General features: G+C 42.8%; 41 protein-coding genes and 4 pseudogenes (1 of these 45 running past the window's edge). 8 read left to right on the forward strand and 37 right to left on the reverse strand.

Annotated elements, in window-relative coordinates; all coding sequences use genetic code 11:
- The first annotated feature begins 246 nt into the window (after window positions 1–246).
- The 3 genes and pseudogenes from HMPREF9140_RS05890 (at window position 247) to HMPREF9140_RS05900 (ending at window position 2,599) form a co-directional block, all read left to right on the forward strand.
- Window positions 247–1,665 carry a leucine-rich repeat protein gene (locus HMPREF9140_RS05890; protein WP_006952552.1) on the forward strand — a complete coding sequence of 473 codons (1,419 nt, stop codon included), beginning with the start codon at window positions 247–249 and terminating at the stop codon, window positions 1,663–1,665.
- Window positions 1,666–1,677: 12 nt separating this feature from the next.
- Window positions 1,678–1,878, forward strand: a complete 201-nt coding sequence (locus HMPREF9140_RS05895) for a hypothetical protein (RefSeq protein WP_006952553.1) — start codon at window positions 1,678–1,680, stop codon at window positions 1,876–1,878.
- 288 nt (window positions 1,879–2,166) lie between these two features.
- Window positions 2,167–2,599: pseudogene (locus tag HMPREF9140_RS05900) on the forward strand (HU family DNA-binding protein).
- A gap of 98 nt (window positions 2,600–2,697) precedes the next feature.
- Here the strand turns inward: HMPREF9140_RS05900 and HMPREF9140_RS05905 are convergent.
- From HMPREF9140_RS05905 to HMPREF9140_RS06010, 26 genes and pseudogenes are all read right to left on the reverse strand, one after another.
- Window positions 2,698–3,123 (reverse strand): hypothetical protein, encoded by a 426-nt coding sequence (locus HMPREF9140_RS05905; protein ID WP_006952555.1) that lies wholly within the window; start codon window positions 3,121–3,123, stop codon window positions 2,698–2,700.
- Complete coding sequence (locus HMPREF9140_RS05910; protein ID WP_006952560.1) at window positions 3,113–3,310, reverse strand: hypothetical protein; 198 nt, start codon at window positions 3,308–3,310, stop codon at window positions 3,113–3,115. The genes HMPREF9140_RS05905 and HMPREF9140_RS05910 overlap by 11 nt, the downstream gene beginning before the upstream one ends.
- 197 nt (window positions 3,311–3,507) lie before the next feature.
- Window positions 3,508–4,029, reverse strand: a complete 522-nt coding sequence (locus HMPREF9140_RS05915; protein WP_018572136.1) for a hypothetical protein — start codon at window positions 4,027–4,029, stop codon at window positions 3,508–3,510.
- A 21-nt stretch (window positions 4,030–4,050) separates the two neighbouring features.
- A complete protein-coding gene (locus tag HMPREF9140_RS05920) occupies window positions 4,051–4,494 on the reverse strand; it encodes a hypothetical protein (RefSeq protein ID WP_006952563.1) in 444 nt (147 codons plus the stop codon).
- A 4-nt stretch (window positions 4,495–4,498) separates the two neighbouring features.
- Window positions 4,499–4,786, reverse strand: coding sequence for a helix-turn-helix domain-containing protein (locus tag HMPREF9140_RS05925; protein WP_006952564.1), 288 nt, complete (start codon window positions 4,784–4,786; stop codon window positions 4,499–4,501).
- A gap of 8 nt (window positions 4,787–4,794) precedes the next feature.
- A complete protein-coding gene (locus tag HMPREF9140_RS05930) occupies window positions 4,795–6,258 on the reverse strand; it encodes an ATP-binding protein (RefSeq protein WP_006952565.1) in 1,464 nt (487 codons plus the stop codon).
- 89 nt (window positions 6,259–6,347) lie between these two features.
- A complete protein-coding gene (locus tag HMPREF9140_RS05935) occupies window positions 6,348–7,979 on the reverse strand; it encodes a PIN domain-containing protein (RefSeq protein ID WP_006952566.1) in 1,632 nt (543 codons plus the stop codon).
- A gap of 77 nt (window positions 7,980–8,056) precedes the next feature.
- A complete protein-coding gene (locus HMPREF9140_RS10820) occupies window positions 8,057–8,620 on the reverse strand; it encodes a hypothetical protein (protein ID WP_006952567.1) in 564 nt (187 codons plus the stop codon).
- 11 nt (window positions 8,621–8,631) lie between these two features.
- On the reverse strand, window positions 8,632–14,214 hold the full coding sequence (locus tag HMPREF9140_RS05940) for a S1 RNA-binding domain-containing protein (RefSeq protein ID WP_006952568.1): 5,583 nt from the start codon (window positions 14,212–14,214) through the stop codon (window positions 8,632–8,634).
- A 34-nt stretch (window positions 14,215–14,248) separates the two neighbouring features.
- Window positions 14,249–15,961: an RNA-directed DNA polymerase gene (locus tag HMPREF9140_RS05945; protein WP_006952569.1), complete on the reverse strand. Its 1,713-nt coding sequence runs from the start codon at window positions 15,959–15,961 to the stop codon at window positions 14,249–14,251.
- Between the two features lie 186 nt (window positions 15,962–16,147).
- A complete protein-coding gene (locus HMPREF9140_RS10825; RefSeq protein ID WP_006952570.1) occupies window positions 16,148–16,921 on the reverse strand; it encodes a hypothetical protein in 774 nt (257 codons plus the stop codon).
- Between the two features lie 47 nt (window positions 16,922–16,968).
- On the reverse strand, window positions 16,969–17,463 hold the full coding sequence (locus HMPREF9140_RS10830) for a hypothetical protein (protein ID WP_244858983.1): 495 nt from the start codon (window positions 17,461–17,463) through the stop codon (window positions 16,969–16,971).
- A gap of 54 nt (window positions 17,464–17,517) precedes the next feature.
- The gene (mobV, locus tag HMPREF9140_RS10835) at window positions 17,518–18,129 is read right to left on the reverse strand and encodes a MobV family relaxase (RefSeq protein WP_006952572.1); all 612 of its coding nucleotides are present in this window, start codon (window positions 18,127–18,129) and stop codon (window positions 17,518–17,520) included.
- 410 nt (window positions 18,130–18,539) lie between these two features.
- On the reverse strand, window positions 18,540–20,207 hold the full coding sequence (locus tag HMPREF9140_RS05955; RefSeq protein WP_006952574.1) for a DUF3987 domain-containing protein: 1,668 nt from the start codon (window positions 20,205–20,207) through the stop codon (window positions 18,540–18,542).
- On the reverse strand, window positions 20,164–20,802 hold the full coding sequence (locus HMPREF9140_RS05960; RefSeq protein WP_006952577.1) for a BT4734/BF3469 family protein: 639 nt from the start codon (window positions 20,800–20,802) through the stop codon (window positions 20,164–20,166). Before HMPREF9140_RS05960 ends, HMPREF9140_RS05955 begins: the two co-directional genes overlap by 44 nt.
- The gene (locus HMPREF9140_RS05965; RefSeq protein WP_006952579.1) at window positions 20,795–21,172 is read right to left on the reverse strand and encodes a helix-turn-helix domain-containing protein; all 378 of its coding nucleotides are present in this window, start codon (window positions 21,170–21,172) and stop codon (window positions 20,795–20,797) included. Before HMPREF9140_RS05965 ends, HMPREF9140_RS05960 begins: the two co-directional genes overlap by 8 nt.
- A 365-nt stretch (window positions 21,173–21,537) precedes the next feature.
- A pseudogene (locus tag HMPREF9140_RS05970) lies at window positions 21,538–22,837 on the reverse strand (site-specific integrase).
- Window positions 22,834–23,397: pseudogene (locus tag HMPREF9140_RS05975) on the reverse strand (helix-turn-helix transcriptional regulator). Before HMPREF9140_RS05975 ends, HMPREF9140_RS05970 begins: the two co-directional pseudogenes overlap by 4 nt.
- A 289-nt stretch (window positions 23,398–23,686) precedes the next feature.
- Window positions 23,687–24,622: a DUF5677 domain-containing protein gene (locus tag HMPREF9140_RS05980; RefSeq protein ID WP_006952583.1), complete on the reverse strand. Its 936-nt coding sequence runs from the start codon at window positions 24,620–24,622 to the stop codon at window positions 23,687–23,689.
- Between the two features lie 13 nt (window positions 24,623–24,635).
- A complete protein-coding gene (locus HMPREF9140_RS05985) occupies window positions 24,636–26,360 on the reverse strand; it encodes a hypothetical protein (RefSeq protein ID WP_006952584.1) in 1,725 nt (574 codons plus the stop codon).
- Between the two features lie 354 nt (window positions 26,361–26,714).
- A complete protein-coding gene (locus HMPREF9140_RS05990; protein WP_006952589.1) occupies window positions 26,715–29,930 on the reverse strand; it encodes a sacsin N-terminal ATP-binding-like domain-containing protein in 3,216 nt (1,071 codons plus the stop codon).
- A 67-nt stretch (window positions 29,931–29,997) separates the two neighbouring features.
- Window positions 29,998–30,170 (reverse strand): annotated as a pseudogene (locus tag HMPREF9140_RS10840) (cell filamentation protein Fic); the annotation flags it as partial.
- 10 nt (window positions 30,171–30,180) lie between these two features.
- Window positions 30,181–30,387 carry a helix-turn-helix domain-containing protein gene (locus tag HMPREF9140_RS05995; RefSeq protein ID WP_006952591.1) on the reverse strand — a complete coding sequence of 69 codons (207 nt, stop codon included), beginning with the start codon at window positions 30,385–30,387 and terminating at the stop codon, window positions 30,181–30,183.
- 101 nt (window positions 30,388–30,488) lie between these two features.
- Window positions 30,489–31,151, reverse strand: a complete 663-nt coding sequence (locus tag HMPREF9140_RS06000; RefSeq protein ID WP_006952593.1) for a hypothetical protein — start codon at window positions 31,149–31,151, stop codon at window positions 30,489–30,491.
- A complete protein-coding gene (locus HMPREF9140_RS06005) occupies window positions 31,138–32,073 on the reverse strand; it encodes a relaxase/mobilization nuclease domain-containing protein (RefSeq protein WP_006952595.1) in 936 nt (311 codons plus the stop codon). The genes HMPREF9140_RS06000 and HMPREF9140_RS06005 overlap by 14 nt, the downstream gene beginning before the upstream one ends.
- Window positions 32,070–32,423 (reverse strand): plasmid mobilization protein, encoded by a 354-nt coding sequence (locus tag HMPREF9140_RS06010; RefSeq protein ID WP_006952596.1) that lies wholly within the window; start codon window positions 32,421–32,423, stop codon window positions 32,070–32,072. The genes HMPREF9140_RS06005 and HMPREF9140_RS06010 overlap by 4 nt, the downstream gene beginning before the upstream one ends.
- 607 nt (window positions 32,424–33,030) lie before the next feature.
- Here HMPREF9140_RS06010 and HMPREF9140_RS06020 point away from each other — a divergent pair.
- The 3 genes from HMPREF9140_RS06020 to HMPREF9140_RS06030 all read left to right on the forward strand — a co-directional run bounded on the left by HMPREF9140_RS06020 (window position 33,031) and on the right by HMPREF9140_RS06030 (window position 35,513).
- Entirely contained in the window at window positions 33,031–34,464 is a 1,434-nt protein-coding gene (locus HMPREF9140_RS06020; protein ID WP_238300962.1) for a leucine-rich repeat protein, read from the forward strand.
- Between the two features lie 43 nt (window positions 34,465–34,507).
- Window positions 34,508–34,702, forward strand: a complete 195-nt coding sequence (locus tag HMPREF9140_RS06025) for a hypothetical protein (RefSeq protein WP_006952600.1) — start codon at window positions 34,508–34,510, stop codon at window positions 34,700–34,702.
- Window positions 34,703–35,102: 400 nt separating this feature from the next.
- On the forward strand, window positions 35,103–35,513 hold the full coding sequence (locus tag HMPREF9140_RS06030) for an HU family DNA-binding protein (RefSeq protein WP_006952602.1): 411 nt from the start codon (window positions 35,103–35,105) through the stop codon (window positions 35,511–35,513).
- 111 nt (window positions 35,514–35,624) lie between these two features.
- On the opposite strand, the gene HMPREF9140_RS06035 is transcribed toward HMPREF9140_RS06030, so the two are convergent.
- The 10 genes from HMPREF9140_RS06035 to HMPREF9140_RS06080 form a co-directional block, all read right to left on the reverse strand.
- Window positions 35,625–36,215, reverse strand: coding sequence for a hypothetical protein (locus HMPREF9140_RS06035; protein ID WP_006952604.1), 591 nt, complete (start codon window positions 36,213–36,215; stop codon window positions 35,625–35,627).
- An 80-nt stretch (window positions 36,216–36,295) separates the two neighbouring features.
- Window positions 36,296–38,215 carry a molecular chaperone DnaK gene (dnaK, locus tag HMPREF9140_RS06040; protein ID WP_006952606.1) on the reverse strand — a complete coding sequence of 640 codons (1,920 nt, stop codon included), beginning with the start codon at window positions 38,213–38,215 and terminating at the stop codon, window positions 36,296–36,298.
- A 127-nt stretch (window positions 38,216–38,342) separates the two neighbouring features.
- Window positions 38,343–40,247: a 4-hydroxy-3-methylbut-2-en-1-yl diphosphate synthase gene (locus HMPREF9140_RS06045; RefSeq protein WP_025073419.1), complete on the reverse strand. Its 1,905-nt coding sequence runs from the start codon at window positions 40,245–40,247 to the stop codon at window positions 38,343–38,345.
- 199 nt (window positions 40,248–40,446) lie between these two features.
- A complete protein-coding gene (locus HMPREF9140_RS06050; RefSeq protein WP_006952615.1) occupies window positions 40,447–42,867 on the reverse strand; it encodes an ATP-dependent helicase in 2,421 nt (806 codons plus the stop codon).
- Window positions 42,868–42,877: 10 nt separating this feature from the next.
- Window positions 42,878–43,567 carry a monofunctional biosynthetic peptidoglycan transglycosylase gene (mtgA, locus tag HMPREF9140_RS06055; RefSeq protein WP_025073418.1) on the reverse strand — a complete coding sequence of 230 codons (690 nt, stop codon included), beginning with the start codon at window positions 43,565–43,567 and terminating at the stop codon, window positions 42,878–42,880.
- A 116-nt stretch (window positions 43,568–43,683) separates the two neighbouring features.
- Window positions 43,684–44,418, reverse strand: coding sequence for a DUF6261 family protein (locus HMPREF9140_RS06060; protein WP_154648531.1), 735 nt, complete (start codon window positions 44,416–44,418; stop codon window positions 43,684–43,686).
- A gap of 1,534 nt (window positions 44,419–45,952) precedes the next feature.
- Window positions 45,953–47,359, reverse strand: a complete 1,407-nt coding sequence (gene dnaA / locus HMPREF9140_RS06065; protein WP_006952622.1) for a chromosomal replication initiator protein DnaA — start codon at window positions 47,357–47,359, stop codon at window positions 45,953–45,955.
- 523 nt (window positions 47,360–47,882) lie between these two features.
- Window positions 47,883–48,866, reverse strand: coding sequence for an MlaD family protein (locus HMPREF9140_RS06070; protein WP_006952624.1), 984 nt, complete (start codon window positions 48,864–48,866; stop codon window positions 47,883–47,885).
- A gap of 4 nt (window positions 48,867–48,870) precedes the next feature.
- A complete protein-coding gene (locus HMPREF9140_RS06075) occupies window positions 48,871–50,295 on the reverse strand; it encodes an N-acetylmuramoyl-L-alanine amidase (protein ID WP_006952626.1) in 1,425 nt (474 codons plus the stop codon).
- Window positions 50,296–50,343: 48 nt separating this feature from the next.
- On the reverse strand, window positions 50,344–51,765 hold the full coding sequence (locus HMPREF9140_RS06080) for a DUF5723 family protein (RefSeq protein WP_018571904.1): 1,422 nt from the start codon (window positions 51,763–51,765) through the stop codon (window positions 50,344–50,346).
- Window positions 51,766–52,341: 576 nt separating this feature from the next.
- Between HMPREF9140_RS06080 and HMPREF9140_RS06090 the strand changes: the two genes are divergently transcribed.
- Window positions 52,342–53,886, forward strand: coding sequence for a T9SS type A sorting domain-containing protein (locus HMPREF9140_RS06090; protein ID WP_006952637.1), 1,545 nt, complete (start codon window positions 52,342–52,344; stop codon window positions 53,884–53,886).
- A gap of 51 nt (window positions 53,887–53,937) precedes the next feature.
- Window positions 53,938–56,574, forward strand: a complete 2,637-nt coding sequence (locus HMPREF9140_RS06095; protein ID WP_006952639.1) for a hypothetical protein — start codon at window positions 53,938–53,940, stop codon at window positions 56,572–56,574.
- A gap of 621 nt (window positions 56,575–57,195) precedes the next feature.
- On the opposite strand, the gene HMPREF9140_RS06100 is transcribed toward HMPREF9140_RS06095, so the two are convergent.
- Window positions 57,196–57,671, reverse strand: the end of a protein-coding gene (locus HMPREF9140_RS06100; protein WP_006952641.1) for a lysylphosphatidylglycerol synthase transmembrane domain-containing protein. It continues 529 nt past the right edge of the window; the window shows 476 of its 1,005 coding nt (coding positions 530–1,005); its start codon lies off the right edge, out of view; its stop codon occupies window positions 57,196–57,198.

Below are 57,671 nucleotides of genomic sequence, written 5' to 3' on the forward strand. Positions count from 1 at the left end.
ACACACACACACACACACACACACACACACACACACACACACACATTCGCACCTAGCGTCTAACTACACATTTTTCACTTTCGCTTACGCGCGCGCGAAGCGTGCCGTAACCCCTATAGGCAAAGGGCTCCAAGGAGTTCCCTTTGTTCGCTTTTTCGTGCCCTTTTGCCAAGCCGCGCAAGAGGCAAATAACGATGATTTAATGAAAGATATTCAGGTTAAACATTTACGATAAATAAAGAGAACATGAAGAAGAAAATTACAATTATCCTACTGTTAGGCATCGTATTTCTGCCCATATCCGTTTTGGGGCAGGACGTAGACTTCACTTATACAGCCAATGGCGTTACTTGGAAATGTACAGGATCGGATGGAGGAACCTCATATGCCAGTGCAATAATCAATGGTGAAATAAAAGGAAGTGCTACGTTCACAGGAGAATTACACTTTCCGTCAATAGTGAGTGATGGAACCTATTCATATCCTGTGAGAGGGATAAAGGGAAAAGCTTTTGAAAATTATACTGGCGCAACAAAGCTAATACTTCCTGATAATCTGGGATATTTATGGGAGGGTGCTTTTCGCAATTGCACAGGATTAAAAGGCGAATTAAAAATCCCCAATCATGTTGAGCATATATACTTTGGTGATGAGTTCGAAAACTGTACCGGTATAGAATATATCACATGGGGCGAGGGTTTTGGCATGCACTATTCTAATCCTGTTTCCGGATGTACGAATGCGCGGTATATAGATTTCACCAAGGCAACTGTCGGCGTTACTAGTTACTATGGCGAATGGAATCGAAATATTCTTTTCTGCCCTTACAGTGGTTTGATGAATCACACCCTTGTATATCTTCAAGATGCGGCAGAAGAAACCAAGTTTAAAGCCGAGGAAGAAAACATCATTCACAAAGGCAAGTGCAAAGTATTTAAGGTGTACGATGCCTACAGCTACCGCATTCCCTACGCTTTCACGACCGAGACTGCCCAGTGCGACCGTGTATTTTCCAACACCAGCGGCAAGAGCGTGAGCACCCTCTTCTTGCCCTATCCTACCAACCTGCCCAACGGCATGCAAGCCTACGAGCTGGTGAAGAAAGACCTATCGTGGGGTACTTCTAAAGCATTCTACTTCCGCGCTTTGCCTACTGGAACCCGTCTTGAAGCCAACAAGCCCTACCTTGTGCGCATCACCGACGGAGCCACCCACACCCTGCCTGTGATGACAAACGTAGAAGTGCCCGTAAGTCCAGCCGGCTACACCACCGAAACCCTTGCCACCGACGATGGCGACTGGGCCTTCTGCGGCACCACCGAGCGCATCGACAACGCCGCCGCCACTGCCAAGAAAGCCTACTATCTAAGTGGCAACAAGTGGTATCCCGTGCAGAACGGCATAGCCAACGATTACATCGCCCCTTTCCGTTGCTTCGTCTACAGCAAGTCGGGCACGGCACCCGCCAAAGGCTTTACAATGGTGTTTGACAATGAGAGCGGTACAACCGACATCCGCCAATTGGAGAATGATACCGAAACCGACCTGAAGAGCAACACGCATCGCATCTACACGCTCGACGGTCGATACGTGGGCACCGACTACAATGCCCTGCCCGGCGGCGAAATGTATATCATCAACGGCAAGAAGTTTTATAAATTCTAAAGGAGGAAAGAAATGAAAAAGCAAACATACATCTCACCCCGCATCGAGGTGATTCATATCAACGACATCGACGCTGTGATGCAAACCATCTCTCTGCCCATATCTCCGGGCGGAGGCCCTGGCGGTGGCGGCGATGCCAAAGGCGGCTTCTTCGATGAAGAAGACGAAGAGAATGAACAAGGCATGGCGGGTTACTCGCCGTGGGAGGACTAAGGGATAGATATTAGAGGTATCGGAGGACTGCTATTGGGGGTCGTGAGGGAGCCTCGGTATCACTCCTTGAGGATGTTAAGTATCACTCCTCATGGACTCTAAGTTAAAGTCCTCTGGGAGTCTAAGTTAAAGTCCTCGACGAGTTTAAGTATCAGTCCTCCGGTAGCTTAAGTATCCGTCCAAAAGGAGTTTAAGTATGAGTGCAAAACATGCGCAGAAACAGAACACGTTAACGGGGCAAAGCCCAACGGCAGAGCCCCACATTATTCATTTAATACATAAGAAAACATGATTAGTTTTAAAGTAGTTGAGAGTATTCTCAGAGTAGGCCCGCGCAAGGGGCAGAAGGGGTATGGAGCGGTGCAGAAGGCTCCGATGAAGTTCTCGCAGGAGTGGCTCATCGACCGCATCGTGCGCGAAACGTCGTTGAGCGAGGGCGATGTGAGGAACGTGTTTATCACGCTGCGCAATATCGTGGTAGAGGTGGTGACGATGGGCGGTTCGCTCGACTTGGGCGACATCTTTTCGCTTCGCACTACCAATTCCCTCGCGGATGCTGGAGAAGGAGGAGGACGTGACGGTTGCCTCTGCGCTGAAACGCCCTCGCATCATCGTGACGTGGAAAGATGCTATCCGTAAGGCGCTCGGTAAAATCGAGGTGGAGGTAGATAATCCGAAACGGAAGGACTTGAATAAAAAGCCGAAAACGCCGAAGCCGTAGAAAGGTGAAGAATTGAAAAGGTGAAAGGGTGAAAAGATGCTAAGCCACACGGGCGGGCATGCTTTTCACCCTTTCAGTTATTTAAAGAGTAGATATACTTAGCTAAGCATTGACCAAATAGCAGGATTGGTTATGATGTTTGCAAGAATATTCGAAGCCACATTCTCACCAAATGATTTGATTTTATCAATGAGTTTAGGCTTAGCTTTTTCTAAGTCACCCTTAGCTTCTTCTACGACTTGCTTTATTTCCTTTAACTGACTTACAGAAAGTTGGTCTTCAAGTGCTTTTATGAGTATCTCGATGGATTGTTGTTGAGACTGCTGCTGCGATTGGGTATTAGTGTTGCTTATATTGTTACTTATGTTGATACTCTTTGCAGACTTACCTGTTTTTGTTGTCCCAACTACCTCCGGAAATTCTAAGAAAGCTTCAAGAATAGCCAACAACTGTTGCTGCTGCTGAGGATTTGGACCATAAATAGGAGCAGCTATAGTTCCAAACTCCTCTATATTACTTATCATCTGGAAAGTTTACATCTAAAAAACGTTTAACTTTAGCAAGCCATCTTGTATATTCCTTCCCATCTTCACCTTCATAATAATATCGTATTCTACGCGAAGTACTATTAACAGAAATCTTTAGTCGATCCTTTCTTACTTGCTGCTCCTTTATAAGAATACTCAATATCTTCCTTACTTCTTCTTTCATAAATTTCTAAGATGAGATAGCGAACAATAATCGCAGTAGTCCTTTTCGGACTGCTGCGATTAATATGAATATTATTCTTACTTGACCTCTTCGAATCTAAATACTATTGTGTATCAGATAGTTGCGAACGCACGTGAACGATAAGAAGAAGTATTGGAGGCAGGATTGCCAAACAAAAATAGAAATCGATAACTCAGCTATTGGTGAGTCTTGTCGAATACCTTTTCTTCCAACTTTGGTAGATGCTCTATGATGTTCTCGTCTATTTCAATTGTATATCTGCCCGTCGTATTTCGCAGTGTCTTCTGAATACTTGAAGGCTCAGTGTTGCTGAACCAGGCATAGAACAGGTTGAGCGCAAATAGGGCTGTGGTCTTTGGATCTATCCCGTATTGGTATGCTATATTCCAACAGAAGTTCTTCAGGTCAGCCTGCTTCAGGTCTTTCTTCTTGCCAATGGAGAGAACTTCCATTCGGGTAACGCCATTGAGTTCAACAAGAAGTTTGACAGCCTCCTCAATCTGGTACAGCTCTTCATCCGTAAAACCATGAGGCATGAGTGTATAACGAGTGTATTTGAGGATAGCTTCTTGCTTCTTGGCCTCGCGAGCAACCTTTGCTTCATTCATTTGCTTGCGGTCAATCTGCACTTGGTTGATGAACACCTCCAACTCGTCATGTGCCTTCTGGATGTCACGCTTCAACTGCAACTTTGCCAATGCCTCAGGAGTAACTGATACTTATTCTGAACTATGCGATTCTACATTGCAATCAGGCTTGGGAGCGTCAACCACAACTGGTGCCGCATTCTTTTGATTGTTGACAGTTGCGCTCTTCTCTTGCACCTTCTTCTGGATCAGGCCAAGGTTCTGAGCGATGTGTTCCTCCATCTCCTCTCGGTCTGCTATGCTGTTCCATTCTTTGCGATGAGACTTGAAGTAAGCATAGAGACCTTTCTTGATACCATAACAGACAAGTACAAACAGGGCGTAATAGCCTATGAATATAGGTATTGTGAGCATGAAGCACACTAACTCCTTTTCTGCATTATTACCCACAATACACTGAGCTGTCTTAAAAGCAGCGATGATGTAGGTGATGATGAGAATGCCAAGGAAACCCTTGTCAAAGTTTCGAGCCATCCCATCCTTCCGATGTGGTATAGGAAAAATGTCAATCTCCATACTTTTACAGTTCTTTGATTTGTTCTTGGGCAACTTCAATAGCTTGCGAACTGAGTTCTTGCTCGCCATCTACCGCATCAAGCACTTTGTCTGCCAACCAGAGGGTCAGCATTCCGTTCTCATCCTGATGGAAGTACTCTGCAAGTTTGATAACCTGCTCACGTTTGGCCCGCCTGTCACCACGTTCAATCTTACTGAACATAGGGGTATCTATCTCCAATAGTGCAGCCAACTGGCGTTGCAGTACGCCATTCTCATCTCTTAGTTCTCTAATCTTTTTTCCGAATAACATATCTATGTCTATTTTTCTTTTGTGTCTATAATCTCCCAATAACCACCAAAGTCACCACCAATACGACGAATGGAACCTTCATCCTTCAATCGGTTAATATGCTTTTGAATAGTACTGGAGGCTACTCCAATAGCATCAGAAAGCATTTTTCTTGTTATTTTAGGATTCTCTTTTATCAGTCGAAGCACTTCTGCAATGGTTGTATCAATATCTGTCTGACCACCTGTCTGACCACCTGTCTGACCACCTGTCTGACCACTAAGTTCAGTAACGTCATCAGAACTAATATAAACACCTTCTACACCGTCAACATTAAACTTCGGCAGTGTAAGAACGAAGCAATCCCAAGGGGTAGAGAATGTGGGATCCATGCCTTCAGTGTAGCCATCATGCCCTTTGTAAGCAGAGACAATCTTTTTGAAACCAGAACCACGACGCTCCATATACTTCAGGCGGCTGAAGATGTCGGCAAGTACAGGATTGCGACGGCGAGATGCCATGTTCATCACGTCCATATCTTTGATAGAGCCTCCATCAAGGAGCCCGCCAGGAGAGAATATTTCAAGCCGGTCATCATACATGTCAATGTGTACCTCACTGCCCAACTCAAGATAATTGCGATGAATTAGCGCGTTTACCAATCCTTCTTCCACGGCACGTTCTGGGTACTCTGGATATTCAAGACGATTATCAGCGGTCTTGTGCCATGCTTTCTTAGAGTTACGACGCACAAAGTCAAGTCCTGATTGCAAGAGTGTAACCAAGCTGCCAGTATATTCCTCATCGTCCAAAGCATCCATCATGCCATTAGCCTTATCCAGGCCATTCCAACGTGTGCAGAACAGACGGGAATGACGCACCGGAGAGTAGTCAGCAAGCAGGGCACCAGCATTAGTCAGTTCGCCTTTCTCATTGACGATGCCAAAGGACTCATAGTCGCTATCTTCAAAAGAACGATTGGTACGTTTAAAATAAGTCGCGCGAAGTACGGTGAAGGCCATATCCTCAAATCTCCAACGAGACACAAGGCTGTCATACGACATGTTTGAACCCTTTAGTACAAGTTCTTTGTGTTTCGACATGCTTGCCACTACGCTTTCGTTGCCCACGCGAACGAACGCTTGCATTTGGCCATCACCAATATAGTAATAAGGAGTCTGTACTCCTGGTATGACATCCAATATCACAAACTCTTTCCCTTCCACCTGGGCAAACGAAAGATTAAAGTCTGGAATTGGATCAAGGTGTGTCTTGATGGCTTCGCTGATCTTCTCGGCATCGCCCTTTGCGTCTGCAAGTCCAACTAACGTGTCATCGTCGGCAATACCCCAAACAAGTTTACCGCCAATGCCATTGGCAAAGGCACTCACACTTTTGCACCAGCTCTTGGGTTTCTTCACCTCCAGAGCCTGTTTCTTGTCATATTCTGTAGCTTCGCCTATCAACCGGCGAATATCAAGATTTTTAATCATATTATTCTTGTTTCTTCTTTAATTCAATCCTGTAGGACTCGATCTTCTGTTTATTCAGCAGATCTTCTATATTTATTGCCAGTGTCATATTATCGTTTGAGAAATTCTTTAAGAGAGATAGTAGCAATTTTTAACCCTTTAGCTTTAACCTGTAATCCATTGTCAGAGGTGAGTAAAATAGGATTCTCATCTTTGAACTTAAGAGCTACAGAAAGAATATTATTATCTGGGGATTTCTTATTAAAGTCGTTAGGCAATAATGATAAATCAGATAGTTCCATGGATACGTTCGGACAATCTAAAGACTTATTGATATTGCGTAATGCTTTTTCCACATTACGTTTACCTTCACTATCAAGTGCAATCTTAAGTTTATCCAACTCATCAATTACTTTTGCCGATAACACAACAGAATATTTTGAATCTATCTTAGAAATGATATCCGGATAATTAACAAAGACATTTGTATCAATGATATATATATTCTTTTTACTATCAGAGCTGACAGATTTCTGTTTCGGTGTATCAAACTGCGATAAATCAATTTTTCCTTTTATCTTAAGATTGATATCCCCAGCTTCAATAGACTTTTCTGTATAATCACTATTTTGAGAAGGAACTGGAGTGAAATCACCCATAGATACTTTTTGTAAATATGTTGCTACAGTCCTGTCGCAGGTAGTGTTCAAAATAGATTTGTCAGAAACAATAATTGTCAGTTGTTTTGCTCGGCTAGTAGCTACATTAAATAGAGATTTCTCTAATGACATACTCATCATAGTATTGGGTATATAATATAGACATATATCACACGTCATACCCTGAACTCTTTCAACTGTATCTATAAGTACGTTGTTAAGCCCACCGAATCTACTCACAAAACAATTTTGTAACATTCTAACTGTTGCACGAAATTTCGATAGAACTGAAATATTGATTTTTGGATGACAACTTAGAATCTCAGCTATTATATCAATTGCATATGAACAACAAGAACGATCAGCCTTTTCCCCGATAGGCATTTCTGTAAGTATCAGAGAACAACCTCCATTCTGTGGGGCAAACGTTAACTTGTTGACATCAATCTGGTACTCAAAATCAGCAACGGACTTGATGGGGGTGTGGTAAAAGATGCTTGTTAATGATGCGGCGTTTGGTAATAAGCGATGTGACTCTGTGAGGATATATGACTTAAAGTCAAAGTTGTCACATAGAGTTTGAAAACCATTGGCCAACATTCCGTAATCATTCCTAACCAGAGTTTCCTCACTTAATAGGATAATTGGCTGCATCTGGTTTTGGTCACCAATCCAAATGATTCTTTTTCCTAGATTTTTGCAAGCGGCAATCATTCCAAATAATGCTTGGCTTGCTTCATCCATTATTACATAATCGAATGGTTGCTCTTCATAGCATATCTTTGCCCATCCACTTGCATTGTAGAAAGTTGATAGTGTTACACTTCCAGGCATACAAGTTATCTGTTTACTTTCTACTGGACATATGTTTTTGCAAGAAATGAGTTCGTCAGCAGATACGTTTGTTTTCTTTACTTTCTTCTGAATAAGAAACTCTTTTAGAGAATCTTTTTGAGCTAATTCAATCAAAGCACGATTTGTCAATGCTGTAACAAGAACACTCTTGTTCTCTGTTATTAGTCGCGCGACAATTGCAGCCATCAAGTGCGTTTTACCAGTACCTGGAGGTCCTTGAAAAACCAATTCGTTGTTTGAGTTGAGAGATGCAACAATTTTGTCAACCTGAGAACTATTAGAATTAATTCTCTCAGGATTCCATACTATATTTCTTTTGCAGAATAATCTGGTGAAGTATTGCTGATAACAGTTATTAGGTTCTGATAATATTCCATTGGTGGCTCTTGGGGCCCCAAAATGATAACACAACCTTCTAGTCGATTATCTATAAGATATTGGGACATCTCTAAGGAAATACCAGAAAATCCACACAACAGGAATCCGTTATCATCGGTTTTTCCTTGCCACACACAATGGACTTCAGAAAATTCTACTTGGTGTGAACGAAGTTTTCCCCATGTAGTGTCACCCCAATTTTTAGGAAGGCACATATCCTTCTCTAAGATAACGGCTGTAAAATATTCATTCTTTCGAGGAATTCCTTTGTCTTTTTTGAAGCGAAGCATTAATTGGCCAGAGCCCAAAACATTTCTGTCTGCTCCTATATCGTTCTTTTTCAAGTCAAGTTTTACATATTGAGTAACATACACGTCATTGCTTGCTAACAAAGATATGGCTTTTGTATTCAGCAATTTCAAGTATGATTCAGAAATTGCTGTTAACTCTTTGTTTAAGAAGCGCTTATGGTTTTCTCTTGTATAATACATAGCTATTCCAATTAAAAATTAAATATATCATCATCTGAAAAACCTAAATCAACGTACCCATCTTCCTTCTTCTCGTTTAAACCGAAAGACTGAATAGCATCTGACTGAGAGTATTTGGGATTTTCAATCACAAAGCAAGTATGTTTTGACCCCCTGAATTGATTAGAAAGATCAGCAATAAGCTTTGGACTTATAACATCTGTATCGAAAATGAGATTGACATCTGGATTATCCATAAAAATATCCTTGAATCTTAAGGAATGAATACATTTGTCAAATCCATAGTTAAGTAATAAGTTGTCAGGGTCTTCCATTATTTCTGTAAAGATCCAAGGGTGCAGATACAATTTTCGTCCACGAGAACTAGTTATTGCAACTGTAATAGGTTTACCTTTATATTTAATAACTCCTTCTACTATTTGACTACTATCTTCTGGATTCCATTCAGAGCAATCATAATCGTCCAAACAATCCAAATAATCTTTGGCCGCAAATCTAGCTTCAAGATTAATTTGTTTTCTGGTTTCTTGGTCAGTATTGTCTTTTTCAGTATACTTTCCGTGTCCTTCCACTTCGGGATCATCATAATTGTTTGAACTGTTATCTCTACGGGCTTCTTCAAGTAATCTTTCAAGTTCAGCAATGCGCTCATCCTTTTCTTGAACAATATCTGCCGAAACAAGAAATATCTTATTCCAGTCCTCTTTGGTGAAAGGACATCTTAACGTGGAATTGGAATAAACATCAGCTAAAGAAGAAGCAGGTTCTCTGTTTGCTGTTATATATATATATCTAGAGTTAGGGAAATACATATATTCGCCAGTGTAACCTTTAAATAAATAGATGTTATTATAAATACCTCTATATGGGAGTTCTCCTTCTATTATATATATCGATATTTTAGAATTCTGTTTCCAATCTAAATACAACTGATTTGACCATTCAGCTGCCTCACTGAAATCTTCTTCATTATATGAGCCAGTAAGTCGTAATGTTTTGTAGAGATTTGTCAGTATACTTACCTGATTTTCTGATTCTATTGGAAGCTGGAAAGAGTTCGCAACCCAATTAAAGAAGGATCTGATAATGTTAGTATCATTAAGATTCCATACATTCTCTAATTTGTCCTCCTTAAATGATTTTCGTCGTTGTATCTCTTTACTTTCGTTGTCATGCAATCCAAGTTGAATCAAAAATTGTTTCTTCTCTGGCGTATTTGCCCAACTTCCAATGAACGGAGGAACTTGTTCTATAGGTAAGGTAAATTCATTACTATCAAAATATGTTCCAATTAATCTAGTGAAAGGATATTGAACTCCTCCATTGGCAATAACAGGACTTAACATGTCTGCGATATCTAGTGACATACCCTTTTCAAGTATTTTAATGAAAAGATCCTGATTATTTGCACGAATGCATGATTTTAGCGTAATATCGAAATAATTGTAGCCATAACACCTTCTATACACAACAAGAAAACAGAATTGTTCTGCTGTGATTAGTTGAGTTGATGCACTCAGTTCCTTATACAACTGATTTCGGACATCGGTCGGATTAACTTCTCTTTGAGCAAAGATTTTTTCATATCCATCAATACTAGAAAATTTTGAACTTACATTGCTCAGTATGGAAGACGACGAATATGATGGTAGTATTTGGGAAAGCGAGAAAGTATATATATTTGCTCCTATTCTTATAGAGAAATCATCCTTTAGGTTATATTCAGACAAACTCTTACCATCAATTGTTACTATTGAGCGCGCATGACTAATAGCTGTATCGTTGGATAAAGCCATCCTCATCCATCTATATTCGAAAGATTCTTTGTTATACTCAGACGTGCTTAAGAGTGGCATGGCTTTTAAGCTCGATGCATATGCCGCCTGAGAATTCAGGTCAGATTGTTCGACAATGTGAAGTAGACTTGCCGTAGGTATATTACTTTTTGAAAACAGGGATGTTGTAAACCCTGGTCTCCAATATGACAGGAATGTTTTATGTATCTCTGAAATATCCGTGATATCTATCAAATCATCTATACATGGTTCGATAATACTAGAATAAATATCTGTCGATGCAACAAGATACTTAGTTATAAAATCATTACTCTCTTCTTGTTTTAGCATATGATCAAATAGCCAAACTGGGCAATTGGAATTATATGCAAACATTGAAGACAATGGACAGTAGCTGCCATTTTGATTCTTAAATATTTCCCATTTCTTAAGAGTTCCAGCTCCGATGTTTTCAAATTTTGAAACGTTGACAAACAATTGTAATCTCTCATTATATGTGAGTAGATCCAATGATTCTTCTTTTATCTTTTCAAAAATTGATTTCTCATCTTGACTATCAATAAACAATGATAAGGGATGATCTTCAATAGAATGATTAGAACATTTAAACCCAAGTTTTGATAATATTGGTTTGATTGTAGAAATTTTCTCCGTTGAAATCAAAAGTTTATCTTCTACATTAATCTCACTAATTGTTTTCCATTCTTCTCCAAACATAAATGTAGGAACGAGTGGAATTAGAGCCTGGGCCTTTTCTTCTTTTGCCAGCCATTCGTAGAAAGATGTACCTAATTCATCACTAGATTCAATTACCCATTTCTTAAGAATATCAAGATTATTCTCCAGTATAGAGATGATTGCCTCTGTGGTAATCTTTTCTATGCCAAAAATATCTTTAGACAATGAACTTGAATCAATGGACTCATGAGGTAAATGCTTTGTGGTGCCAATGAGTCTATAGAAAGAGGATGCACCGATTGCAGCAGATAGACCTGAAGCATCAAATATAATGTTATTTGGTCCTACGATTTCACTAATATCATTAAGGATAAATGGTATGCTTGTTAGAGCATCCTTATATCCACGGTTAAATGAATCTACCAAAGCAGCTGTATCCTGACTAGAGTAAGATAGTTCTTTCGTTGGCAGTAGATTAAGATAATTTGTATTGAGTTCAGAAGCATAGTTTGCGACCATGCTTACTATTTCCTTTCCTATTGAATAAAATAAGAAATAATTCCATGGATTGTCGCTCTGGATTCCTTCTCTGTCTGACTTGGGAATAAAATCAGCATTCAAATAAAAAGGGAATTTAAATCTATGCTCATTCATCGGAAGATAAGCATATAATGATAACTCATCTTTTCCAATAGGCATGACATGCCCCTCTTCATCAAGCCTGATGGCAAATGAGATAGAGGTTTCTGTAGCTGATGCAATACGGTCAGGAATACCAGCAACTTCTGTAAGCTCATTGCCGTCTTGATCAAGCTTGATAAAATAATTTTCGTTTTCTCCTCTATTGTTAATCCTTTCCTTTCTCCTGATTTGAATACCAGCTTTTCTGAATTCGTCGTCATTCACGAAAATATTGTCCGAAGAGAAAATACAGAAATCTTCAGATAGATGATCCTCATTGAAAGAATTTACTAGTGAAACTGTATTATTCTTTCTGTCTATGTTTTTTTGAATAGTCAAACATTTATCTTGATCTATTAATTGCACTCGATTAGTTTTCCTAAGGAATAACATAAATCTGGGCTCAGAAAACACCTCTTTAATTGCATCGTTATATTCAGAAAGAGTTTCTTCGTCCATTTTTAGGGCAATGGCAACATTCTCCTTTTGATTGAAAATGGAACCAGAGGGGTCAATTCTCAATGATTCATACCATATTGGTAATAATTGCCATGGAATATCTTTTACACCATTGAATTCTCTTTGATATTTGGCATATTTATGGAGAAATTCCTTTTGCTTCTCTACATCCTCCTCAATGTCGTTGACATGGAAGTAAAAGGCTTTGAAATCGTTATAGACTGGTAAACTCTTGTCGAATGAGAAATTGTAACCTGCACTTTTTATTAATACAGACTCAGAATTCGTAAATACCGACTTAAAACCAATACCTTTGTATCCTGTTTTCTTCTTATTTGCACTCTTAGTGCTTTTAGCTGCTGATGTAATTGATTCAAAATCATGTTTATTGAAAGCAAATCCGTCGTGGGTTAGTACGAAATAATTATCGCTCAGTTGTAACTTTACTTTAACGCCATTTTCAGGAGCAGCATCATCTGCATTTTGAAGAAGTTCAAAAAACATTCTTTTTTTGCTGGTATAGAGATTTTGGCCGACTTCTTCAAGCAAGTTGGCTACACTAGTGTTGGTATTAGGACTGGTATGTTGTTTAAAGGAAAGGGAAACAGACTCCTTATATGGGTTTTCAACTTCTTTGATTTTATTAGATAGCACACAGAACATATAAGGCGAGCCCTGCTCTAAACGGTATTCTTTGCTTGGCATGTCAATCTCAACCTCATAGTAATTGCCTGGAACAAAGAAGTTACGCAACCTGTTATCTACAACAACTATAAGACAATTTCCATTAATCGGGTCTAAGAGTAACTTACCATTGTTTTCTTCATTGGTTTCACCTGTGGACATTAAATCAGTGATAAAATATTTGGAATTAATCTCTATAACCTTACCAACAAATTGATTAGTAGTTAATCCCATTGTAGTCAACAGATCAGTAAGGCTAAGCTCATAGAGATTCTCGTCATATTTATCTTCGACAAAAAACTTTCTACTAAAGAGCAGTTCTCCGTTGTCTTCACCCATATATGCCACACGAATATGCTCTCCAGGAAACACTTCATCGCTAGCACGGACAACTTTATTAGGCGATAGCTCATCTCTATCTATATTGCTAAGTATACCTGTATTACCAATGTCTACAACAGCCATTTTGTTGTTAACGCTTTTTACTATAGCATCAACAATATCGCCTTTATTTAGTTGTGAACGCAGCCAATCAACTTTAGCTTTCTTTTCCTCGGCTTCGATGGGACGCATATCAAAAACAACTGCCCTTGATTTTTCATTGTATTTTAGATACACAAATTCAAGCTCCTCATCGATGGCTATTTCATTGTTTACCAACCTTGTTTTATAAGGTTCAACAAAACGTTTAGAAGGTACAACAACCCTTACCAATCCATCTGCTTCAACAACTGCAGATATAGAATTCTCGTTTTGTATAATACCTTTGAACAAACCTTTTATTCGCTCATTCTCATTATGCGTTCTTGCATAATAATCATGCAACGCCAATACACTCATAGATATTTTGTTACGATGCTTCTCAGCGTCGTAGTTGTTGTCTATTACAACACAAGTAATTTCTTCACCTTCTGTATACTCTATTTTGGGAAGTTCACTTATATGAACAAGCGCTGTGCTATCTCCTAAGTTTACTATAAGGCCAAAACTTTCAACGGACTTTATGGTAACCTTATAAATAGTACCTTTTTCTACTGTTCGTGGGTTAGGTAGAAGGTCTTTTCGACTAAGATTTAACTTTCCATCAGGTAATTCTCTGATGATTTTAACATCAAGATAGTCACCTACAGATAATTTAGAAAGAATAACAGACTGATTTGACCAAGCTATATCATGAAGCCTAATCAATCCGTCAACGCCATTGGGCATTCTTGCAAACGCTCCAAACTCTTGCTTGATGCTGGTAATTCTTACGCGAATAATATCGCCGACTATAGGATTATTATATGTTGTCATAAACAATATTCTCTTTTAGTATAATTCTTCAATTCTATTTATTTGTCGTATCAAAATCCTCTTCTATGGTTTCATAATATGCCCTCGTCTCCCTAAATGTAATCACTGGTGTAACCTTCTTCAAGGTTTCCTTGTCGACGATGGAATCATGAGGTAAACCATTCACAAATACAGCCTTTAACCAATCATTGTTCCATAAGGGGATTTCACTGTTCCCCATTACGAGTTGGCAGAGTCGTAGTGAATATGGTGATCTTCCTGTATTCTTGTCCTGAGTATAGGTCATGTTCTGAAGCCAAAGCTGGTTGTAGTCAGAATTGGGTTGATTGCAGAGCTTGTTGTACACCAAATCAATGATAGATTGCTTTTCCATCATGTCCTTAAGAGAGTTAATCATACGGCTAATTATCCGGAGAGCATAATGTACACAACCAACATTTTCAAGAGCAATCTGGACACAGATAGCAGACAAGGCTCGTACACTGCCACCAGGAATATATTTAGGTCGCTTGTGGTTTTTCAGTTCCGAAAATATACCTTCTAATTTAGCTAGTTTTGTATCTTCGCCAAGATCAACAGATTCCCAATTCTTTGCCTTTGAGTTGTTATTCTCTTTGAGCGATTTCAGATGCTCTTCGATTCTTTTGTCAATGTCCGAAAGCATTATCCTAATAGAACCACTGTCGGGATATTGGCGAGAAAACATGAGAATGTAGAGCAAATGTTTCTCGTAGCTGTCGAAGTCAACACCTTTCTTGTTAAAAATAGGAGTATTGTAGATGTAAGCAAGTTTGTCGGACTTAACTGCGTCTGTCACGATGCTGTCACTAATTTTTGTCTTTTGACTGTTCATACGGAAATTCAGTCTTTCCAAAACCTTCTGAAGGATGTAGGAGATTTCTTCAAGCGCATCTTTATTACTACAGAAAATACGATAGTCATCACGATAGCGGATAATCTCGTATGCAGGAAATGCTTTACCTTGCTCCTCGTATTCCTTGGCTTTGGCTTGCAATGCTTCGTGCAACAGAAGGTCGGAATAACCTAGGATTATCTCACCCACAAAGTCAAAGATCGCACTACCTTGCGGAATACCAATATTGCGACCTTGCTGTAAAGCACGAAGGAATTTCTGTATGTTTTGAGCAATTGGGCTTTGGATACCTGTTGCAATGGTTGTGTCTTTGAGAGAAAAAGCCCAATCGAATGCCTGAGGATTGACAGAACCATAGCAATTGGTAATATCAGCCACAAACATATAGCGATATTCCAGCGATAATTCAATAGAACGTTGTTCCATACTGTTCCACCAATTGTTGATAGTCGTTGCCTTATGGAACGGCTCTTTCTCGTTAGGGATGACTGGAATTGCACAAGATGTTATATGCGAGACCTTATACTTCTCAAACAAATTTTTTACTACCTGCCAGTTTGTTTCGCAACAAACTTCTCTAACAAGGAAATAGTAAAGGAAAGGATTTGCAAGAACAATAGGACGAACGGCATAGCGTCCATCCTTGTTGAGCAGTATGTCAAGATTCACATCAGAGAGAGACTCTATAGAAATGCCTTTTTGTAGACACTCCTCATAGGGAGTGGTTCCGACCTTCTCGCAGACATACTTCAGAACTTCATCAAACGTAAAGTACTCCGGTAGTTCAAATCCATGGTATTGCTCAGATTTCATGAAGAAGTCCATCGCTTCATCATGATTCAAAGTTAGTATATTATTAGCGGTTTTACTCATCTTTGTATCATTTGTGATTATCCTCGCGTAGAATTGTCAAATTTTAACCACAAAAATAATCACAATTTTTGAAATATAACCAAATTACGAGAAGATTCTTCGCTTTATAGCAACATTTTAACAGTTGAGAACGATTTGCAGACGCAATTTGCTGCAAATCGCTCTAACTTATTTGCTTTGATTGCTTCAATAAGACTGACCTTTCTTCTTTGTTGCAGATTTCAGTCCGAGTTTCTTCGTACCATCCCAATTCGTGAGTTGATCTGCACTGCCATTGGAGCCGCCAAGAGAAGTGTAGGTTTCTGCACTGCATGACATATAATCAACGAAAGAGATAAAGTTGTCTATAATAGATGGCTCGTAGGTCACATCCCGTTCCGCAAATAGATGTGCCCAGCTGGTGACGCACTCTACATTGAATTTTGAGCAATCAAGCCACGACACACCACTAAGAAAGTTGTTGACGGCCGAGGAAATACCTTCCTTTGTGCCAAGGTTCAATTCCGTCTTATGGGCAACAGCCATGATGCCGTAGTAGATGGATGCAGCCTCTTTGTCGTTGAAGTTAGTTCTGTTTGTAAATGCGAATGCTCTGAGGGCAGCACGTCCTTCTGCGATGAAACGGCTGAGGATGTTCTGGTATCGGTTCTGTTTCTCTGCAGCAAGTCGAGCCTTGCGCTCCTTGACCTTCCTTGCAGCCTCGTTGTGCTCCGGTTCACTCCATAGAGCATTCCACTTTCCCAATAGGCTCTCATAGACAGACCGAAGCAAGTGCAATTCACTTTCTGCTTTATCGGCACGAATAGTTTCTGCATTCTTGACATTGCGCAGCCGCTCAACAGCGTTCTCATCAATAAGCATAAGGCGATACTTTAGTCCATTCACCTCTTCTGTGAGTGTGATAACACCATCCTTCGCCTTCAACTCGTCGGATAAGTTCTTGTTTGTGTCACATGACATGCGGAATCGTTGCCCCAAGGTCTCAGCAGTAGGTTCGCCTTTCCATTTCAGTCCAGTAGCTTTGATGAAACTGCCAATGGTTTCCTTGACACCAGCGACATACGATTCCTTGAGCTTAGCTGCCTCTTCTTTCTTATACTTGCCAGGCTGAAAATCTTGGCAAGAAAACCTGATTGGGCTGTCTTCAAGTCCTTCTGGGCTTCCTCCTTCTGTTGAGCGACAACAGACGTTTCGGCTTCAATCTCCGCTTTCAGTTTCTCGGCCTCTGCGATCGCCTGTTTTGCCTGACGCTCGGCTTCCAACAAAACCTTGCTTTTGTGTCTACGCTCCCGTTTCTCCTCCTCTGTGAGTTCGTGGTACTGAATGCCCCGTTCCAGACCATACTTCTTACCGATTTCATTGTAGTACTTGGTGTGGAGGTCCGTCAGATACTCGGACTTGTCTTTAGCCGTCTCTCCCCATACCTTAGCATACGAGACGCACTCAACCACCCCCTTGGTCGTCTCATACTTTGTGTATTTGGAACGTTCTTCTTTGGACAAAGCCTTCCATTCTTTTGTCGTCAGCACAATGTTTGGATTGTCCTTGTTGATGTATTATTGACTACCAATGCGGCCACGTTTCTTGACCTGCTCCATAGGCACGGTCAAGGCATGAGCATGAACACCCGTCTCGTCACAATGCACGTCGAAGCCGATGATGTTGTCCTCACCCCACATACGACAGCAGAACTGATAGGTGTCTTTGGCCCATTCATAGACGGATGGCATAAGCTTGATGTGGCTGTTGTCTGCGTATGGGTCTGAGGTGTCAATCACTTGCTCGCCAAAGGCCAGTTTCTTCATCACTTCGTGGTCGCCGCCAAAGATGATGTTCACTAAACAGTTTGGACTGTTCTGAGCAACTTGGTTGGGATGCTTTGCATCCATATAAGGTTTGAAGCCCAGTTCATCGTGACGCTGTTGGAGGCGTTGATGAAGTGGAATAGGATTGGAACCAAGGGGCACAACCTTGCATCCTTTGGTGACTTCAAAGTTAAGGTGCTTGCGAGAGAAGTTGTAGTGATTATTCTTCTCCGTCTCTGCATTCTTGGACTGGTAACGTTTCTCGTCCCAACCTCTGCGCTCTGCCTCATTACCCATCTGGGCAGAGAACGATTTCTTGTCTGCGCCAACATGGATAGAGGCGCGTGGTATATTATTTTCCATAAGAATCTATTTGTTATGGGTTATACATTATTTATAATGGTTGTAGGTGGAGGATGCCAGGTCTCGGGCGATGCCTGAGCATAACAGATGGACTTTTTAAGTGAGCGGCGATAGCCAATGAATCTAAAAGTCCCTATTATGTTTTAGGACTTTTACAAAAGTCCGTCATGCCACTCGGGACGAGGCTCCTCCATTGTTACAATTTCCGATAGCAGTTTTGACTGGTATGTTCCAGACGACCTTGACGGATGTAGTCATTGATCCACTTGGCTATAGTACTCTCAAGATAGCCTTGCTTCTTGGACGTAGTCCGATAGGCCTCTCTGTCAAATGTGTCTGGCAGAGCTACCAACAGCTGCTCCATTTTACTCTTCTTCGTGACAATCTCACCCTGCCCATTGGTGGTGACCTTACTCTGTGGCAGATGTGCATAGCAATAGACTGTATGGTAGATGAGAAACATCACCCAATGCCATAGCAATGTCGAAATCATCCTTACTGCATCGTAATACAATTCTACTACCATCCTTTGGAGTCAGTGCAGAAGGATTAGGAATTTCGATAGAGGTCAGCACCATCATAATGCGAAACACAGTGAAGGCCAGACGGCGTACCACACTCTGCATGTCATGCGAGATGTCATCGACCACCTCTTGATTCATCTGCCTAAAATGCTCATTGAACTCCTTGCAGTATTCCTGAGGGATGACGATGCGATATTTTCCACCACGGAAGAATGCTTCGCGTCTTTGTTTGTATAGCTTACCCAACTGGAAGAATCTTTCTCGCAAGGTATAGCTATCTGAATTGGTGTTGGCACTCTCGACAAGGACATCACGGAACTCCGCTTTGAAAGGCATGTGATAGCAGGTAATACGTGAGAAAGTGCCATCCTCAGCCTGAGGTGTCAAAGTGTAGAGCTGTCCAGGCGTTCCTGAAAGACAGATAGCAAGCATCGGTCTCTCTATGACACGATATTCGTCATCCTTTCTGCGGCTCAGGTCAATAGGTTCATGATGATAGCTCTTGCGAATAATAGTGCTATAGTCACCATACTCCGATTTCAGTATAGCACTAAGCGTATCACATTCCGTATCGAATATTAGACCTATGCCATCATTGTTGTCCAACTGTTGTATAACGGATGCCGCACTACTGTTGGTAGGAATGAAGAGTGTGCAACGGTGTGGAGCTTCATTGACATCGGAAGTATCTTTCTCGCCAGACTTGGACTCGCTTTTACTCTCCTTGTATTCTTTCATCAGTCGCTCGGAAGCTTCGCGCAGTTCGTTGTGGATGGGAGCCACAATCTCGCGACAATATTTCAGCGAACCTTTGCCCATACCGGCATCGTCCATAACAAAGAAGTATAGCATAGGGTGCCAATCGTCGTGATTGTACTCACCGACAACATTGTGAAGTGTGACTGAGATGCAAGTCAACGCGCCCATCAGCATCATGTCTCGGTCATCTTCTGAGATGCAGTTGCCCAACACTTTTTTCAATAGCGGAGGAAGCATGTCGTATATCAAGGCAGGGAAATGAGGAAGGGATTCTTCATCTAAAATCCATCTGAAGTCCACTTCGATAGGTTGGATATTTGGTTTTTTGGATATTTGGTTGCCAGAACCAGAAGTCCAAATATCCAAAGTTCCAACGACAGGCTCTTGGATTTCTTTGGGATTGGAAATGTCAATACCAGTATCTTTCGCCATCTGAAAGAATGTGGCGATAGATATGCCATCCCCATGTGCAGACAGACATTTATTGTATTGCTTGTCTGTATCACTGGTGTTATACTCAGTATTCTGCCGACTGATACGATGGAAGAAGCCTCTGCCGCTCTCCTGAAACTCGCTTGTAAGAGCAAAACCGACTTTCAGCCAGTTGTAATAGCCATTCGTAATATCTATTCCCTTCTGTTCAATAAGAGAAACGAGACGCTCGATCTTGGCTCTGGTATCTTCGCTTATGTTGGAGTATGCAGACGTCATTCTACTAGTGTTATTGTTCTCTACCTGGAGTGTATTATTATTAGAAGGGACATTCTCCCATTCTTCGGGTGAAAAAGTTTTCATCTTTTACATTGTTGTATTTAGGGTTAATAAAAGCTTCTGGATCATGTGGAATGAAGCAGGAGCGTGAAACATCACTACCCGATTTGTCTGGCTTCGGATAGCCATTGGCTACGAGATAGTTGAACACTACATTGAAGAAACGGCTATGCTCCCATCCCATGCGGAATACTTGGATTATCCATTTCAGTCCATCACCAGAAGGAGAACGAAAAAGGAGTTCCGTCTCAAAGCAAGGGGCATTGAGCAGTTTCTCATGCAACGAAGGAATGTCGGCCACATGGTCGAAGTCGATACAAAGCAAGTCGGATTGCTGCAAGAGACCGTCCTTGTTTCGAGTATGGAAGATACCTGAGAATGTGCAGAAGTCGAAGTTCTCAGCTTTGTAGTTACGTGCCCGGTCTTTGCCCGTGATGGAGCGCAGCATCTCGGTTTGCTTCTTCGCATACGGGCCTACGATGTAGCGGTAGATGTCAGGAATGCCAATGCAGCGCAAAGGCTCCGTGTTGCGGATGGGTTTTCGGAAGAAGGAGAAAGACAGTAGTTCTCCTTCCTTGACTCCGAAAAATTCCTCATAGATAGAAAGGTGGTCATACATGGTTTCGTGTCACCTCCTTTCTACCTTTGGGGTTGTTTGCCACATACGCGCGTGCCTCATCGTAAATGTCATTGACTGACTTACAAGTGGTCTGCATGAGCCAGTTGTCGATTTCAGACTTACGGAAGAGGATGCTCTTGCCATTCTTGTGGAAGGGAATGGTTCGATTACTCGTCCAACCGTAAACAGTCTGCTCGGCTGGATGATTTGGGAGGTAATTGCAAAGGTCTTGCAGCGAGAACCAGGCATCTGCCTCTACGTTGTTGTTTGACTGCAGTGCGTCGAACTTCTGTTCAAGCGTCTCCAACTTTTCTAAAATGCTTACCATAAGCTGCGGCATTGCATCGAATGATGGTACTGTTGTACACATAAAAATGATGTTTTAAGTTGGCTGCAGCTTATGCTACAGTCACTCTCTTTGGGAAGAAAGCGACTGTAAAAGTATCGTGAAAAGCAATGGTGATTTGGGCATGATTCGAGGCATAAAAGGAACATACCTATCACGTCCTTTTTTTCTTTGTATCATGCTGACAATAAGCAATAATAGAAGCGGATGAGGAGAAAAATAATTTCGGTATGGCATCGTTATGATTGGTATCATATCCTTGTCATAATGGAAATCGGCAACAAAAGGCCAAATATGAAGAAAGCCACTCACACATGAATGTGAATGGCTATGGATGTGAACAACGTAAAAGTTACTGTATGCTTAGACCTATGGTAGCGGAATACGAACTATTCGTTTTTGGAGTCGTTTGGAGTTCCAATTATGTCGTCAGTGAGGGCAATTTGGATGGCATCAGCGGCAGCATCCTTCTTTGCGTCAACTATCTTGGCATAAATTTGAGTTGTTGTTATCTTCTTATGACCAAGCATCTTGCTGACAGTATAGATGTCCGTGCCCATTAGTCAACTGCAAGGTAGCAAGGTAGCATAGGTGTGGCGAAAGCAGTGAAAGGTGATGTGTTTGGTGATACCAGAGGCTTCAATCCATCTTTTGACTGGGCGATTTATCCATGAGGGATCCTGTAGCCTTTCAAAGACAAGGCGGTCGGCATCACCATGTTCGCCACAAAGCAGATAGGCTTGGTCTGAAATTGGCATGTACTCTACCCCCTTGGTCTTCTGTTGCGTAAAATGGAGTTGGTAATGCTCCTTATCTTTCACAACATCACGCCACTTCAGCTGTTTGATGTCACTATGGCGTAATCCTGTCAAGGCAGAAAACAAGGCTGCTCTTTTGAGAATATCGCTATCGCATGGTGTAGCCGCCAAGTTGGTTGAGTTCTTCCAGTGTCAGGTACTCACGCTGGCTTTCCTCGTAGTATATGTTCTTAACTTTGGCTGCAAGGTCGATAGTCAAGTAGCCATCAATGAAGGCTTGGTGAAGCCCAGCCTTGAATATCGAGAAATAGGTGGATGCGGTATTGGCAGATATGGTCCCTGTCTTACTGCCACCTTGGGGCGCGTTGATAAGGTAATCCTTGTAGTCTTCGATGAGATTCAAATCAATGCTACCAAACGGAAGTGGCTTTCCGTCTGTATATAACTTCAGAAGTGCAAGTTCACGATTCCAATTGACTTGAATGGACTTGGAGCTGTTCTTGTGTCGTTTCTCCTTCAGTTCTGCGAAATACTGAATGAAGTTGCACTTTGACCTTTCGTTTTGTGCAGCTTGCTCTGCCTCCGTATCTGTGTACAAAGCCTGATTGTCGTATTCGTGCTGACGAAGGTCACGAACTTTGTCAGCAAAGATGCAGGCTTCCTGATCTTTTTGTGAGCGGCACATGATAACTCCGTTTGTGTCACGCTTGGGTCGGTAGTATGCCTTGCCATCAGCCAAAGTCCTTCCCGAACTATTTTTGTCGAAGATTGGAGTGGCGATGAAACGACCAAGAGGCTCATGCTTACGCAACGGCTTATCCTTGCCTGGCTCAAAGACAGGAAAACTTTCAATGAGCAATGACCACTGCTCTTTGTATTCGGACTTGCGGAGTATTACTTTGAATATGGTCCGCTTCATTGGTGTCTTCATAACTTGATGGATTTGTATAGTTTGTCAATTTCTGATTTCGGAGCATAGACATAGTTGCCTATCTGTCGGGTAGGGATAGAGAACTTACGGATGTGTGTCTAGACGGATGTGTCATGAATCCTATACTTCTTGGAAATCTCTCCGATGATATAGCAATTCTCTGGTTCCATGTTGTAAGTCTTTGGGATGGGCTTTTGTGCAGCTTTCCTAACCTTCTTTCTTCTTGGGTAACGCTGTTCAAGGTCTGCACGATTCAACCTCAATTGCTTTGTACCAAGATTGACAGAAGGAATCTTGCCCTTGCGAATCTCTCGATACAAGGTGTCACGCTCTACACAATAAATGGCAACGGCTTCTCGAACAGAAAGGAACTCTCTGATGTCGGGAATCTCCTTAGCCAGCTGTTCATACTTTGCTTCTTTAGCCTCTCTGTCCTTCTTCCTCTTGTAGGCAACATCTGAGCAGTGTTTAGAACAATACACAGAGTCGATGGTGCGTACCTGGAACACTGCACCGCATATAGGACATTTCCTTCGAATTTCGTATTTTGCCTTTGGCATATACTATATATAATAAGGTGTATATCTGTTTTGTTAAACTTCACCGACTAAAGTGTCGCGTCAACGTTTTAGTGTAAATATACGATAAAAAGCCGAATGTAGGCATAAATTCGCAAAGTTTAACTAAAAGAAAAGTCCGTGTAACTCGTTGAGCTACACGGATTTCATATATTTATTTATTGTTTGTTTATCAAACTTACTTCAACCTCTTCAAATACATTCCGCATTGATTATCAATGAATTACATTCTTGTGGTACAAAAATGTTTCCTCAATTTGAGTAGTATTGATTAGCAAACATCTTGGATGTTATCATCTTTTCTATTTTGAATCAGATACTTTGTTTGTTCTTTTGGCATTTTATCTAAAATTTCCTTTGCCTGAGGGAAAGCATTGCAAAAATCTCGTACTATTACTTGTTGAAATTTACAGATGGAATTGAGTATCGTCAGTGCTCTTTCTTTATATTCATCAGAATTGTACATTTGGCCAAACTGCAAAATCCCTAAGAAAGAAGGATGGGATTGGGAAGATAAAAAGCCGTATAAAATAGTTAGATCTTCTTTGGGAAATATTTCTTTGGGAGACGCACTAAACGATAGTATCTTGAATTCTTTAATCTGTTGTGTTTGCGCATCCTTAATAAACTTATAGCCTTTAATAGATGTATCAGATTTACTAATTTCTTTATGAAAAGCTTGTTTCGCATTTTCTGTAATATCAAGTTTCTCTAAACGACTTATTGCTTTCTGCTTGAAATCTTTTATTTGCACTCTGCTTGAATTATATTTCTGGATATATTTCTTAGCCTCTTGGGAAGCTTGAGGCAATTTCATATTATGCAGTCCTCTTATTTTCCAGATGTATAAAACAATTTCTTTCTCTATACTATTTTCTTGTTCAACAAAAAGGTTATTAAATATAAAGACTTTTTCATATAGACTTCTTAATATGGAAGCCATAGAAGGAATATCTATTATTGTTCTATTTCTCAAATGTGGAATCATTGGAGTTCCATTGAATAGTATCAGTATAGAATTAATGTGAAGTATCTCCATTTGCAAAATACATTGAGCTATTTCTGCGAATTGATCTCTATTGCCTTCTGTTTCTGACCAATAGTTTTCCCAAAGATAAAATAATGTATCTACATTTATTGTTGCAGCATTTTTCATCATGGCAATCTTATGGCCAATACTTATTTGTGGAGTGTTATTTTGTGTCATTTTTATATTTTGGCTATTGGATTAAATATAGACATACATTATTTGGAATAGCTTTTTCTACTTCAATTCCATATCTACCATTTGATGTCTCGTCTAAAACTTGCCCGTTTTCTTCTATACTTACTATTCTTGTTTTATGCCATCTATCGTTTTGCCTATAAGCAAAATGATCCCCGACCTTAATGATTAGATTTTTAATTTCTATACAGATAACGGTATTCTTCTTATAATAATTATAAGGTTCTCCCAGTCTCCGCAAATTAGTTGGAGGGAAGTCAACAAGTCCATACGCATTAATCAGGCTTTCTCTTGCTTCCGCTTTGGAAATAAAACCATTTTCTATATCAAAAAAAAGATTAAATAATTGCCAAGTATAAGCTAATCCGCGCTTATCTTTTTGAGCATCTTTAATTTGCACGTCTTTGAATGGAGGACGCGTCCTTTTTAATGGTTCTATATTACGTTCGTTATTAACGATGTAAAGTGCATATACATCAAACGCCCCCCTTTCTTCACATCTTCTAAATTTAATTTTATGAATTTGAGAACATTGTGCATCGGTAGATGTTCCATTTATCCCTTTAACTTCTATAATAAGTAGTCCTGCGTCTCCTAAATCAACTTGTATATCTTCTTCGAAGATGTCTTCCTCCTTTTTGGTTGTATCTGCATCTACGATATTAGAAAAGCCTAGCCATTGCAAAAAATCAATTACTGCTTTTACAAGATTATCCCCTGTATCTGTTAGAAGAGAATGTAAGAAGGTATATTGCTTGCTATTTGCTTCTTTCTGCAATTCGATTTTAGATAGATCTTCTTGATATTTCTTCGTTAATTGCTTTTCCTTATCTAAAAGTTCTTGTTGATTTGGAAGAAAATATATTGATGTGTTTTTCCATGCAGCAGCCTCTACAGATGGAAAATATTCAGAAAAATAGATATATAGGAATTCATTAAGGACGCTTTTAAGTAGCTCTAATTTGTTTTTACTTTGCGGAAGCATAATTGTAATATCAGACTTATCTATATAAACATATGATATAATATCTCCTACTCCAGTTACGAGTAGAGGGATAAAATTATCATCTTTTTTGCGTATACTATTCTCCCATAATGTTGGGTGTCTGAAAGTCTGTTGATAAGAGTAACCATTGAGTATGTTCCTAAATATAGCTTGAGCTAATGTGTTTTTGCATAAAACCACATCTCTACCGTAAAGTGAAGTTTCACTACAATAATTCTGAATATGTTCATAATTTGTAAAACTGTCACCATCTTCTATACAAGATGTTCTTGCATCATATCTTTTGTAAGATATCCTATAAATCTCTCCTTGAAAGATAATCTTTATTAAAGGCCGCTCCCTATGCTTTTCTAATTCAATGCTTAAGAGTTTAGAACTATAAGGAATGGGGTTAAATAATGTCTCGGGATATGCACTATATAAGTAAACACTACGAGTACCAGTTACATATTGTCTTACATGTTCTTTCTCGGAATACGGAATAATTTTCTCGTATCCCATATCTTGTATTAGAATATCATACTCTTGAATATTGATTGGGAAATCATAATTTAGTAATAGATTTACCGAATCGCAACGGTTCTTGATTCTTTTAGACGTGTTTATTTTAGCTCCCATTGTTCCTCCAAAGACATCAAAATCTTTTTTCAGAAATGATAAAATGTCATCTTCTAAATCAATGGCACATATCTTTGTCTTCTTTATATCCATCATAACATCTTATTTAGAGAATTTTATAGTTACTTCTTTGTTGTTTGCAATATTATCAATTGCTGTGTTTAGAATTTCTTTTAGTATCTTTACGATCTTGTCCTATCAGCTTCTCCATTGTAGGCTTTGCTAATTATAAGAAATTTTACCCTTCAAAAATACCAGTATCATAATTAGTTTGTGGATTATGAACTTAAGTAGACGTAAGATTTTTCATGCATATCTTAAAATGTGTAAAGGCAATGAATGCAACTATGCCCTCCAAACTTAAATTCAACGATATATAATATTTTACCAGGCAATTGCTATTAAATGGTTACACATAGCAGAGCAATCTGTTTTACTGAAATTCTGTTGTTACATTTGATTTATTTTTCTTTTTACTATATTTTCTATTTCATTAAGTAAGTCCTTAAAAGGTTCTCCATCCTCGAAAACTTTTGCACCCATGTTGCTTCTGTATTCTGAAATTTTTATCTGCACATCGTCAGGTTGCTCATCCGCCTCAAGTATTGCTTTTACCATTGGATTGAGAGTTTTTCCAATAGCCATTTTCACTCGGGTACATTCTATGATGGTTTCTGGAGGCAAATTTTCAAGATCTTTAGTCTTGTGTCCACGAAGATCAACACAACACAATGCATACTTTTCTGGATGAAGAGCAGCCATTTTTATCTGATGAGTACTCATGTGTGCAGGTTCTGTAAAATCCCATTTACTCTTCACCTCAATATAATACACATCTACCCACTCTTCTCCATCCTTAATCTTGACGATGATATCTTGCCCATTTTGAACATCCTCTGCTACAGCATGTCCTTCTGTACGAGTAGGGATCTTCACTTTTACCAAGCCTGACTCTATCTTGTCACGCAAAATATCCTCGATATGTTTACCAATAGCATGTAAATGACTGAATCGAACTTCATTCTCATGTTCCAATTCCAGTTGCCGTTCCATCTTATCCAAAATGTATTCAATATTGCCCGTTTCGCTCAACTTAGCCAATCTATCAAGATCCTCATCTTTAATATCCATCAGTGAAAATAGGCTCTTCTGCGTTTTTCCACTTTTCATACTAAAAGTATAGGTTGCTTTTTTGTCATTAATCTGGCCAAACCATTCCTCCCAATCCTTCGATGTAGCAATTTTTAAGATAATACTTCGTACAATCTTTTCAAATTTTCGATCCTTGGATTCTTGCTTCATATCTGTAACAAGACGCCCCTCAATTTCAGTTGCAATATCCTTCGGCACATCTTTAGTCAACTCAAGAATATCTTTAAAGTCTTCATCAATCCATTTCTCGTGAAGATCTTTGTCAAAAATATCTTGGTATATTGTTGCCATCTCTGGTGGGACACCATTGTTCATACGAAGTTCTTTCATCAAACAAAGCTCGCCTTTTTGATTAGGAAGAACGCCATAATCGTCCAAACGTTTTTTGTGTTCAACGTTTGTTGATGGACTATATTCAGTAAGGAATGATTTCATCCATTCTTTATTCGTCTTAACCCACTCTACTTTTTTAAGATGCAGGATATAAAGGGTATAATCTAGTAAGAGGTTGAAAGCTGCGTTGTAAAAATCTTCCTCGTTCTCATCCTTGAATCTGATAGTATTTACTACATGGAACTCCTTCTCATGGAATTCGGCTATCAGAGGCATCATTCGTCCCCTAGCATTATTGAGTTCAGGCATGCAAGATGCAGAACAGAACGTAATTAATGCACTCAACTGCTCATCAGTGAGAGTCTTCTTCTCATTATTGTTTAAAGCTATTGTGCGCCAACTACTCATAGTCGAAGCTATTGCTCTTTGCAAATCTGTTTGAACGTATGGATTAACCTTGCATACATCATGGAAGGATCTATCATAGATTTTCTTAGAATCATCCCCCATCACAACCTTTACTAGATCATAAACCGTGGAATCCATAAAAGAAGCGTCATATAACTCGTTCTTTTTCTTCAAATCACCGGTTCTATTAGGCAAAAGAGGATAATTTTCCATTACCTCGGCATTACCACTATCTTTCATTAACATCAGGAAAGCATGTAAATCTTCTCTTTTTGACTGGATGGCTTTACATACATCTTCAACGGAAATGAAAAACTCATTATCTCTATTACAATTCCATCTATCCACAATTTCCGACCATACAATTATATCATTATCGGGCATAAGATAGGAGACACCGTCTGTTTTCTTTGGAAGTAAAGCGTAATTGATTAATGTAGTTTCGTATTGAGCCCTCTGTTCTGGATTAAGTTTAGAAAAGAAATCACGATGAAGAAGTCTAACATTTGGGTCTGATACAGCATAATAATTATCCCCGATTGGCAACATTTTCCAGTTTGGAATCCTTGTATTCCACAGAGACTGCATCTCCTCATAGAAATTCTGTGTTTCCTCATCATCACACGATTGTGGGAATGAGACCTCACACATTTTTGGAGATAGGCTCTTTGTATTTTCATCTTTTGCGTAATAATCAAACAAGGCCTCTGTTATTTCCCTTAACACCTTACTATTTACACTCCCTTTGTCCCGTTTCATGAAAGTAGAACCTGGTAACATAATATTGTTGCGTTTCTCTACGGGATGAAAACGTTTAGAATGAAAAATGAAATTTACGCCAAAAGCCTCAGTACCTAACAATGGAAACCATAAAAAGAGACTTGGGATTTCGCAAACATTGCCACATCTTTCAGGAAACGGTGGAATAATTACTACATCGCCCTTATCCGATTGCAGACTCTTGCAAGCATAAGACTTTGGGGCGGTATTGGCTTTATGATTAGTTAGCAAGATGTTTTCCGTTACTACTTTCCAACCGTTCTTATTTGAAGTCTCATCACTCCCCATCCTCTTTAATGTGAAATGCTCGTTTGTGTGCAGATTACAAATCTCAATCTCTTTGATACGTGTATTAATAGCCAACACGAACGGCATTAAACGAATAGCATTTGATATTTGGGCTGAAACTTCACCTATCTGCTCATCTGTCAAGTCATAACAAAAAGATGTAGTATCATCTGCAGGCTCTTTTAACAATTCATATGTTTTAAAAAACTGACTTACAGCATTAAGCTGATCTCTCATTTTGCTTGGTCCTTCTTCTTTATCAACAAGTGTGCGGTCTAACTTAAAGTCGTTTACTTGTACATAACCCTCTATTTTATTATTATCGGACTTCACGGTAAAGGGGGCACTTATTTTCACCGTGCGGTTAAATGCATGAGTGGTCATAAAACCTGTGCCATACTGGCCAACTTGATCTGTTCCATTTCTATCCTTAGAACTATTTTGCTTTACAAGCGCACTAAAGGACGTATAATCAAACGGTTGACCATGATGAGAGAAAATGACACTATGTTTTGTCAATTCTATTTTGATGCGAGATTCTTCGCTCATGTCACGTGCGTTCTGAACGAGTTCCCAAAGAGCACGTTCTCCACTCTTCTCGTCCAGGTCTTCAAGACCTTTCCTAATTTTATTACAATAGTTTTCGTATTCGAGGCGATCATTTTCTTCCTGTTGCCAGCGTTCAACGGCTGAAAGTTCCTTCATTTACAATATATTTTAATTACTATTTACATTTACCTTCATAGTATCCCCTAATTCATCAAAATGCTTAATCTGCCACACGTAGTTTTCTATCAGAGGGCTTCAAACTTGAAGCCGTGGCACTCACGAGTTCAACATTTTCTTGCTTCAACTTCCTTTTCAACCATCGCCAATAACCGCCCTCACCTCACGGTCATTGAAGAAGCGGATTGATTTCTTATGTTGTTCTTTATGCTCTGCCATAATAAAAGCATTACTCATCTGGGGTATTAATCAATTCTTTTGGATTGACTTGTAAGATCTCTGCTATCTGAAATAGCAATTCGAGGCTTGGCTGGCGACGATTACAAACATATGAGTTCACTATCGTAAAACTCTTGCCAATCTTCCCGGCAAGCCATGTCTGCTTAATCCCTTTTTCGGTAAGCACCTCTTTAATTCGATTGGTTGGACTTTCCATAAATACTATATGATTATTTGCAAATATAGTAAATTTTCTTGTATAAGAAATAAAAAAGAGGAGATATTTTCTCCTCTTTCAAAAGTTTTATATCCACAATCCTATTTGTTCTTCTTGTTTTGTAGATTATTCTGCATCAAACTATCCGCCTTTTGCTTCAATTCCATGTCATAATCATCGGCTCTTTTCTTGATTAGTTTGATAATCTTTTCATTGCGATGAATGTCAAACACATCGTTGAGCCATAGGATATCCTTTGAGCTGCAACCTCGCCACACTCTGATGATACGGAACTTCAAGGCATCGTCTTTGTATTGCCGTTTACTTTGCCACAAGAAATAATTGCCGACCAAAGAAACAAAACAGAGAACAGAACCTGCCACCACGGTAGTAAAGACTTTCGAGGACTTAATGTCAAAGCTGTGCCTATGGATATGCTCTTGTTGCTTTGGATGTTCTTTCTGTTCCTGCCACTCGTGTAACATAGTCAGGACGTTTGCCACCAATTTGTCAATGGACTTAGCTTCTTCATCCTTGATACGCATTTGCACATCAACATGCTTGTTAATTACATCTTTCATCCGTTGCTCATACTGGTTGAGCAATTCTTGTTCCTGTTGTTCGTCACGTTGTACGGTTGTAGATGGAATAGGGAGAGAAACAGGACTGTTCTCCTTTTCTTTCAGTTCCTTTAGTTCCCTGTAAATTGTCTCCAACTTGTTCTTGATTTCCTCAAAGAGGACGAATGTATTATTGTCTGCCATAATTATAAATGTATTTTACGTTTTTCTTTTTCTTCTTTTTATCGAGTGTGTTGTAAACTTCCGCAGGGACAGTGCCATGAGTCTGAAACAATCCCAATCCTCCTTCGATGAGGTCGTTTGCAAGTCCGCTCGTAACACTTGCAACATTAGATATGAGGTTTAGTGTTCCTTGCATCTGTTGTTCGTGTTCCCTGTTATTCTGGTACAAGGCAAAGTCTATTTTAGAATAGCTGAAATTCCTATCCACTTTAGAGCCATTGAAATGATAGCCATTCTTTTCAAAGATGATACCCTGCACTTCCTGTGAGTTGCCTTTGTACTTAAAGAGGACATCAATCCCTTCTCTCTCCAAATGAACAAGTAACGCTTTCCAATCCCTGCACCGAGCTATTTCTGTTTTCAACGCCTGATAGATTTCATACTTGGTTTTATCGGGTTCTTTCAAGCGGTGTTCCTTGACCTTCTCCTTGCCACCAGCAAAGTATAAACCGTATTTGGCAGTCAATTCTTTGCAAATCTTCTCACTTTTGAACCTGTCGTTACAGTCAGAGATAGTCTTGCCGTTGTTATCTATCCGATTGAAAGCGATATGTACATGAGGGTGTTCTTTGTCAAAGTGGCGCCCGATGATATACTGCGTATCTTTTATTCCCATCTTCTCCATATACTCACGAGCCGTCTGTACCATGAACTCGTTGCTTAATCTGGAAGAATCCTGCACAGAGAAACTCAGAGAGATATGTCCGACAACCTTTCCCACTCTTGGATTCAGTTCCGTTTGGTCAATAAAGCTCTGAACAATATGCTTGATACTGTCTGTTCTCACTCCAGAACTATCAATGAGTTCCGTTCCTTTCTTTGGGTCAAGGATGTAATTAATAACCCCCTTGAAGCCCGAACCTTTCATTATCTTGGCAATCATTTTCGTATCAAGTTTAAGATTTCGTCAATCTTGCCAATGATGATTTTGTGGAAAGGAGCAACGACATGAAACCCATCCGCATTGGCACGATGTGTCAACTGATTGAGATTATTTGCCATACCACACAGTTTGCGAATGAAGTCTGCTTGCTCTACGGTCAGTCGTTCAATGACATTTCCTTTATCAAGAACTTTTCTTGCAAACTCACTCATGGTTACTCCTGCGCTCTTGGCTTTACCTTTAAGCGTATAATAATCCTGCGTATTCAGTTTTACCGTGATACGGTATTTCTTCTTTTCGGCTGCGCCTTTCGTCGGGCGACCGCCATTGTTGTATTCTGATTTAGTCATATTTGTTCCTTTTTATTAGTTTGATGGAGACCAGCGGGATAATCCTCTGCAACGACTGTCAGGAGGTGGAGCAAGTGGTTTTGGTATGCCCAAAACATGAACTTGCTACTCTGAAAAACAGATCATACGGAGAATTCTTTTCTGATTATTTGGCAGTTCGGAAAGATTGTGTTATCTTTGCCGCCGTGAAACGTAAGAGTGTTATCAATAGCAAGATGATACGAGGCACAATGAACAATAGACAAGGTGCAACGAACAATAAACAAGGCACAATGAATAATAGACAAGGCATAATGAGCAATAGACATGGTGTAATGCCGAGGCAGAAAGGCGAGAACTTTTCTGTTATTTTTGTGCCCGATTATTTGGTTGTTCCAAATAATTTGCTAACACACACACACACACACACACACACATTCGCACCTAGCGTCTAACTACACATTTTTCACTTTCGCTTACGCGCGCGCGAAGCGTGTCGTAACCCCTATAGGCAAAGGGCTCCGAGGAGTTCCCTTTGTTCGCTTTTTTATGCCCTTTTGCCAACCTCGGCAAGAGGGAAATAACAACGAGTTTAATGTATGTATTCAGTAACAAAAACAACAAAAGAATGAAACGAATTTTGATAGTATGTTGTGCCGTTTTCATCGCGTTGGCTGCGCGGGCACAAAGTTTCAGTTGGACTGACGCTGCCGGTGCAACGTTCGACATCACAATAACAGATGCCGCAAACAAATATGCCAAGGTCACTCACGGCGAGGCTGCTACAGGTGCAACAGAAATCACAGTTCCAGGCAGTGTGCAATATAACGGTGACACCTACACCGTGACAGACGTGGCAGGACGAGTAACAAACATAAAAGGTCAATATTCTCCGGTTGGACTTAAAAAAGTTATCTTGTCAGAGGGAATAAAGATTGTCAGGTCCTATAGTACATATCTTGCCAAGGACGTAGAAGACATTGTTTTCCCCTCTACCTTAGAAGTGATAGAGCAGGAAGCTTGCACCTTTTTATCTTTAAAGAATATAGACCTTTCTCATACAAGACTTAGGTTTATTGGTGCTCAAGTATTTAATGCTGCCTGGGGACGTGGAACGATAGAAAGCATTAAGTTTCCACAAACATTACGACGAATAGATGGCGGTATAATGATGGATGGCAACCCTCCTTTAAAAGATATGGTATTGCCTGCACAACTTGACACAATTGCTTATTCAACATTTTTGGGTTTAGCGCAGTTGGAAACTTTAACTTTCGAGAAACCAACACCGGCACTGCTTTACATAGAGAATCCACTCAACCCTTCGGAAGGTCCTTACGACCTATTCCAAGAAAACACAAACTTGCAAAAAATATATGTACCCGTAGATGCCGCCAAAGCCTATATGGATGCCCCATGGTGGGCACTTCCTGCCAGCAAATATCGCGAGAAGTTAATCATTGGCTCAAACGGCTACTCCACGTATTACTTGGAGAACGAGAACTTTAAAGTTCCCGCGGGCTGCACCGCCTACATCATCACCGACGTTCAGCCGGGTGCAACTGCTGCCGCCCCCTACAAAGCCATGACGCAGAGCATTGCCGCAGGCAGCATCATTCCCAAGCAAACGGGATTTATATTGCAAGGAACGGCAGGCAGCACCGTGGAATACGAAGCCAATGTAACGGGCACCGAGGTGAGCGTGTCGAATAACCTGCTCGTGGGCACAGCCACCGAGGCGAAAGTGGGCGACGACGGCACGAACAAATACTACCTCTTCGGGCACAAAGGCACCAATCAGGGTTTCTATTGGCAGACGGGCACGGGCGGCGAATACGTCAACCTGAAAGCTCATAAGGCGGCGTTGAAAGTAGCGAAATCGCAGGTGGGATATGCCAAATCGTTCGTTATCGATTTTGAAGACACCACGACCGGCATCCGCAACATCGATAACACTACACCGCAGAAAAACGACATCATCTACGACCTGCAAGGCAGACGCGTAACCAATCCCACACGCGGCATCTACATCGTGAATGGGAAAAAGAGGGTGTTTAATTGAGAACCGCTGATTGAGAATTAAGAACATAAACACAGAGTGTGCAATGACAACAAAAAGAACATATATAGCCCCCGAAATTCGGGTAATTCCATTAGGCTTGGGCAACGAAGTGATGCAACACTTTAATGTTACATCCGACACCATTAACGAGGGTGACGCCAAGGGCGGATTTTTTGACGAAGAGGAGGACGATGCCGACGAACAGGGCTTTGTGAACTACTCGCCGTGGGAGGATTGAAAGGCTGTTTGCCAAACGGAGGACGGCTGAAAACGTAGAGAATCAATCATTTTTAATTCATATAATTTCATTAACCCGTTGGAATGAAGCAGAAGAGGAAAGCCCAAAAGGTGGACGGTAGAGTTAAGCTGTTGCAATGAAGATAAATATCGCCCTATAGGCATGTAAAATCAATAAGCAGGAAGAACTTAAATAGAAGTGGGAAATGAGGTATAATACAGGTAGCAGAGGAGAGATAGTAGGAGTCCTGTCCTACTCCTTATATACATCCTCCTCTACCCCTTATATACATCCTCCCCTACTCCTTATATACATACAGAGGCACTCCTTATATAACTCCAAAGCGGAGTGTAAAAGGGATATATTTCTAACTACAAACAACTAATTAAATTAAACAGTTATGGTAAAATTTAAAGTTATCGAGCGACTGATGAAGATTGGTCCGCTCAAGGGTAAAAAAGGCTATGGTGCTGCGCCTAAGGCACAAGAGAAGTTTTCGCAAAGCTGGCTTATACAGCGCATTGTGCGCGAAACGTCGCTAAGCGAGGGCGATGTGCGCAACGTGCTTATAACGCTGCGCAACATTATTATCGAGGTGGTTACGCTGGGCGGCGCGCTCGACCTTGGCGACATCTTCTCGCTGCGCGTCTCTATGCCCTCGACGTTTATCGAGAAAGAGGAAGACGTTACTTCAAAAGTGTTGAAAAAGCCGGGCATTATCGTAACGTGGAAAGACAACATCCGGCAAGCACTCAAAAACATAGAGGTTGAGGTGGATAATCCGAAACGGAAAGGAAAGAAAGAAGGCTAAGCCAAAGCCTTAGAAAGGTGAAAAATTGAAAAGGTGAAAAGGTGAAAAGATGCTAAGCCACACGGGCGGGCATGCTTTTCACCCTTTCAGTTATTTAAAGAGTAGATATACTTAGCTAAGCATTGACCAAATAGCAGGATTGGCTATGATGTTTGCAAGAATATTCGAAGCCACATTCTCGCCAAACGATTTGATTTTATCAATGAGTTTAGGCTTAGCTTTTTCTAAGTCACCCTTAGCTTCTTCTACGACTTGCTTTATTTCCTTTAACTGGCTTACAGAAAGTTGGTCTTCAAGTGCTTTTATGAGTATCTCAATGGATTGTTGTTGAGACTGCTGCTGCGATTGGGTATTAGTGTTGCTTATATTGTTACTTATGTTGATACTCTTTGTTACCTTACTTGTCTTTACCTTCTCTATGGCCTCAGGATATTCTAAGAAAGCTTCAAGAATTGCCAACAACTCCTGTTGTTGCTGAAGGGTCGTCGTCCTCTTACTAGTACTCTTAAATTCTTCTATATCTTTATCGTTTGGGAAATGAGTCCTTAAAAAGCGAGTCGTTCTTGCGACCCATTTAACATATTTCTCTTCATCAAGAGTGTTATAAAACGGAAACATACTGTGACTGTTTCTTAATCGAGTTGTTCTTTTGCTCTGCTCCTCGATAAGAGCTTCTAAAGCTGTTCTAACTTTTCCTTTCATTATGGTTTTAATAGAGAGTTTAGTAAAACAATAATCGCAACAATCCTTTCGGACTGCTGCGATTACTATAATGTTTATTCTTATTTGACTTCCTCAAAGTCGGCGTCTTGGACGGTGTCGTCAGGGTTGGTACCTTGCGATTGATTGTCGGCAGCACCGCCTTGGAAGCCTTGACCGGCGTTGGGATCGGGCTGTGCACCGCCTTGATACATCTGTTGGCTGGCGGCCTGCATCACCGTGTTGAGGTTGTTGATGGCAGCGTCGATGGCGGCAACGTCGGCAGCCTTGTGAGCATCTTTAAGCTGCTGAAGAGCACTTTCGATGCCTGGCTTTTGGTCGGCAGGAATCTTGTCGCCGTTATCTTTCAAGAAGTTCTCGGTGGTGAAAATCATCGAGTCGGCTTGGTTCAGCTTGTCAATCTTTTCACGCTCGGCCTTGTCGGAAGCAGCGTTTTGCTCGGCTTCGGCCTTCATGCGATCGATTTCCTCCTTGCTTAATCCGCTGCTGGCCTCAATGCGAATCTTCTGCTCTTTACCCGTTGCCTTGTCCTTGGCAGAGACGTTGAGAATACCGTTGGCATCGATGTCGAACGTTACTTCAATCTGCGGAACGCCACGGCGAGCCGGTGCGATACCTTCGAGGTTGAACTGCCCGATGCTCTTGTTTTGCGATGCCATGGGGCGCTCGCCCTGCAGCACGTGGATGGTAACGGCCGTTTGATTATCTACCGCGGTAGAGAATGTTTCGCTCTTCTTGGTAGGAATGGTGGTGTTGGCATCAATCAGCTTGGTCATCACGCCGCCCATGGTTTCGATACCGAGCGTCAACGGGGTTACGTCGAGCAACACAATGTCGCCCACACCGCTCTCTTTGTTGAGGATGGCACCTTGGATGGCTGCACCCACGGCTACCACTTCGTCAGGGTTAACACCCTTCGAGGGCTCTTTGCCAAAGTAATTTTTTACCAATGTCTGTACGGCGGGGATACGACTCGAACCACCTACGAGGATTACCTCATCGATGTCGGATGTCTGCAACTTAGCATCGCGCATGGCGTTCTGACAGGGAACGAGACAAGCTTGTATCAAGTCGTGTGCCAACTGCTCGAACTGTGCACGCGTCAAAGTCTTTACCAAGTGTTTGGGAACACCACCTTCTGCCGAGATATAGGGCAGGTTAATTTCGGTAGACGTAGTGCTTGACAACTCGATCTTCGCCTTTTCGGCAGCCTCTTTCAAGCGTTGCATGGCCATGGGGTCCTTTGTCAGGTCAATGCCTTCGTCAGCTTTAAAGCCATCGGCCAGCCATTTGATAATCACTTGGTCGAAATCGTCACCACCAAGGTGGGTGTCGCCGTTGGTAGAAAGCACTTCAAACACGCCGCCGCCGAACTCAAGGATAGAGATATCGAACGTTCCGCCACCAAGGTCGAACACGGCAATCTTCATATCTTTATTACCCTTATCTACACCGTATGCCAAAGCAGCCGCAGTAGGCTCGTTAACGATACGCTGCACGTTGAGACCTGCAATCTGACCGGCTTCTTTAGTTGCCTGTCGTTGCGAGTCGGAGAAGTAAGCCGGAACGGTAATCACAGCGTCGGTTACTTCTTGTCCGAGATAATCCTCGGCAGTTTTCTTCATCTTCTGAAGTATCATCGCTGAGATTTCTTGCGGTGTGTACTTGCGTCCTTCAATGTCAATACGCGGCTGTCCGTTCTCGTCTATCACGGTGTAAGGCATGCTTTCAGCCTCTTTACGGCATTGTTCGTAGGTTTCGCCCATGAAACGTTTAATCGAGTAAACCGTGTTCTTGGGGTTGGTGATGGCCTGACGTTTAGCAGGATCACCCACCTTACGTTCACCGTCTTTCACAAATCCTACCACCGATGGTGTGGTGCGTTTGCCTTCGCTGTTGGCGATTACCACCGGTTCGTTTCCTTCAAATACTGAGACACAACTGTTGGTTGTTCCCAAGTCTATTCCAATAATTTTTCCCATAGTTTATGATGTTTTGTTTGTTATTCGTTTGTTGTATTTATGAACAGCTTTGGCGAATGGTTAGGCCGTGCTGTTCGGCCTAGATAAAAACAAAGCATATGCCAGCGACAAGTGGTGTGACACGATGTCAGGCAGGGGAATTAGGGGAATTAGAGGAATTAATGAGTTCAAGAAGACGTTCAACAGCTTCGGATTCGGGAATATTTCGGACAACGCATTCCTTACGGTGGTAGAGATTGACCTTTCCCGGGCCGGCGCCAACATAACCGAAATCGGCATCGGCCATCTCTCCCGGTCCGTTCACGATGCAACCCATTATACCAATCTTGAGGCCTTTCATGTGCTTAGTGGCTTCCTTTATGCGGGCTATTGTGGTGCGGAGGTCGTAGAGAGTGCGACCGCATCCGGGACAGGAGATATATTCCGTTTTGACCATTCGTAGTCGAGCGGCCTGAAGGATTCCGAACGCAGTTTGTTCGATGTCGGACGGCGGCAGGTCACCTTGATTCATAAGCCAGATTCCATCGGCCAGTCCGTCAAGCATCAACGCGCCCATATCGGCTGCCGTTTCGAGTTGGAATGCGTCTTTCGGAGTTAGTCCGGGCGATGTTTTCTCGGTTAACGAGTGGTTATACATTCCGGCGAAGACGATAGGGTTAGCAAGTTTAGTTTCCATGATTTCGTGGGCTAACGCACGACAATCGCCTGTGGGATTCTGGTGTGTACTGGTGCAAACCACCACAACTTCGGGGTGATATTTGAGACAGGCCAGATATTCGTCTGCCGGAGTGCCGAAGCGCAGTACCAAGAACTTCATCGACGCCTTAACCGCTCCGATGAATGGAATTGCAGAGGCGGGGAAGATGGGATAGACGGCATTTTCTTCGGGCAGATTGCCGGCCGATGCGAGTTCGGCGTAGGCGTCGAAGTCGAGGATGTAGCTCGTATCGGGCTGTAGAACAGTTGGCAGAGAGCTACGGGCGTAGATGTAATCAGCATGCGGTAGCGAGGGGTCAGCTTTGTGCGAGTTTGCGGCGTTTGTTATCACGACGGGTGGATTATCGCCCCCGACATTGCCGACTGGTGTAGTTTTGCGCCGTTCTGGATTGAGATAATTGAATGTTTCGCACTGATGTCCGGGGATGATGATGTGTGCCTGTCTTCGTCGGATGTGCCGAACCAGATGTCGGGCCACGGGAATCTCGCATTCGGGTTCTTCGCTGAGCGACACGCGGATTGTATCGCCTATTCCGTCGGAAAGGAGGGCGCCGATGCCCAGTGCGCTCTTTATTCTTCCATCTTCGCCTTCTCCGGCTTCGGTTACTCCAAGGTGGAGGGGATAGCTCATTCCCGCCTTGTCCATCTCGGCAACAAGCAGGCGAACAGACTGTACCATGACCACCGTGTTCGATGCTTTTATGGAAATAACCACATTTGCGAAGTCGTGCTTCCTGAAAATGCGCAGAAATTCCATGCAACTTTCAACGATGCCCACCGGCGTATCGCCATAACGCGACATAATTCTGTCGGAAAGACTACCATGGTTCACGCCGATGCGCACTGCCGTACCGTTTTGCTTGCAGATGTCGATGAACTGCACGAGTCGAGCTTCGAGTTTCTGGAGTTCGCGAGAATATTCCTCGTCGGTATAGTCGATTTGCTTGAAAGTTCGTCCGGGGTCGACATAATTTCCCGGGTTGATTCTAACTTTTTCGGCATATAGCGCGGCTACGTCGGCCACATTCGCATTGAAATGCACATCGGCGCAGATGGGTGTGGTATAACCGTCGGCACGCAGTTGGGCGATTATGTTTCGCAGGTTTTCGGCCTCGCGCCGTCCTTGGGTTGTTAATCTAACGAGCTCGCCCCCAGCATCTACTATTCGTTCTGTTTGGGCTGTGCTGGCCTCGGTGTCGTCGGTCGATGTGGTTGTCATCGACTGGATGCGTACGGGGTTGTCGCCCCCGATGTCGAGGCATCCCACGTGGACAACGGAGGTTTTGCGGCGCGAAAAATTAAATAAGTCTATCATCATTATGTTGTTTTACTTTTTGTGCGTAGGTAGTTGCGACAATGGGCACAGAAACCAATAGTTTCTAATCGTCCCTACGAAAACCCCAAGGGATTTGGCGGTCCTTTCATCAGGAGAACAGAAACCTATAGGGGTTTTGCTTGTCCTTTTGCCGGGAGAACGAAAATACGATTGTATTCGGGCATTCTCTCACCGGGGACTAAAGGATTCTGAACTTGGCGAATTTCAACAGAAGGGTTTTCCTGCCAACATTCCGAAAATCGATGGTGGCACGGGCATTTTCGCCTATACCTTCGAGAGTTTCGACGATGCCGACGCCGAATCGCTGATGCTCGATTCTCTTCCCGACAGCCAGGCCATCGGTGCGCGGAATATTATTCTTGGATGAAGCTGCTGATTGATACGAAGAGCCGCCATCCGACGAGGATATTCTTCTAAACGAAGAGCTTCTTTCGGCGGCCAAACGGGCGCGAGTGCGTGGCGATAGCGGGTCGATGGGCGTTTCGGATTCGCTGGGGGAGGTTATCTTCGGCCTCGGGTCGGCTTTGAACTGTGAGCCCACGGGGTTGGCGTTCTGCCATCGACCGAAGCTGCGCGATTGGCCGTATCCGCCCCACTCTACTTGATCGGCAAACGAATTTACTTCTACTTCTCCATCAATAAATTCAGGGGCAATATCGCGTAGGAATCTGCTGGGAGTACAAAACTGCGGCTTACCATATTGATAGCGATTCTTCGCATTAGTTAGAAAACAATGGCGCTCGGCCCGGGTGATGGCAACGTAGAGCAAGCGACGCTCCTCTTCGAGCTGGTTCATGGAATGGGTGGCCATGATGCTGGGGAAAAGATTCTCTTCGAGCCCGACAACAAAAACGGTCGGAAATTCTAATCCCTTGGCGGCATGAATAGTCATGAGCGTCACTCGCGGTTCGTTATCATCTTTTTTGTCGAGGTCGGAATATAGCGCCACCTCCTGGAGATAATTCTCGAGATAGATTTGCGACGTCCGGCCCTCTTCTGTTGCCGTTTCAACAAACTCTTGGAGTGCGGCCATGAGAGCCTCGAGATTTTCCTGTCGGGCAATGTCTTCCTGCTCTCTACCTTGCTTTATATCGGCCTCCATTCCCGTGCCGAAAATGATTTTCCGTGCAAGAGTGAATGCGTCCTCCTCGTCCTTACAGGCAATGAACTCGTTTATCATGTCGCGGAAGGCTGTGAGTTTTGCAACGATTGCCCCACTCAGTCCGATGACTTCAGGATGGGCAATTGCATCCCAAAAACTGGTTTGATTCTCCATGGCCATGCTGGCGATTTTTGCGATGGTCGCGGCGCCAATTCCACGAGCAGGATAGTTTATTACTCTCCTGATGGCCTCCTCGTCGTGAGGGTTGATAATGAGTCGGAAGTAGGCAATTGCATCTTTGATTTCTTTACGTTGATAAAACGAAAGGCCGCCGTAGATTCTGTAGGGAATATCTCTACGTCGAAACTCCTCTTCAAACGTTCTACTTTGAGCGTTTGTTCGGTAGAGTATAGCAAAGTCAGCATAGGTTCCACCCTCTGTTTGTCTGATTCGTTCTATTTGGGATGTTACGACGGCCGCTTCTTCTTTATCGCTGTAGCAAGGTTTATAGACAACCCGTTCTCCATCGTCGTTTTCCGAATATACATCCTTCGGAATCTGTCGCCGGTTGTGTTTCATGAGCGAATTGGCGGCCTCGACGATTTTGCGGGTCGAACGATAGTTGCGCTCCAGCTTGAAAAGCTTTGCCTGGGAGTGTTGCTCGCGGAAGGAAAGGATGTTGTCGATATTTGCCCCGCGGAACGAGTAGATGCTTTGATAGTCGTCGCCCACGACGCATATCTTTCCCTGGTGCGATGAAATCTGATTGAGAATGGAAACCTGGGCGAAGTTGGTGTCTTGATATTCGTCGACGAGGATGTATTCAAAAGCCCGAGCATATTTATTTTTCACCTCCTCGTTATCGCGAAACAGCAGGAAAGTATTCAGCAAAAGGTCGTCGAAATCCATCGCATTAGCCTGTCTGCATCGTGCCTGATAGGTTTGAAATATTTGCCACAGCGCACCGATATTACTTTTCAAGTCGCGCTGAATTGCGTCGCGGTCGGCAGCATAAGCCTCGGCAGTTACGAGATTATTCTTCGCCATTGAAATGCGCGAGTAAATGGCGGCCGGCTTGTAAAGCTTATCATCGAGCGCCATTCCCTTTATAATATTCTTCAGCAGCGAGCGCGAATCGGCCTCATCGTATATCGTAAAGTCTCGCCCGAAGCCGATGTGCTCTGCCTCGATTCGCAATATTCTGGCAAACACGGAGTGGAATGTTCCCATGAATAACTGTCGAGCCGACTCATAGTTTATCAAATTAGCCACGCGGTCCTTCATTTCGCGTGCCGCCTTATTCGTAAACGTAAGCGCAAGAATATTCCAGGGTTTCATTCCCTGTTCGAGCAAATAGGCAATCTTATAGGTTAGCACACGGGTTTTTCCGGAACCGGCCCCGGCGATAACCAGCGACGGACCGTCGTTATACATCACCGCCTCGCGCTGCATGTCGTTTAGTTCATTGAGTAGGGATGAGTTGTGTTGTTTTTCCATTGTCTGTGATTTAATGTTCTTTCGGGAAGGCCGAAATGAATGTCATCTGATGTTCAATTTGTCGCAACCGTTTCCGCATATACGGGCCCGGCGATTTCGACGAAAATTTTCTGGGATTAGGGAGCGTGGCCGCAATCAACGCACAATCCGACCGGGTGAGATTCCACGCATCGATTCCGAAGTTGCGTTCGGCACACGCTTGTACGCCATATATTCCGTCGCCCATCTCGATGGAATTCAGGTAAACCTCCATAATCCGCTGCTTGCTCCACAGAATCTCAATCAGGAAAGTGAAATAGGCCTCCAGTCCCTTTCGCACCCACGACCGTCCTTGCCACAAGAACACATTCTTTGCCGTTTGCTGCGAGATGGTTGAACCGCCGCGCAGCTTTTTTCCTTTCTGCATATGCTCCTTCGCGGCGAGTTCGATAGCTTCGTAGTCGAATCCATGATGCGTAAGGAACCGCTGGTCTTCGCTGGCCATCACAGCCACGGGCATCGAGGCCGACATGCGACTCAAAGGAATCCATTCATGATATAGTTTAATTTTCCGCCCGTCTTCAATCTGTTCGAAGCACCTCGCAATCATTAGCGGAGTGAAATACACCGGCAGGAAACGATATGCAACAACTATCAATATGCTCGAAATAAATAATAGAGCCATGGTCCATCGAGCAATCTTCCATATTTTTTTTATAATCATGTCGGCAAAGTTCCCCAAAAACACGTTAATACTAGCATTCGCCCAAAAGAAGTAATCTGCCAAGCCGCCATTTCAACAAATCCGGCAACGGGCGCCGATTATTGTTTTCAGCTTTACTCATTATCATTTTCTTTGATGTTATTATCCTCCGAATCATCATCCGGCAGAACCGGCGAAACCACATCCTCATCCTCTTCAATCGGTTCCACATCTTCGTCGGGTTTTCTCACTCTTCGTTTCTGGGCCATACTTTCATTATAACTGCGTCTGAAATCGGCGATAATCCGGTTGAGAATAACCACCAACTTGATTATTTCCTGCTTGTCGGAATCGTTTTCAGCAAGCATATACGAAGCCGAGATATGTTTAACAACAAGCGAGTAAATACGGTCCATTTTCGGACGAAGTTTATAATTCGCCGTGTACCCCTTTTTAATTTTGATTCGTTCAGAGAGCGTTTCGTCCAGCTCCTTGTTAACCCGCTCGAGCTCCTTAATAGCGCTCGTAAGCGAGAGCTGTTTCACAGCCTCCGCCTTATCATCGAAATCCCGAAGCAGACATTCGATTTTCGCACTTTTCCCGTAGCGCAACATCTGCTGAAGCCCACGATAGGCCCGAACTACGGTGTACAAACTTTCTGCCGCCCTAGCCTTCTCCTCGTCGAACGATTTTCGCTGCACCCGAACCATTTCGAATATATACGTAATCAATTCCGTCAGCCTCTCATTCAACTCTGCAATCTGCTGCGTAAGCTCCCGCAGACTTGTCTTCGAATCGGTTTCATACCCCTGTTCTATAAGCTCCATCCATTCTTTCATGAGCCCCGCACCGATGTGCAATTTCTTCAAATCGACCTCTGTCATCGTCAAATACACCCGTCTGTGGAACGCAAGATGCAGTCCGGAACCAAAATTTGAACAATAACAGCCTCTCACATTGATATGCAACGGCAATTCAGTTATATTTTCCATCTCAATTATATTTTAAATCATTATCTGCATTGTTTTTTCCATCCGCCCCCCCTTTTCCTGCCATCATACAGTATTCCAAGAGCCATAAAGACCTTTTACATGCCGTCATACTGTATTACAAGAATCCCAAAGACCTCTTTCCTGCCATCATACAGTATTCCAAGAGTCTGAAAGCTTCCATGCCCGCCAGTCTACGGTAAGCCAAGACTTAAACCGTTTTTTATCTGCCAGCCTACAGTACGCCGAGACTCCGAAAGCCTTTCTGCCTGCCAGCCTACGATAAGCTATGACTTAGAAGACTTTCAAGGTCTTCATTTAGCGTAATTTTGGTTTGCAATTTACTAATTCTTTTTTTAATTAGCTTAACTAGAAAATCAATTTTCTCAATTAGCTAACCATTCTACCTATATAATATCTCATATTATCTCAATATCTTATACATTAACCTAATTAATATTTTAAATTTTAAAACAAGCTAATCAATTACATTAAACAATATATTAAAATTAAAAAACACAATCTCATTTATTTTAAACTAAAATTCACTTAAACAAAACACTACATCATTTAGACTAAACGAAGTTTCATTTATAAAAACTACTTCTTCATTTAATCTAAATAAATTATCATATATACTAAGTAAAATCTCATTTAATCTAAATAAAAAATCAATTGTAGAAATGATATATCCATTTATACTAAACGGACTATCAATTAAACCAATAGTAATTACATTTAGCCTAAATGAATTATGTTTTATATAAATCGAAAACTCATTTAGCTTAAGTGAATTACTTGTTATAGAAATACTAAATTCATTTAGTATAAATGAGTTGCTAGTTTTATTATTTATAATCTCATTTATTCTAAGTAAATTAGCCGTTAATATAATAACAATATTAAATAGCTTAATTGATAAATCAGTGAAGATTTACTCTCCTAGCGTATTTTTTTCTAGCAGCAAAATAATCTATTTAAGTCATGCCATAAAGTTAGACGGCAACATTACCCTCTTCAACACTCCAAGAATAAAGTTAGACAACACCCAAAACTACTTTTATACTACCAGAATAAAGTTAGACAACAGCATCAAGGCCTTCGACACTCCAAGAATAAAGTAAGATGGCACCACAAAGACCTCTATGCTCCCAGAATAAAATAAAAAGGCAACATAAAAGACTTGTACACCCCAAGAACAAAATAAAAAGGCACTCCCTAAACCTTATATTACTCATTTCTCAATATTAACTACCACCCTCTCGCTCAAATAATGCCAATTCGAGCGATAGCTCGCATGTAGGGAACACAGAATCGCCCCTCCCCGAGAGAGGGCGGGACAAAAAAAATGGGAATGTGCGTGAATGAACCCGTCATTCGTTGCACATTCCCCATCAGCTATCATTATGAAAAATCAAATCTTCAGTTTGAAAGAGTTTTCGATGCTCGAGAGTTCTGCATTGAATTTTTTGTCGACCTGCAGACGTTTCTCTATCTGCGAACAACTGTGGATAACGGTACTATGGTCGCGACCACCAACGAGCTTACCAATCCTGCTGGCGGGCATCTTGGTGAATTTGTGCGCCAAATACATGCTCACCTGACGGGCGATTACGATGTCGTGTTTCCGCGAACGGGAATTGATGGCGGTTGCGGTGACGTTGAAAAAGCTGCAAACCTTTTCGAGTATATCGTCGATGGTTAAGGGTCTGTCGTCGATTTTGACGGCTCGTTTGATGACTCTTTGGGCCAGGCGCATGTCGATATTGCTGTTATATACCACGCTGTAGGCCAGAAGTGAATTGATGACGCCCTGCAGGTCGCGCACGCTTCCGTTTGCCGTTTGGGCTATGAAGTGCACAACGTCTTCGGGAATGTGGAGACCGTCGTGTTTTATCTTGCTGTTGAGAATGTCTATGCATAATTGCATGTTAGGCTTCTCGAGTTCGGCAATGAGTCCGCATGCGAATCGTGTGAGTAGCCGCTCGTTCATGCCTTGGAGTTCAACGGGTGGACGGTCGCAGGCGAGGATAATTCTTTTTCCGTTTCGGAATAGGTGATTGAAGATGTGGAAAAATGTATCCTGTGTTTTGGATGCTGTAATCCATTCCTGTATGTCGTCGACGATAAGCACGTCGATTGTTTGATAGAAGTTTATGAAGTCGTTTGTTGTGTTGTGCAGCACGGAGCTGGTGTATTGCACCTGGAAGAGGCGTGCCGAGATGTAGAGTACGCGCTTCTTGGGGAAGAGTTGCTTGGTGCGGAGGCCGATGGCATTGAGGAGATGTGTTTTTCCGCAGCCTGAAGGTCCGTAGATAAACATCGGATTGAACTGCTGTGTATCGGGATGCTCGGCTATTGACAGTCCGATTGAGCGCGGTAGTTTGTTGCTGTCGCCTTCAATGAAGTTTCCGAACGATTTGTGTGGGTCGAGTTGCGGGTCGAGTTCCTTTGGGGTGGCGTCGAGTACGGTTGGGCTCTGATTTGCCCGTTGGGTTGCTTTCTGCGATTCAATATTTTCGGTTGGCTCGGCCTGTATGTCTTGTGTGATGTTGTGTGTTTTGTCGGTAACCACACGATATGTTAGTCGCACTCCCTGTCCGAACACGCGTGTGAGCACTTTGCTTAGCAGGTCAACATAGTTTTCTTCCAGATACTCGTAAACGAATGGGCTGGGCACTTGCACGAGCAGTGTCTTCGATGCCGGTTTATAGGATTCGAAGATGATTGGCTTGAACCATGTTTGGAATTGCTGCTCGGTGACGTTCTCTTTTATGAGTTTGAGACTGTCGTTCCAAAGTGCTTTAGGCTGCGCGTTCATGTTGAGTTATTACAATCTTTTCTTTGTCTCTTTAGTCGATAATTCGACTGAATAAATGTTGGGGGGAATACAGTTGCAAATTTACTAAAAAGCGACCTGGGTTTCGGGCTGGCTAATTGGCGTTACGATTCATTCGAATTGCTAATTCCCTATTAACCCGTCCTTTAGCATTGTGTGTTTGGGGCATACTGATTTTACGTGTTGCATATTTCCAAGGGGTTGGGAATCAACCGGTTTTTTGTATTGTCGGTTGTTGTTGCGAAGGTTATTTTCGGTTATCGAAACTGGGCGAGAAGCATTTGATTCTCAAAGTTGCGAAGGGGGTATAAGGGGTTCATCGGAATGATGATTTATATTTATATCGTTTTTAAATTTTCGATTCTGTCGAGGCAAAATATCACTTCTTCGCGACGAATTTCTACGGTTCCTCATCCGAGTTTATCGAGGCCTTTATTGCAAGCACGCTGCAAGGTCGGGAAGGTGACTTTGCAGCGTGCTTTTGAGGTATTCGTTTCCGGATTATTTATTTGTCTTTCCTACCGAATAGTGAGAAGTGCACGTAGCGTTTCGGGTGAGCCTTGATGTTTATAAGCAGACTGTCGGCGCTACGCATTGTTTTATTGAGATTGTTGTAGAACGTGGGGTCGTTGATGAGCATGCCCAGCGAACCTTCGTTGCTATTGAGTTTTGCGGTGAGGGCATTCACATGTTCGAGAGCGGTATTAACCTTATACATTGTTCCGGCCAGGTCGATGTCGGCCACTTTATTGTCGAGAGTTGTAATCATTCCGTTGGCGCTTTTGATTGTTCCGCGGGCGTCGGTGATTCCTCCGTTTATATTTTTCATTGCTCCACTGGCATTGTCAAGCAGGCGGTCAGCCTTTCCCATCATTCCCGGCACTGTGCCATTGAGTTGTGCCAATAGCATGTTGAGTTCACGAGTGGATGTTGTAAGGTCGGCCGAGATTTTATCGGCGTTATGAACTACATTTCTCAATGCTGGATCGGCCAGCAGCGAGTTTACGCTCATGAGAATGCTGTCGAGTTTGGGCATGAGTTGTTGCACTGATGGGATAAGGTCGCGTACTCCGCCTAGTGTTCCACCGTTCACACCACCTTCAATCACATCTCCGGGTTTCATGTAGTTCGATGAGCGTCCAAGAATAAGATTCATCTTCACGTTTCCCATCAGGTCGCTCAGGATTTCGGCTGTTGTTCCCTCGGGAATTTTCATGCTTTTGTCGATGTTCACGTCGACAGATATTTCTTTTTCGGGATGTTCGTAGTCGTAGTATATTCCTTTCACGGCGCCCACTTTAACACCGTTTGCATAGACGGGTGTGGTTACGCTCAGACCATCCACGCTGTCAAAGTGCATCTTGTAGGATGTAGTGGTAGCGAAGAGGTCGAGACCTTTCAGGAATTGTATTCCGAAGAAAAGGATTACGACGCCGGCAATTGCCACGAGCGCGATTTTAAGTTCCGGGGTGAAGTATTTTTTCTTCATATTCTTATTTCTTTTTATTGTTTCTGAACTCTGCCACAGCCACATTTAGAGCCATTCGTTTACCATTCTTGAAAGCAACAACAAAGGCCTGCGGGAATTCTTTCTGCAAGCTGTTGCGAAGTTTTGTTATTTCGTTATAGTCGGTTGTTTCACCGATGGTGTATTTGAAATAATTGTTTTCCTGGAAGAACGATACGTCCTTGTGTCCTTTGAGCTGTCCGCTTCCGGCCGCTAGCTGGTTTGCTACGGCGCAAATCTGCACTTTGAACACAGGTGCATCTGCGGTTGTTTCTTTCTTTACCGGAGCGGGCTTAGCTACGGATGTCGGTGTTTTTGCGGGAACATTCTCCACTTTGACTGGTGAATGCTGGGAGTCTTTCTTTACCGTGGCAGGAGTTTGAGCCGTAGCGGGAGTCTGAACAGTCTTCGCCGGTGTGGGTTTGGGAGTTGCAGCCTGAACCGGTTCTACTTTCTTTATCGGCTGTGCTTCGGGTTTCGAAGCAGGCTCTGATTTCGGTTTCGGAGCAGGTTTGGAAGCAGGCTTCGGCTTAGATGCAGGCTTCGGAGTTGGTTTCGGTTCAGGCCTCGGAGTAACAACCGGCGGAAGAACCCGGTCGACAGTTATTTTCTTATTTTCGGCCGCCCGATATGGAATGACGATATGGTCGTCATACATATTTTTATACTTCACGAACGCCTCGTAGATTCCTCTAGCCATAAGATCCAATCCCTCCGGCGTATTGAGAAATTGCTCTTCGTCTTCGGTTGAAATGAATCCCAATTCAATCAGGCAACTCGGCATCGATGTTTCGCGCAACACCAGGAATCCGGCCTGATGCACTCCCTTATCCAGCCTGCCTGCCTTGGCACACACTGAACGCTGAATGAGTTTTGCCAGCTCTACACTTTTCTCCATGTTTGCGGTTTGCACGAGTTCGAACATTATATAGCTCTCCGACGATTTCGGGTCGAATCCCTGATAGGTTTGCTGATAGCCTTGCTCCATCGAAATAACCGAGTTCTCGCGCATGGCCACGTCAAGATTATCTTTCGCGCGGTGCATTCCGAGTGTATAAACCTGGAAGCCACGGGCTATCCTACCAGCTGGAAGCGAGTTTGTGTGAATTGAGATAAACAAATCGGCTTTAGCCCGATTGGCTACGTCGGCACGTTCGTGAAGGGGAATGAATACGTCGGTTGTGCGGGTATAAATGACTCTAACATTAGGCAGATTCTTCTCTATGAGCTGCCCAAAGATGAGCGCAACGTTTAGGTTGATATTCTTTTCCTGCGAGAATGCTCCCACAGCGCCCGTATCGTGACCGCCATGACCGGCGTCTATCACAACAGTGAACTGTCCTTTCGCGTCGACAACAGTCGAGAGAATGGGCAGCAAAAAGATGAATAAGAGTAGGATTTTTGCTTTCATACGCGGCAAAGGTAAGCATTTCGCCGAATCTGTCCGACGCCCCGCATATCACTTGCGGCGTGTTCCGAGAGGTATCGACATGCCAACCATAGCATTCAAACAGCGGGTGTTGTTACCGAAGTAGAGATAGTCTGTTGCGATAACAATCGGACCGAGCTGTACGCCCAATCCGAGTCCTGCGCCACGACTCTGAATCATGGAATAAGACAATGAGAAGCTTATCATTGGGGTCAGTTTATAGGCTGTTCCGAGCGTGAGTTCAGCGATGGTGTTAGGCTGTGCGAAACGCGTTGTGGAAAGCAGACCGAGCGTGAGCTTATCGTCGAGCAATTTATATTCGCCGCCAAGAACTAACGACGTGTAGAGCGATGTTGTGCGTGCCTTCTTCTCTTTTCGTTTGATGATGTTGAGCATGGCCACATCGAGTACCTTTCCGTCGGCCAAACGTTCAGAAAATTCTATTGCGTCAGCATAGTCGTGGATATTGAAGCTGTATTCTCTGCTCGCATTGGACGACGCCCTGTGCGAATTATCTTTACTCCAGGAGATGAATCCCAGGTCGAGCACCGCACCCGAGACGGTGAACTGGTTAGTTATCTTATAAGTTTCTCCAAGATCGATACCCATTCCCATGCCTGCGATTCCGAGCGATCCGCTGCGCTTAATTTTATTCACATATCCACGGTTGCTTTCCACGAGTCCAAAACCTTTCATCGAAGCCTCGATGGATGCGTCGGTTTCGATAGATGCAACACCCTGGGCATTTTCGATTTCCTGACGGGTTATTTCGCGCCAGTCTTTATGCGGGTCTATACCGGTGAGTTTCGTTTTGATGCCGAGTTTATCGATGCGCATCCGCACGTTGCCGATACCGAAAAGCATTTTCACCTTTCCGCCCAGTGTTAGTCTATTGTTTATAGGGCGGGCATACCCCACACCGGTTTCCATGTAGGAGTTTATGTCGAGCTTCTCGCCATGGATTTCCGACGAATAATCGAACCAACTCTCGAGGTTCATACCTCTCGTGTCGCGCATGAATTCAAAGATGTTTCTCGGCACCGACACACCCAAATCTACTTTCAAACTCACGTTGGCATTCCAAAATCCTTCGCCGCTGAACCATCCAGCCGAAACGAAATCGGTATTCACGCTAGCATTGAATTTATTATTCATATTGAGTTTTCGGATGAACTTATCGTTCATAAAATAGTCGGCGTCGCTTCTGTTGGCAATGATGTCGCTGATGTCGCCCGTCCCGAAAGTGTTCGATGCCATGGTTGTCGACACGCCCCCAATCACGGGTACATTAATAAAACCTTGATTGGGAATCGCCGCCGGATTAAGTTGCAGTCTTGTCTGGTTGCCGTCGATGAAATAAGTCGACCGAATCTGCTGCGCACTCATTCTAGTGCATGCAAGTATGAGGAGCAACCCGATTACGGCGCTTTTCAAGATTATCATTTGTTTCATACAGTTGTTTGTTATGTTGTTGCATTCAGTTCTCCGCCGTTACCATTTCAACGTGCATCGAACCTTGTTCAGCCGCAAAACTACTCAAGTTTTAGGGTTATATCCCCAACTTGGCGCAACGCTTGATATGCAACCGGGTAAATCGTATTTCATAAAAATCAAACTCAAAACCTGTTTGAGGATTGCGGCAACGACGCAAATGCAATACAAAAGTGTATGGGCTTTGCGGCAACGACGCAAACGCAATACAAAAGTGTTTGGGCTTTGCGGCAACGACGCAAATGCAATACAAAAATGTTTGAGCTTTGCGGCAACGACGCAAACACAATACAAAAGTGTTTGAGCTTTGCAGCAACGACGCAAACGCAATACAAAAATGTATGGGCTTTGCGGCAACGACGCAAACGCAATACAAAAGTGTTTGAGCTTTGCGGCAACTACGCAAACGCAATACAAAAGTGTTTGAGCCTTGCACGCATCGTATAAATACAGTTCAGAAATTGTTTCATAACATCGTGTTTTCTCTACATTTGCAACCGACACTTTTAATCAATCATCTTTTAAACCAGAACAATCATGAAGAAATTGTTTTCTACACTATTAAGCGTGCTACTTGTCGGAACGGCGATAGCACAAAGTCAACCCCAAGTCATTTTCACAGGAACGCCCTATGGAGTAATGGGCATTTCAAGCAACAATCGCTATATCTGCGGCACAAAGAAAGGCGAGATGGCCTATCGGTTCGACATCGAAACCAAAGAACTTATCACCATTCAAGCCGCCAACGGATATTCGGACATGTGCGCTTCAGACATCATGAACGACGGTACACTCATCGGAATCAACGACGAAAAACATCCGTCAATCTACAAAGACGAAGAATGGCAAGAACTGCCCTATCCGGCCGGCGAATGGACAGAAGGATTGGCCAATCAATGCTCGGCCGACGGGAAGTATATCATCGGTCATATTCAAGGCAAAGGCAGCGCTTCGGCACCATACAGAATTATTCCTTCTATGTGGGAGAGGCAGGACGACGGCTCATATAAATATATCGAAATGCCCAATCCGCAAACCGACTTCCTGGGCGGCAAAACGCAGTTCATTTCGCTGCGCACCATTTCGGCCGACGGAAATATCGTAACGGGCGTGATGATGGAGCAGCGAGGATTCTATTCGCAAGCCATCATCTACAGAAAAGGAGCCGACGGGCAATGGACTTATGAGACTCCATTCGTTGAATATTCTTTCAACATGTCGGTTTATGACGAATGGAGAAATAAAGAACCAAAAACTTCCGATTTCATCATGTCCAAACCAGACGAGGCCGACTATAAAGAACAGGTGAACAACTATCTGGTGGCCTTCGCACGATGGCAATATCAGTTCTTCACAGCCTGGAAAAAAGGTCCGGAATTTACATCTGTGCCTCTCATCATGAGCGATAACGGAAAATACCTTGCACCGACAGTCGTTAAGAGCACCTACTCCTACGAGGATGGCGACAATAAAGTTGAAACCACGCATAAAGACATCTATCCATGCCTCTACAACATAGAAACTAAAGAACTCACGATGATTCCTGAAGTAAAGGATTTCGTGACACACAGCGTTTCGAACTATGGCGATATGCTCTATTCCGATAATGAGAACATCTTCCTCCTAATGCACGACACAAAAGAAAAGGTGAATCTCACCCAATGGCTCAACCAGAATTACAATGGATTCGAACTCACAGATTATCTGCCCGAGAACGTGAAGTACTTGTACTCACAATGCCTTGGTAGCGACATGAGTCTGATTGTGGGTTCGTATCTTGCAATGAACGAAGATGGTGGCAATGTTAATCAGGAAATTTTCTGCGTGAAAATACCCGTGCTGAATGCAATTATGCAAACGCTGAACACTCCGTCGACCAACGATATTTTCATCAGCGGCGACAAACTAGTACTAAAGAATACCACCGGACAAATGGATGTTTTCGACATGGCTGGACGAAAGGTTCTTTCATCCACAAATAACGTTTCCGAGATGAATGTAAGCTCGCTTCCGAAAGGAGTTTATGTTGTTTCGGCAAGTATTGGCGGCAGTAAGATGAAAGCCAAGGTTTACAAGAAATAGAATCCCCTCCCACTTTTTAAAATCATATTCACAATCAAAAAATAAAGAATAATGAGACGCATACTTTTAGCTATCGCACTTCTTTGTAGCCTAGGAAGCCTTGCACAAACAACTCCAGTGAAGAAAACCGCAATGATAAAAGCTTTGGGCGTGAGCTTTGTCGACATGGGTGAAGGTCAGCAACCAAAGAGAATCGAAGAAAACAAAAATCTGGACAAGTTTTTCTATGACGCAAATGGAAATATGGTTCAGACTAGCAAATACACCTTTATCAAAGGAACGATGGTTTTGAAGAAAGACACCATCTACACCTACGATGCCTCGAATAAACTCGTGTGCGACAGCTCGGACAAGATGAAAACCAACTATTATTACGACTCACAGGGCAAGCTGGAACGGGTTATTTCCTATAGCTATCGCTCGCTGAGTCCACAACGTCGCGACTCGGTTGTGTGCACCTACGACGCAAACAATCGGCTAATCGTCAAGACGCACTACAACGACAAATCATTGAAACGAAGCGAGGAAAAATACATCTACGACGTAGGCGGAAAGCTCTCGAACATCGAAACACACTCGTTCCAAGCATCCGGCAACTCAAAGAAAAGCATGCAAACAAACTATTTCTACAACTCGGCCAATTTGCTGGCAGAGGAGCAGGTCGTGAAATTCTCCGGAACGAAAGAAGACATGCAAAGCCGGAAGCTATACACCTACGATGCTAATGGCCGACTCGAATCCGACACCATATACGCAAAGGTGAAGTCGAACTTCCGACTGACAATGAAACACGTTTATCACTACGACGGTGCCGAACTTATTCCCACCTCGGTTGAAGAGTTCTCATACAATTCGCAAACAGAAAACTTCACAGAAACTGCCAAGATGGAGTACGTCAACGGCATTCACTCTGCTGACAGAGTACCACTGAACGTAAAAGTTTCCAAAGGAGACAAAATCACCGACGTGAAGATAGCTCTCAATCAACCCACCGATGCGCAGGGTTTGATGGGATACAATGTCATAGCAGACTACATCGTTCTGGATACCATTTTCAAAGGCAATGAATTTACGATACCCGGTCAGACCCGCGGCAAACACTGCTATCGCGTTGTGCCCGTATATGCCGACAACATAACAGCCAATTGCTCTGAACTCATTTCACACGAAATAAACATAACCCTCTCGGCCCCGAAGAATCCTGTTCTGGTTTCAAAGGAATACTACACTCGGTGGGTTGTGAAGTTCAAATGGGATGCGCCCGACAGTCAGGGAGCAACACTCAAAGGTTATCGTTGGAAAGCTCAAAATGGAACTAACATGAGCACCGGCAATACAAACGACCCCGAACAACTATTCGGAACGTTCGATTATTACGGTAAGGAAGTTGCCGAGGTGTCGTTATATGCCATATATGAAGAAGGCGAATCCGACCCAGTGATTTTCTCTCTGGACCTTTCAGATACGAAAGACCAAATAACCGAACACTGGCAGAACCAAGGATTCACCACGAAAAATGCCAACGGAACTACAACCCAGATAGGACGCTACTACTACAACAGCAGTTCTATCGGTGAAGAACTCGATTTCCAGGTGAATTGTCTACCCGACGGCACGCCGACCGAAAGAAGAAAATGCACCACGAAGTTATATTCAACCAAACTCCTCACTGACATAACCGAGGCCTACGATGCCGAATCTCTCGGCTGGAAAAACCACATCAAGATTGTATATGGCTACACTCCGGCGGGCACTCTCGAGAGTAAAACAACTTATCGCTTCGATACCGACGCCAAAGAATTCAGGAAAAAAGAGGCTGAATGGTATCACTTCGACTACTCTGTTTCGTACAGCACGCCGGCCCAAACCACGCGCTATGAGTTCAACTCGGAGGACGATTCCACACTCGTGGCCTTCATCAAAACGTCGCTTACCGACAAGGTTGCAGGCGTCTACACGCAAACCGACAAAATCTTCAACTCCGACGGCCCCCTGGCCGGATTGCTCGGACAAGTTGAAACTGTCTATGCCGACAAAAACAAGATGATCTCGCGCACCGTTTCAAACATCATAAACGGCAACCTCACGCTCGACACTCGCACCAGCAGAGAATACTCCAAAGAAACAAACCTCTGCACGCGTGAAGTCGAAGAAAAATATGAAGGGGGAACATGGAAACTCACGAGCGAAAAACTGTTCATCCCATCGAAGGAATACCACTTCACCCGCACGCCCAAATCGCTCCACTTCTCAGACAACACCCTCACATGGGCCGAGCCCGAACGTACCAAAGACCTCACCGGATACAAGATTCTCATCAACGGAGTAGAAAAAGCCACCGTTACCGAGCGTTCTTACAAGCCAACCGGTCTCAAGAACGGCAAATATATCTTCATCGTCATGCCCCTCTACAACGGTAGCGACGGCAGCCTGTCGAAAGCACTCAACGTGAAGATAAACAACCCGGCCGACGGAATATCGGCCGTTTCATCGGGTAACATCCAGATTTCCGACGACCGCGCAACAGTCTCAAGCGCCGTCCGCATTGAAGCCTATGATACAAACGGTCGTAAGCTAGCCTCATCGGTCGGCAGCACCATCGCCCTGCCCCGGCAATCGAAAGGCCTGCTACTGCTTAAGGCCGTTTATTCCGACGGCAGCAGACGCACCTTTAAACTGGCTCGATAAGTTTTCCTTTCATATATTTTTTTCGCCCGGCAGTTTCGATTGTCGGGCGTTTTTTTATCTACCGGCAATCCGAATCCAGATGTAAACTCCAGAAATAAAAAACAATGCCAATTCTGACTGGCAACCCCATATAGAGATGCGAGTTCGGTTTAATAGAGAGTCCCGCTCAGACGAAACGACCGTATGTAGGGACAGGCTCCGCGTCTGTCAGCAACCGGACGACAGGACGAAATATGTTATACGGTCGGTAGAGCGAATTGGCATCCGTTGTTTGGCACTCTGTGATGAAAAAACAAAAATGATTTCTGGCCGCAGACACTCTGTGATGGAAAAACAAAAATGATTTTCAGTCGCAGACACTCTGTGATGAAAAAACAAAAATGATTTTCGACCGCAGACACTCTGGGATGAAAAAACAAAAATGATTTTCGGCCGCAGACACTCTGCGACGGAAAAACAAAAATGATTTTCGACCGCAGACACTCTGCGATAGAAAAACAAAAATGATTTTCGGCCGCAGACACTCTGGGATGAAAAAACAAAAATGATTTCTGGCCGCAGACACTCTGGGACGGAAAAACAAAAATGATTTTCGACCGCAGACACTCTGCGACGGAAAAATCAGGTTTTCCTACGATTCTCAATTTTAATGAGAATCAACCCGAGAGCAGTCCAGATGAGTTCGCGAATACGAACTATAAGGGCCACGAATATACCAGCTCCGGATGTGAGACCAAGACCGGTTATCGACATGAGGAATCCGCCTTCACGCCCACCCAACTGTAGAGGAATAAAAAAAAGCATATTGGCAATCAGGGTGGTGAAAGCAATAATAAGAATACAGTCAATGTAGTTAACGCTCGAATAGAGCACCGAAAGAATAAAAAACACCTCAAGCGCACTGCAAAGGCGGCAAGTGAGTTCGAGTAGAACAACGGAGATGAATGTCCGGGTGTTCTGATTGTGAAGGGAAGCTATCTGGCGGTCGATGTTGTCGAGTTGCTCTTTATGACTTTCAACATAACCCTTGACGCGTCGGCGCACACCGGGAATCTTGCCAAGAAGAGTCATCATCCGCACAGCAAGCCCTTTCTTAT

It is taken from the genome of Prevotella micans F0438 (assembly GCF_000243035.1).
In the GTDB taxonomy this organism is placed as follows: Bacteria; Bacteroidota; Bacteroidia; order Bacteroidales; family Bacteroidaceae; genus Prevotella; species Prevotella micans.

Excerpts from the sequence above, each read along its gene's own strand:
- HMPREF9140_RS05965 (WP_006952579.1), bottom strand. The coding sequence starts at position 21,172 with ATGTGTACAACAGTACCATCATTCGATGCAATGCCGCAGCTTATGGTA.
- HMPREF9140_RS05905 (WP_006952555.1), bottom strand. The coding sequence starts at position 3,123 with ATGATAAGTAATATAGAGGAGTTTGGAACTATAGCTGCTCCTATTTAT.
- HMPREF9140_RS10820 (WP_006952567.1), bottom strand. The coding sequence starts at position 8,620 with ATGTATTATACAAGAGAAAACCATAAGCGCTTCTTAAACAAAGAGTTA.
- dnaK (WP_006952606.1), bottom strand. The coding sequence starts at position 38,215 with ATGGGAAAAATTATTGGAATAGACTTGGGAACAACCAACAGTTGTGTC.
- HMPREF9140_RS05955 (WP_006952574.1), bottom strand. The coding sequence starts at position 20,207 with ATGAAAACTTTTTCACCCGAAGAATGGGAGAATGTCCCTTCTAATAAT.
- HMPREF9140_RS06050 (WP_006952615.1), bottom strand. The coding sequence starts at position 42,867 with ATGGAAAAACAACACAACTCATCCCTACTCAATGAACTAAACGACATG.
- HMPREF9140_RS05960 (WP_006952577.1), bottom strand. The coding sequence starts at position 20,802 with ATGTATGACCACCTTTCTATCTATGAGGAATTTTTCGGAGTCAAGGAA.
- HMPREF9140_RS06095 (WP_006952639.1), top strand. The coding sequence starts at position 53,938 with ATGAGACGCATACTTTTAGCTATCGCACTTCTTTGTAGCCTAGGAAGC.
- HMPREF9140_RS06010 (WP_006952596.1), bottom strand. The coding sequence starts at position 32,423 with ATGACTAAATCAGAATACAACAATGGCGGTCGCCCGACGAAAGGCGCA.
- HMPREF9140_RS06020 (WP_238300962.1), top strand. The coding sequence starts at position 33,031 with ATGAAACGAATTTTGATAGTATGTTGTGCCGTTTTCATCGCGTTGGCT.
- mobV (WP_006952572.1), bottom strand. The coding sequence starts at position 18,129 with ATGGAAAATAATATACCACGCGCCTCTATCCATGTTGGCGCAGACAAG.
- HMPREF9140_RS10825 (WP_006952570.1), bottom strand. The coding sequence starts at position 16,921 with ATGTCATGTGACACAAACAAGAACTTATCCGACGAGTTGAAGGCGAAG.
- HMPREF9140_RS05995 (WP_006952591.1), bottom strand. The coding sequence starts at position 30,387 with ATGGAAAGTCCAACCAATCGAATTAAAGAGGTGCTTACCGAAAAAGGG.
- HMPREF9140_RS06005 (WP_006952595.1), bottom strand. The coding sequence starts at position 32,073 with ATGATTGCCAAGATAATGAAAGGTTCGGGCTTCAAGGGGGTTATTAAT.
- HMPREF9140_RS05920 (WP_006952563.1), bottom strand. The coding sequence starts at position 4,494 with ATGGAGATTGACATTTTTCCTATACCACATCGGAAGGATGGGATGGCT.
- HMPREF9140_RS05945 (WP_006952569.1), bottom strand. The coding sequence starts at position 15,961 with ATGAGTAAAACCGCTAATAATATACTAACTTTGAATCATGATGAAGCG.
- HMPREF9140_RS05985 (WP_006952584.1), bottom strand. The coding sequence starts at position 26,360 with ATGATGGATATAAAGAAGACAAAGATATGTGCCATTGATTTAGAAGAT.
- HMPREF9140_RS05990 (WP_006952589.1), bottom strand. The coding sequence starts at position 29,930 with ATGAAGGAACTTTCAGCCGTTGAACGCTGGCAACAGGAAGAAAATGAT.
- HMPREF9140_RS06070 (WP_006952624.1), bottom strand. The coding sequence starts at position 48,866 with ATGAAGAAAAAATACTTCACCCCGGAACTTAAAATCGCGCTCGTGGCA.
- dnaA (WP_006952622.1), bottom strand. The coding sequence starts at position 47,359 with ATGAACGCGCAGCCTAAAGCACTTTGGAACGACAGTCTCAAACTCATA.
- HMPREF9140_RS05980 (WP_006952583.1), bottom strand. The coding sequence starts at position 24,622 with ATGACACAAAATAACACTCCACAAATAAGTATTGGCCATAAGATTGCC.
- HMPREF9140_RS06030 (WP_006952602.1), top strand. The coding sequence starts at position 35,103 with ATGGTAAAATTTAAAGTTATCGAGCGACTGATGAAGATTGGTCCGCTC.
- HMPREF9140_RS05925 (WP_006952564.1), bottom strand. The coding sequence starts at position 4,786 with ATGTTATTCGGAAAAAAGATTAGAGAACTAAGAGATGAGAATGGCGTA.
- HMPREF9140_RS06035 (WP_006952604.1), bottom strand. The coding sequence starts at position 36,215 with ATGAAAGGAAAAGTTAGAACAGCTTTAGAAGCTCTTATCGAGGAGCAG.
- HMPREF9140_RS06000 (WP_006952593.1), bottom strand. The coding sequence starts at position 31,151 with ATGGCAGACAATAATACATTCGTCCTCTTTGAGGAAATCAAGAACAAG.
- HMPREF9140_RS05890 (WP_006952552.1), top strand. The coding sequence starts at position 247 with ATGAAGAAGAAAATTACAATTATCCTACTGTTAGGCATCGTATTTCTG.
- HMPREF9140_RS06045 (WP_025073419.1), bottom strand. The coding sequence starts at position 40,247 with ATGATAGACTTATTTAATTTTTCGCGCCGCAAAACCTCCGTTGTCCAC.
- HMPREF9140_RS05940 (WP_006952568.1), bottom strand. The coding sequence starts at position 14,214 with ATGACAACATATAATAATCCTATAGTCGGCGATATTATTCGCGTAAGA.
- HMPREF9140_RS05895 (WP_006952553.1), top strand. The coding sequence starts at position 1,678 with ATGAAAAAGCAAACATACATCTCACCCCGCATCGAGGTGATTCATATC.
- HMPREF9140_RS06090 (WP_006952637.1), top strand. The coding sequence starts at position 52,342 with ATGAAGAAATTGTTTTCTACACTATTAAGCGTGCTACTTGTCGGAACG.
- HMPREF9140_RS06080 (WP_018571904.1), bottom strand. The coding sequence starts at position 51,765 with ATGAAACAAATGATAATCTTGAAAAGCGCCGTAATCGGGTTGCTCCTC.
- HMPREF9140_RS05930 (WP_006952565.1), bottom strand. The coding sequence starts at position 6,258 with ATGATTAAAAATCTTGATATTCGCCGGTTGATAGGCGAAGCTACAGAA.
- HMPREF9140_RS06075 (WP_006952626.1), bottom strand. The coding sequence starts at position 50,295 with ATGAAAGCAAAAATCCTACTCTTATTCATCTTTTTGCTGCCCATTCTC.
- HMPREF9140_RS05910 (WP_006952560.1), bottom strand. The coding sequence starts at position 3,310 with ATGAAAGAAGAAGTAAGGAAGATATTGAGTATTCTTATAAAGGAGCAG.
- HMPREF9140_RS06025 (WP_006952600.1), top strand. The coding sequence starts at position 34,508 with ATGACAACAAAAAGAACATATATAGCCCCCGAAATTCGGGTAATTCCA.